This is a genomic window from Sorangium sp. So ce363 (assembly GCF_051520435.1).
Lineage (GTDB): Bacteria > Myxococcota_A > Polyangia > Polyangiales > Polyangiaceae > Sorangium > Sorangium cellulosum_B.
In genome coordinates this window covers 9,870,086-9,926,553 of sequence record NZ_CP150333.1, presented here as the reverse complement: position 1 = coordinate 9,926,553, position 56,468 = coordinate 9,870,086, and the positions used below count along the sequence as shown (strand labels likewise).

The 56,468-nt window shown below is 70.7% G+C and carries 46 protein-coding genes and 1 pseudogene (2 of these 47 running past the window's edge); 30 read left to right on the top strand and 17 right to left on the bottom strand.

The genetic code is table 11. The features are described 5' to 3' along the window. Nucleotides 1–86 carry the end of a PAS domain-containing protein gene (locus tag WMF12_RS37310; RefSeq protein WP_437852917.1) on the top strand. 2,425 nt of this gene lie to the left of the window's left edge, so 86 of the gene's 2,511 nt are visible here — the last part of the coding sequence; the start codon falls outside the window, past its left edge; its stop codon occupies nt 84–86. Between the two features lie 22 nt (nt 87–108). Here WMF12_RS37310 and argF read toward each other — a convergent pair whose 3' ends face one another. The 3 genes from argF to WMF12_RS37295 all read right to left on the bottom strand — a co-directional run bounded on the left by argF (nt 109) and on the right by WMF12_RS37295 (nt 3,487). After that, complete coding sequence (gene argF, locus WMF12_RS37305; RefSeq protein ID WP_437852915.1) at nt 109–1,044, bottom strand: ornithine carbamoyltransferase; 936 nt, start codon at nt 1,042–1,044, stop codon at nt 109–111. Nucleotides 1,045–1,188: 144 nt separating this feature from the next. Beyond that, the gene (gene rtcA, locus WMF12_RS37300; protein WP_437852913.1) at nt 1,189–2,208 is read right to left on the bottom strand and encodes an RNA 3'-terminal phosphate cyclase; all 1,020 of its coding nucleotides are present in this window, start codon (nt 2,206–2,208) and stop codon (nt 1,189–1,191) included. Nucleotides 2,209–2,260: 52 nt separating this feature from the next. After that, complete coding sequence (locus tag WMF12_RS37295; RefSeq protein WP_437741496.1) at nt 2,261–3,487, bottom strand: RtcB family protein; 1,227 nt, start codon at nt 3,485–3,487, stop codon at nt 2,261–2,263. Between the two features lie 214 nt (nt 3,488–3,701). Here WMF12_RS37295 and rtcR (WMF12_RS37290) point away from each other — a divergent pair, with 214 nt between their 5' ends. From rtcR (WMF12_RS37290) to WMF12_RS37280, 3 genes are all read left to right on the top strand, one after another. Beyond that, a complete protein-coding gene (rtcR, locus tag WMF12_RS37290; RefSeq protein ID WP_437852911.1) occupies nt 3,702–5,348 on the top strand; it encodes an RNA repair transcriptional activator RtcR in 1,647 nt (548 codons plus the stop codon). A 484-nt stretch (nt 5,349–5,832) separates the two neighbouring features. After that, nucleotides 5,833–8,988 carry a hypothetical protein gene (locus WMF12_RS37285; protein ID WP_437852909.1) on the top strand — a complete coding sequence of 1,052 codons (3,156 nt, stop codon included), beginning with the start codon at nt 5,833–5,835 and terminating at the stop codon, nt 8,986–8,988. 14 nt (nt 8,989–9,002) lie between these two features. Next, complete coding sequence (locus tag WMF12_RS37280) at nt 9,003–10,061, top strand: formylglycine-generating enzyme family protein (protein ID WP_437852907.1); 1,059 nt, start codon at nt 9,003–9,005, stop codon at nt 10,059–10,061. Between the two features lie 3 nt (nt 10,062–10,064). On the opposite strand, the gene WMF12_RS37275 is transcribed toward WMF12_RS37280, so the two are convergent. Further along, nucleotides 10,065–10,238, bottom strand: coding sequence for a hypothetical protein (locus tag WMF12_RS37275; RefSeq protein WP_437852905.1), 174 nt, complete (start codon nt 10,236–10,238; stop codon nt 10,065–10,067). Between the two features lie 98 nt (nt 10,239–10,336). Between WMF12_RS37275 and rtcR (WMF12_RS37270) the strand changes: the two are divergent. Both rtcR (WMF12_RS37270) and WMF12_RS37265 read left to right on the top strand, forming a co-directional pair. Beyond that, a pseudogene (gene rtcR, locus WMF12_RS37270) lies at nt 10,337–11,621 on the top strand (RNA repair transcriptional activator RtcR); the annotation flags it as partial. A gap of 225 nt (nt 11,622–11,846) precedes the next feature. Continuing rightward, the gene (locus tag WMF12_RS37265) at nt 11,847–12,461 is read left to right on the top strand and encodes a glutathione S-transferase family protein (RefSeq protein WP_437852903.1); all 615 of its coding nucleotides are present in this window, start codon (nt 11,847–11,849) and stop codon (nt 12,459–12,461) included. 83 nt (nt 12,462–12,544) lie between these two features. Here the strand turns inward: WMF12_RS37265 and WMF12_RS37260 are convergent, their stop codons facing one another. Together WMF12_RS37260 and WMF12_RS37255 are read right to left on the bottom strand one after the other, a co-directional pair. After that, nucleotides 12,545–14,026, bottom strand: a complete 1,482-nt coding sequence (locus WMF12_RS37260) for a M16 family metallopeptidase (protein ID WP_437852901.1) — start codon at nt 14,024–14,026, stop codon at nt 12,545–12,547. Between the two features lie 9 nt (nt 14,027–14,035). Beyond that, the gene (locus WMF12_RS37255; protein WP_437852898.1) at nt 14,036–15,391 is read right to left on the bottom strand and encodes a M16 family metallopeptidase; all 1,356 of its coding nucleotides are present in this window, start codon (nt 15,389–15,391) and stop codon (nt 14,036–14,038) included. 489 nt (nt 15,392–15,880) lie between these two features. On the opposite strand from WMF12_RS37255, the gene WMF12_RS37250 reads away from it, so the two are divergent. The 4 genes from WMF12_RS37250 to WMF12_RS37235 all read left to right on the top strand — a co-directional run bounded on the left by WMF12_RS37250 (nt 15,881) and on the right by WMF12_RS37235 (nt 20,399). Further along, entirely contained in the window at nt 15,881–17,215 is a 1,335-nt protein-coding gene (locus WMF12_RS37250; protein ID WP_437852896.1) for a GDSL-type esterase/lipase family protein, read from the top strand. A 174-nt stretch (nt 17,216–17,389) separates the two neighbouring features. Next, a complete protein-coding gene (locus tag WMF12_RS37245) occupies nt 17,390–17,938 on the top strand; it encodes a chalcone isomerase family protein (protein WP_437852894.1) in 549 nt (182 codons plus the stop codon). A 22-nt stretch (nt 17,939–17,960) separates the two neighbouring features. Continuing rightward, a complete protein-coding gene (locus WMF12_RS37240) occupies nt 17,961–18,557 on the top strand; it encodes a TIGR00725 family protein (protein ID WP_437852892.1) in 597 nt (198 codons plus the stop codon). Between the two features lie 72 nt (nt 18,558–18,629). After that, complete coding sequence (locus tag WMF12_RS37235) at nt 18,630–20,399, top strand: protein kinase domain-containing protein (RefSeq protein ID WP_437852890.1); 1,770 nt, start codon at nt 18,630–18,632, stop codon at nt 20,397–20,399. A 126-nt stretch (nt 20,400–20,525) separates the two neighbouring features. On the opposite strand, the gene WMF12_RS37230 is transcribed toward WMF12_RS37235, so the two are convergent. Beyond that, on the bottom strand, nt 20,526–21,305 hold the full coding sequence (locus WMF12_RS37230; protein ID WP_437852888.1) for a nucleotidyltransferase domain-containing protein: 780 nt from the start codon (nt 21,303–21,305) through the stop codon (nt 20,526–20,528). Next, nucleotides 21,302–22,621 carry a DNA polymerase beta superfamily protein gene (locus WMF12_RS37225; protein ID WP_437852886.1) on the bottom strand — a complete coding sequence of 440 codons (1,320 nt, stop codon included), beginning with the start codon at nt 22,619–22,621 and terminating at the stop codon, nt 21,302–21,304. The genes WMF12_RS37230 and WMF12_RS37225 overlap by 4 nt, the downstream gene beginning before the upstream one ends. Nucleotides 22,622–22,942: 321 nt before the next feature. On the opposite strand from WMF12_RS37225, the gene WMF12_RS37220 reads away from it, so the two are divergent. After that, complete coding sequence (locus tag WMF12_RS37220; RefSeq protein ID WP_437873933.1) at nt 22,943–23,863, top strand: transposase; 921 nt, start codon at nt 22,943–22,945, stop codon at nt 23,861–23,863. Between the two features lie 488 nt (nt 23,864–24,351). Here the strand turns inward: WMF12_RS37220 and WMF12_RS37215 are convergent, their stop codons facing one another. Next, entirely contained in the window at nt 24,352–25,887 is a 1,536-nt protein-coding gene (locus WMF12_RS37215; protein WP_437852884.1) for a hypothetical protein, read from the bottom strand. A gap of 650 nt (nt 25,888–26,537) precedes the next feature. Here WMF12_RS37215 and WMF12_RS37210 point away from each other — a divergent pair. The 4 genes from WMF12_RS37210 to WMF12_RS37195 all read left to right on the top strand — a co-directional run bounded on the left by WMF12_RS37210 (nt 26,538) and on the right by WMF12_RS37195 (nt 30,165). Then, nucleotides 26,538–26,663: a hypothetical protein gene (locus tag WMF12_RS37210; RefSeq protein WP_437741485.1), complete on the top strand. Its 126-nt coding sequence runs from the start codon at nt 26,538–26,540 to the stop codon at nt 26,661–26,663. Between the two features lie 172 nt (nt 26,664–26,835). Continuing rightward, the gene (locus WMF12_RS37205) at nt 26,836–27,822 is read left to right on the top strand and encodes a TOMM precursor leader peptide-binding protein (protein ID WP_437852882.1); all 987 of its coding nucleotides are present in this window, start codon (nt 26,836–26,838) and stop codon (nt 27,820–27,822) included. Continuing rightward, the gene (locus WMF12_RS37200; RefSeq protein ID WP_437852880.1) at nt 27,819–29,210 is read left to right on the top strand and encodes a YcaO-like family protein; all 1,392 of its coding nucleotides are present in this window, start codon (nt 27,819–27,821) and stop codon (nt 29,208–29,210) included. The genes WMF12_RS37205 and WMF12_RS37200 overlap by 4 nt, the downstream gene beginning before the upstream one ends. 127 nt (nt 29,211–29,337) lie before the next feature. Continuing rightward, nucleotides 29,338–30,165, top strand: coding sequence for a SagB/ThcOx family dehydrogenase (locus WMF12_RS37195; RefSeq protein ID WP_437852877.1), 828 nt, complete (start codon nt 29,338–29,340; stop codon nt 30,163–30,165). On the opposite strand, the gene WMF12_RS37190 is transcribed toward WMF12_RS37195, so the two are convergent. Continuing rightward, nucleotides 30,166–31,059 (bottom strand): SDR family oxidoreductase, encoded by an 894-nt coding sequence (locus tag WMF12_RS37190; RefSeq protein WP_437852875.1) that lies wholly within the window; start codon nt 31,057–31,059, stop codon nt 30,166–30,168. A 99-nt stretch (nt 31,060–31,158) separates the two neighbouring features. Between WMF12_RS37190 and WMF12_RS37185 the strand changes: the two genes are divergently transcribed. The 7 genes from WMF12_RS37185 to WMF12_RS37155 all read left to right on the top strand — a co-directional run bounded on the left by WMF12_RS37185 (nt 31,159) and on the right by WMF12_RS37155 (nt 39,680). Further along, entirely contained in the window at nt 31,159–32,070 is a 912-nt protein-coding gene (locus WMF12_RS37185; RefSeq protein ID WP_437852873.1) for a LysR substrate-binding domain-containing protein, read from the top strand. A 174-nt stretch (nt 32,071–32,244) separates the two neighbouring features. Beyond that, nucleotides 32,245–33,387, top strand: coding sequence for a PAS domain-containing protein (locus WMF12_RS37180; RefSeq protein WP_437852871.1), 1,143 nt, complete (start codon nt 32,245–32,247; stop codon nt 33,385–33,387). Nucleotides 33,388–33,711: 324 nt separating this feature from the next. After that, a complete protein-coding gene (locus WMF12_RS37175; RefSeq protein WP_437741478.1) occupies nt 33,712–34,356 on the top strand; it encodes a DUF2267 domain-containing protein in 645 nt (214 codons plus the stop codon). 251 nt (nt 34,357–34,607) lie between these two features. Beyond that, nucleotides 34,608–34,907 (top strand): hypothetical protein, encoded by a 300-nt coding sequence (locus WMF12_RS37170; RefSeq protein ID WP_437852869.1) that lies wholly within the window; start codon nt 34,608–34,610, stop codon nt 34,905–34,907. Between the two features lie 32 nt (nt 34,908–34,939). Beyond that, nucleotides 34,940–35,680 carry a phytanoyl-CoA dioxygenase family protein gene (locus WMF12_RS37165; protein ID WP_437852867.1) on the top strand — a complete coding sequence of 247 codons (741 nt, stop codon included), beginning with the start codon at nt 34,940–34,942 and terminating at the stop codon, nt 35,678–35,680. 306 nt (nt 35,681–35,986) lie between these two features. Beyond that, the gene (locus tag WMF12_RS37160) at nt 35,987–38,728 is read left to right on the top strand and encodes a hypothetical protein (protein ID WP_437852865.1); all 2,742 of its coding nucleotides are present in this window, start codon (nt 35,987–35,989) and stop codon (nt 38,726–38,728) included. 79 nt (nt 38,729–38,807) lie between these two features. Beyond that, nucleotides 38,808–39,680 carry a DNA-formamidopyrimidine glycosylase family protein gene (locus WMF12_RS37155; RefSeq protein WP_437852863.1) on the top strand — a complete coding sequence of 291 codons (873 nt, stop codon included), beginning with the start codon at nt 38,808–38,810 and terminating at the stop codon, nt 39,678–39,680. Nucleotides 39,681–39,694: 14 nt separating this feature from the next. Here WMF12_RS37155 and WMF12_RS37150 read toward each other — a convergent pair whose 3' ends face one another. Next, nucleotides 39,695–41,734, bottom strand: a complete 2,040-nt coding sequence (locus WMF12_RS37150; RefSeq protein WP_437852861.1) for a hypothetical protein — start codon at nt 41,732–41,734, stop codon at nt 39,695–39,697. 422 nt (nt 41,735–42,156) lie between these two features. Here WMF12_RS37150 and WMF12_RS37145 point away from each other — a divergent pair, with 422 nt between their 5' ends. Both WMF12_RS37145 and WMF12_RS37140 read left to right on the top strand, forming a co-directional pair. After that, on the top strand, nt 42,157–42,423 hold the full coding sequence (locus tag WMF12_RS37145) for a hypothetical protein (protein ID WP_437852859.1): 267 nt from the start codon (nt 42,157–42,159) through the stop codon (nt 42,421–42,423). A 119-nt stretch (nt 42,424–42,542) separates the two neighbouring features. After that, a complete protein-coding gene (locus tag WMF12_RS37140) occupies nt 42,543–42,995 on the top strand; it encodes a LamG domain-containing protein (RefSeq protein ID WP_437852857.1) in 453 nt (150 codons plus the stop codon). Between the two features lie 231 nt (nt 42,996–43,226). On the opposite strand, the gene WMF12_RS37135 is transcribed toward WMF12_RS37140, so the two are convergent. The 3 genes from WMF12_RS37135 to WMF12_RS37125 form a co-directional block, all read right to left on the bottom strand. After that, nucleotides 43,227–43,628 (bottom strand): hypothetical protein, encoded by a 402-nt coding sequence (locus tag WMF12_RS37135; RefSeq protein ID WP_437852855.1) that lies wholly within the window; start codon nt 43,626–43,628, stop codon nt 43,227–43,229. 68 nt (nt 43,629–43,696) lie between these two features. Next, nucleotides 43,697–43,822 (bottom strand): hypothetical protein, encoded by a 126-nt coding sequence (locus WMF12_RS37130; RefSeq protein ID WP_437741469.1) that lies wholly within the window; start codon nt 43,820–43,822, stop codon nt 43,697–43,699. A 101-nt stretch (nt 43,823–43,923) separates the two neighbouring features. Further along, nucleotides 43,924–44,061, bottom strand: a complete 138-nt coding sequence (locus WMF12_RS37125; RefSeq protein WP_437852853.1) for a hypothetical protein — start codon at nt 44,059–44,061, stop codon at nt 43,924–43,926. 442 nt (nt 44,062–44,503) lie between these two features. Here WMF12_RS37125 and WMF12_RS37120 point away from each other — a divergent pair, with 442 nt between their 5' ends. The 3 genes from WMF12_RS37120 to WMF12_RS37110 all read left to right on the top strand — a co-directional run bounded on the left by WMF12_RS37120 (nt 44,504) and on the right by WMF12_RS37110 (nt 50,598). Then, nucleotides 44,504–48,478 (top strand): serine/threonine-protein kinase, encoded by a 3,975-nt coding sequence (locus WMF12_RS37120; RefSeq protein WP_437852851.1) that lies wholly within the window; start codon nt 44,504–44,506, stop codon nt 48,476–48,478. Nucleotides 48,479–48,772: 294 nt separating this feature from the next. After that, nucleotides 48,773–49,573: a hypothetical protein gene (locus tag WMF12_RS37115; RefSeq protein ID WP_437741467.1), complete on the top strand. Its 801-nt coding sequence runs from the start codon at nt 48,773–48,775 to the stop codon at nt 49,571–49,573. Between the two features lie 122 nt (nt 49,574–49,695). Further along, nucleotides 49,696–50,598, top strand: coding sequence for a LysR family transcriptional regulator (locus WMF12_RS37110; RefSeq protein WP_437852849.1), 903 nt, complete (start codon nt 49,696–49,698; stop codon nt 50,596–50,598). On the opposite strand, the gene WMF12_RS37105 is transcribed toward WMF12_RS37110, so the two are convergent. Then, entirely contained in the window at nt 50,579–50,896 is a 318-nt protein-coding gene (locus WMF12_RS37105) for a putative quinol monooxygenase (RefSeq protein ID WP_437741465.1), read from the bottom strand. The genes WMF12_RS37110 and WMF12_RS37105 overlap by 20 nt on opposite strands. Before the next feature lie 536 nt (nt 50,897–51,432). On the opposite strand from WMF12_RS37105, the gene WMF12_RS37100 reads away from it, so the two are divergent. Together WMF12_RS37100 and WMF12_RS37095 are read left to right on the top strand one after the other, a co-directional pair. Then, nucleotides 51,433–52,290, top strand: coding sequence for a GNAT family N-acetyltransferase (locus WMF12_RS37100; RefSeq protein ID WP_437852847.1), 858 nt, complete (start codon nt 51,433–51,435; stop codon nt 52,288–52,290). 385 nt (nt 52,291–52,675) lie between these two features. Further along, entirely contained in the window at nt 52,676–52,915 is a 240-nt protein-coding gene (locus tag WMF12_RS37095) for an MbtH family protein (RefSeq protein ID WP_437741457.1), read from the top strand. A gap of 113 nt (nt 52,916–53,028) precedes the next feature. Here WMF12_RS37095 and WMF12_RS37090 read toward each other — a convergent pair whose 3' ends face one another. Continuing rightward, on the bottom strand, nt 53,029–53,871 hold the full coding sequence (locus WMF12_RS37090) for a PfkB family carbohydrate kinase (RefSeq protein ID WP_437852844.1): 843 nt from the start codon (nt 53,869–53,871) through the stop codon (nt 53,029–53,031). A gap of 411 nt (nt 53,872–54,282) precedes the next feature. Next, the gene (locus WMF12_RS37085) at nt 54,283–54,657 is read right to left on the bottom strand and encodes a hypothetical protein (protein WP_437852842.1); all 375 of its coding nucleotides are present in this window, start codon (nt 54,655–54,657) and stop codon (nt 54,283–54,285) included. Between the two features lie 271 nt (nt 54,658–54,928). Between WMF12_RS37085 and WMF12_RS37080 the strand changes: the two genes are divergently transcribed. Next, nucleotides 54,929–56,468 carry the 5' end (the start) of a M23 family metallopeptidase gene (locus tag WMF12_RS37080; protein WP_437852840.1) on the top strand. The gene runs 1,694 nt beyond the window's last position, so the window shows 1,540 of its 3,234 coding nt (coding positions 1–1,540); its start codon is at nt 54,929–54,931; its stop codon lies beyond the right edge, outside the window.

The window sequence follows — 56,468 nt, the reverse complement described above, 5'->3', positions numbered from 1 at the left end:
TGGTGCAGGTCGTCGCGGACCTCACGGGCCGCTCGGGCAGCGACGGGGCCCCCGCCCGCTCCCGGCGCGGCGCCCTCCTCGGTTGACCCCGCGCGGCGCGCGCCCGCTCTAGGCCAGCTCGACGCCGAGCAGCCACAGCATGAGTGCTTTCTGCACGTGCAGCCGGTTCTCGGCCTGATCCCACACGCGCGATCGCGGCCCTTCGAGCGTCTCGTCGTCGATCTCCTCGCCGCGGTGCGCCGGCAGGCAGTGCAGCACGATGGAGTGCTGCGCGGCCTTCGCCATCACCTTGGCGTCCACGGTCCAGCCGGCGAACGCGGCGCGGCGCTTCTCCGCCTCGGCCTCGTGTCCCATGCTCGCCCACACGTCCGTGTTCACCACGTCCGCGCCCGCCGCGCCCTCGCGCGGGTCGTGCACGATCGTGACGTGGCCCGTCTTCCGCGCGCGCTCGACCTCGTCGGCGGGCGGCATGTACCCCTCGGGCCCCGCGAGCACGAGGTGGAAATCGAAGAGCTGCGCCGCCTCGAGCCACGAGCGCGCCATGTTGCTCGCGCAGTCGCCGAGGAACGCGATGCGCCGGCCGGCGATGCCGCTCCTGTCCCCGCTCGCCGCGAGCGCCTCCTGGATCGTGAAGATGTCGCTGAGCACCTGCACCGGGTGGCCGTCGTCCGAGAGCGCGTTGATCACCGGCACGCTCGCCTCCGCCATCTCGAGCAGGCGCGCGGTCGACGACGTGCGGAACGCGATCGCGTCGCAGTACCGGGCGAGCACGCGCGCCGTGTCGCGGATCGGCTCGCCGCGGGCGAGCTGGCTGCCCTGGGTGCTCAGCACGATCGGCTGGGCGCCGAGCTGCGCGATGCCGACCTCGAACGACACGCGCGTGCGCGTGCTCGCCTTCTCCAGGACGACCGCGATGGCCCGGCCGGCGAGCATCGTCGTGCGCCGCCCTTTCGGCTCCTCCTTCAGGCGAGCGGCGAGCCTGAGCACGCGGTGCGCTTCGGCCAGGGTCGTGTCCGTGATCTTGAGGTAATCGCGCTTCGCCATTGTCCCGCCTTCCGCGTCGCCGCCGTCCGGGCGCGCCGTCGTGCCGCGGGCAGCCCGCGACGCAGGGCGCGCCGTACGCCCGTCGTGATGTGGCACAACCGGGACACCGCCGTCAATCGGCCGTGGATCCGCCGTGGACCGCGCTCAGCGCCAGATCTCGATCTGCCACGCCGCGTCCGAGATCTGCTCGACCGACGCGCGGATCCCGAGGAGATCTCGGAGCAGCCCGAGGTGGGTTGTCGTGTGGGATGACGGGCGCACGGTCCGGAAGGCGCCGCGGCCCGCGAGGGCGATCGGCAAGAGAAGCTGATCGGCCAGGTGCTCGCCCACGGGGACGCCCGCCGCGAGGTAGTCGCGCGCCTCCTCGGCCGCCTTCGTGGCGACGGACTCCGCGCGCACGCCCTTCACCCCGAACCCGGTGAAGACCTCGGTCACGTGCTCGCTCTCGACGGCGATGGTGAGCACGTTGCCTGGGCCGTTCCCGCCCCTCAGCACGCTGGGCTTGAAGCAGCCCGGCTCCCAGCCGAGCACCGCCGCCGCCGCGTCGAGCTCGCGCACCGCGATGGCGCCCGGGAGGTTCGACACCGTCGCGACCGCCCGCCGGGCGCGGATCTCCCCGCGCTCGAGGAGCTCGAGCGGCGCGAGCGCCGGCGCCGGCGCGATCGAGACGCGGGCCAGCCCGCCGCCGGCCGGGTAGAAGCCGGGCGTCACGAGCGTCGCGGTGACGTCCGGCCCCATCCTCCTCACGAGCGGCAGGTAGGCGAGGTCCAGGAAGTCGAACGGCGGCGCCAGCGGGTTGTGCGTGCCGCCCTCGAGCGTGAGCGCCGACGGCGCGGGCGCGCGGAGCAGCGCGGGCAGGACGGTCTGCAGCACGAGCGTCGTGCTCCCCGCGCTCCCGACCTGGAACGTGTGCTCGCCGGGGACGATCGCGGCCGGTCGAAACACGATCTCCTGCGAGCCGAGCGATGCGCCCGACACCTCGGCGCGGCCGATCTGGGCCGCGGCCCGGACCGACGTCAGGTGTTGCCGCATCAGGCCCGGGCGCGCGCGGCCCTTGCGGATCGAGGTGATACGGACGGGCGTCTGCGTGATCAGCGAGAGGCCGAGCGTCGTGCGGAGGATCTGGCCCCCTCCCTCTCCGATGGATCCATCGATGGTCAGCATGGCGGTCGGCTCTCCCCTGGATCAGCGATATCACGGCGCCGGGGCGCGGGGCTCACCCCTTCACGCAGACGACCTGCCGCAGGGTGTGGACGATGTCGACGAGATCCTTCTGCGCCCGCATCACGTCGTCGATCGGCTTGTAGGCCGCCGGCGTCTCGTCGATCACGTCCTCGTCCTTGCGGCACTCGACGCCCGCGGTCGCGGCCTCGTGGTCCGCGACGGAGAAGCGGCGGCGCGCCTCGCCCCGCGACATGACGCGGCCCGCGCCGTGGCTCGAGCTGCAGAAGCTCTCCGGGTTGCCGAGCCCGCGGACGATGAACGAGCGCGCGCCCATGCTGCCCGGGATGATCCCGAGATCACCCGCCTGCGCGCGGACGGCGCCCTTGCGGGTCACGAGGACGTCCTTCCCGTAGTGGTGCTCGCGCGCCACGTAGTTGTGGTGGCAGTTCACCGCCTCCACGGTCGCGTCGAAGGGCGGCAGCTCGCCCGAGCCGCGGAGCGCCTCGACCACCTGCGCCATCATCAGCTCGCGGTTCACCGCCGCGAAGTCCTGCGCCCACGACACGGCCTGCATGTAGTCGTGGAAGTGCCTCGTCCCGTCCGGCAGGTACGCGAGGTCGGCGTCGGGCAGGTTGATGAAGAAGCGCCTCATCTCCTGCTTGGCGAGCTCGATGAAGTAGCTCCCGACCCGGTTGCCGACGCCGCGCGACCCGCTGTGCAGCATGACCCAGACGCGGTCCTCCTCGTCGAGGCAGAGCTCGATGAAGTGGTTGCCGGTCCCGAGCGTGCCGAGGTGCTCGATGGCGTAGCCGCGCCCGATGCGCGGGTGCTTCTCGACGATCTGCCGGTACCGCGGCTCGAGCTCGGCCCACGCCGCGACCTGGGCGGGGGGCGGCGAGCGCCACGCGCCGCGGTCGTTCTTCCCGCCGTTGTCGGTGCGGCCGTGCGGCACGGCGCCCTCGATGGCCGACCGGAGCCCGCGCAGCGCGTCCGGCAGCTGCGACGCGGAGAGGCTCGTGCGCGCCGCCATCATCCCGCAGCCGATGTCGACGCCCACCGCCGCCGGGATGACCGCGCCGCTCGTCGCGACCACGCTCCCCACGGTCGCGCCGATGCCCTGGTGCGCGTCGGGCATTACGGCGATCCACTTGTGGATGAACGGCAGCGCGGCGAGGTTCTTGAGCTGCGACTCCGCGGCGGTCTCGAACGGCACGCCGACCGTCCACGCCTTGATGGGCACGCCCGAGTCCGTGGGGATGACGTTGTAGCTTCGCTCCATGGCAAGATCTCCGGTGAGGGGTCGAGCCGTCCGGCGCGCGCCGCGGCTCGCGTTCGCGGCGGGGTCCGTCGGTCTCTGTCGTTTCCGTCGGTCTGTCGTTCCTGCGTTCTGCGTTCCTGCGTATCGCACGGCGCGTGCCACTCGAAATCCAGGCGATCACGGGTCGCTGGCCCTGCGGATTAGACCTGTGTATAAAACGGTTAGAGAGCATTCTATGACGCGCAAGACGACCGTGGTCCTCGGCATGCTGGGCCCGACGCTGGACACCGGGAAGACGGCGGAGCGCTGGTCGCGCTGGCGTCCGAGCGTGGCGCTCTGCCAGCACGAGGACCTGATCGTCGACCGGTTCGAGCTGCTCTACCAGCGCCGCTTCGAGGGCCTGGCCGAGACGGTGATGGGCGACGTGCGGCGCGCCTCGCCGGAGACGGACATCCGCGGTCACGTGGTCGAGGTGGACGATCCGTGGGACTTCGAGGCGGTGTACGGCGCGCTCCACGACTTCGCGAGGGCGTACCCGTTCGCGCCGGACCGGGAGGACTACCTCGTCCACATCACGACGGGCACGCACGTCGCGCAGATCTGCCTGTTCTTGCTCACGGAGTCGCGGTACTTCCCGGGTCGGCTCATCCAGACGTCGCCGCCGAAGCGCGACCGTGAGGAGCTCGCGGCCGGGTCGTTCACGATCATCGATCTCGACCTCTCGAAGTACGATCGCATCGCGTCGCGCTTCCAGAAGGAGCAGCGCGAGGGGGTGTCGTTCTTGAAGAGCGGCATCGACACGCGCAACGCGGCGTACAACCGGCTGATCGAGCGGATCGAGCACGTGGCGATCGCGTCGCGCGCGCCCATCCTGCTGATGGGCCCGACGGGGGCGGGCAAATCGCAGCTCGCGCGGAAGATCTACGACATCAAGAAGGGGCGCCGGCAGGTGGGCGGCGACTTCGTGGATCTGAACTGCGCGACGATCCGCGGTGACGGGGCGATGTCGGCGCTGTTCGGGCACACGAAAGGGTCGTTCACGGGGGCGCTCCAGGACCGCCCGGGGCTCTTGCGCAAGGCGCACGAGGGGGTGCTGTTCCTCGACGAGATCGGCGAGCTCGGCGCGGACGAGCAGGCGATGCTGCTGCGGGCGATCGAGGAAAAGGCGTTCTTGCCGGTCGGCTCGGACAGGGAGGTGAGGAGCGAGTTCCAGCTGCTCGCCGGCACGAACCGGGATCTCGCGCTGGAGGTTTTGGCGGGGCGCTTCCGGGAGGACCTCCTGGCGAGGATCAACCTGTGGACCTTCCGGCTCCCGGGCCTCAGGGAGCGGGTCGAGGACATCGAGCCGAACCTCGATTACGAGCTCGACGCCTCGGCGCGGCTGCTGGGCGTGCGGATCACGATGAGCCGCGACGCGCGCGCGCGGTTCCTCGAGTTCGCGACGTCGCGAGAGGCGGTGTGGCCGGGCAACTTCCGGGACTTCAACGCGGCCGTGACGCGGATGGCGACGCTCGCGCCCGGGGGGAGGATCGGGGTGCCGATCGTGGAGGAGGAGATCGGGCGCCTGGTGGAGGCCTGGCGGCGAGCGCCCGCGGCGGGCGGCGTGAGAGGCGGCGCGGCGGGGGAGGGGAGCGACGGGGAGGATCTCGTGGTCGCGGCGCTCGGCGCGCGCCGGGCGGCGGCGCTCGACCCGTTCGACCGGGTGCAGCTCGCCGAGGTGCTGCGGGTGCTGAAGGGCGCGCGGTCGCTGTCGGAGGCGGGACGGGTGCTGTTCGCGGCGTCGCGGGCGAAGAAGAAGAGCGTCAACGACGCGGACCGGCTGCGGAAGTACCTGGCGCGGTTCGACATCGACTGGAGCGAGGTGGTGGCGGAGGGCGGGTAGAGAGGGCTCTCCCTATCACGGGGCCAGGACCGAGCCCTGGACAACGATGTTGCGGCGACGAACCATCGAGAGCCGCGCGCGACCGGCGCGCGACGCTCCCGTGGGTCGTGCCACGCTGCGGGTCGTGACATGTCACGCGGCGATCCGTGACATGTCACGCTGCAGCCCGTGACATGTCACGGAGAATGGGCCTCACAGCGCGGCGGGCGGCCCGTCGTCCAGCGCGTGGAACGCGAGGGATCGAGACATCTCGCGCTCTCTGCGCCTGGCACATGGAGTGCTACGTGCCAGTCCGAGCGGCCGAGAAACAGCGTTTTCCACAGCGGCCTGTGCTCACGGGATGACAATGACAAATCACGAGAACATCAATCTACCGGAGCGCACCAGGTTGTGTCCTTCTGCCGCTGGCAGAGGAAGAAGCACGACGAACGACGGTTCAAGGATCCAGGCGCGGCTCTCGCGGGCCTTGGCGCTGGCAGCGAGCGTGAGCGTGGTAGGCTGTGGTACGCCCGAGGGGGAGGCTCCCGAGCAGGCCGCGATCTCCACGGCCAAGCAGGCGCTCGTGAACCAGTTCGAGATTGCGCTCGGGTTCCCGGCAGGCTTTTCACAGAGCAACGTCGCCCTTCATGCATCGCAGTCGCTGCGCATCGCCGGGGGGGTCACGCTGCGAGACGTGAACGGCGCGCCAGCGCCGGCGGTGAACGTCGGCACCGGCCTCCTCGAGGTCAACGCCGCGACGAGGACCGGGTCGCTCGTCAGCGGAGGTAATATCTGGCTCGGGAGTCAGACGGAGGCCACCGGCACGGTCCAGGCGGCAGGCACCATCACCAAGCAAGCCGGCGCAGCGATCGTCGGGACCGAGCTGGCAGCCACGCCCCTCGGCCCGCTCGGGAACCTGCGCTTCACGATCGACTTCCCGTCGCTCGTCAGCGTACCGCCCGTCGGACCGGACACGACCTCGTCGCTGGCTCCGGGAGGTTACACGAGCGTCTCCGTCGGCTCTCGGAGCACGCTGGATCTCAGCTCGGGCACGTACTATCTCGATCAGCTCCAGATGCAGCCTCAGTCGATCGCCCGCCTCGACACGTCGGCCGGCCCGGTGATCGTCTACGTACGCCAGCTGCTCGACTTCAAAGGGGGCGTTCAGATCGTCGGCCCGGACAGCAGCTTCTTCCTGGCCTACCTCGGGACCGGGACCGTCTCGCTCGAGTCCGCGTTCAACGGGACCATCGTGGCGCCCAGCGCGACCCTGCGCCTCGCGCCGGTCGGGTCGCCCGGACATCGAGGGTCGTTCTTCGGGCAAACGGTCGAGGCCGCCGAGGCGGGCTCCACCATCACGTTCGACCCCTTCGACCACTGGCACGATGTCCTGAACATTCACCCGGTGGTCAAGTGCGTGCGACGCTTCAAGCACCCTGCGGGGGCCGCGCTCTTCGGCTACGAGAACGAGAGCGACTTCCCGGTCACGGTGCCGCTCGGCCCCCAGAACCAGCTCGTCCCCGCGGGAGACGTGGCGCCGCCCACGACGCTCTTGCCCGGGGTGCACGACAAGGTGTTCTTTGCGCCCTTCGACCTGAGCGGCAGCCTCTCGTGGCAGCTCGCCGGAGAGACGGCGACCGCGAGCTCGTCCAGCCCCGCTTGCGATCTGGGAGATGTCCCCCCGGAGCGAGAGCCTGCCCCGCCGCCCGCCCTCGTCCCCATCGAGCGCCCGGGCGTGTCGCTCGCGTCCTTGAGCGTGCAGCTCGCGCCGGAGGTGACGACGTCTGCCACGTCCCACCTGGCTTCGGAGGTGTACGGCGACTTCGTGGGCCCGCAAGTGGGCAACACGAGCAACGAGGAGGCTGGCCCCGCCGCATTTACGTTCACGGTCACCTCGCTCAACTTCGATGAGAGCGAGGGGCTGTGTGGTTCGGTCGATCCGTTCGTCGCCAAGCTCGTCATCGACGGTCAGGACAAGGGTCAGACGAGCAGCGGCACGGTGCAGGTCGCCCGCGACCGGGCCACGGTCCACGTCTCGGTCGACGTGAACGACGACGATGCATGGTTCTGCCTGGGAGACGACGACCTCCGGGACTACGGGTTCGACGTCGACCTGTATACCGGCGCTACCGGCGCGAACGAGACGTGCATCGACGGCGGCCGCATGTGCTTCACCGCGACGCCGATCGCGAGCCCGGACATCTGCTTCGACTGGAACGCGCAGTTCATCGACTCTGGCCCCTGGACTGGCATCGGCAGCGAGGACTACCTTCCCGGCAAGGCGATGCAGCCGGTCCCGGCGAGCTTTGCGCGCTACCAGATCACGATGACGAACTCGACCGGCGTGTTGTTCGACCGCGGCGGCGTGCTCGACGGCAACGGCTGCGTTCCGAGGCCCAAGCTCCCCGTTCGCTCGCACTGGCAGCTGGGCACCGACCTCCAGATCGCGACCCGCGTCATCAGCCAGCACTGCCTGGACCCTTCGGGGACCAACTGCGCCATGAACGGCTCAGCGTTCACCGGGGCCAACGTCGTCGTGCGGCAAACCGGGCAGAGCGGGCCGGCCTCCATGTGCGCGATCTACGCGGAGGACGTCGGGAGCGTCACCGACGCGACGTGCTCGGCCCGCCAGATCGATTGGCCCACGACGCCCCCGGCCCCCCTTCGTCCGGTCTTCACCGAGCACAACTCGATCACCCGAGCCGGCGCGGCGATCAGCCAGATGCTCAAACGTGAACACGAGAGCGATGGCGAGCTTGGCATCGTACGTGCGATGATCGATTATCGCTACGAGGGCAATGGTCGAGTCGAGATCGTCGTCGACGAATATTGCCTCACCAGCGATTCCTGCACGGGGGAGCAGCTCCAGACGAGCTGCAGGCGCGGCAACACGTTGCTTCTCGAGCCAGATGGTCTGGTCGCTTCGACGACCCGCTTCAAGTACATCGTCGCGCACGAGTTCGGTCATTTCATTCAGGGCAATGGTCAAGGGCTGATGAAGCAGGAGTACGGCTGCGGCGCGGGCGAAGCCAACCAACCCGCGCTCTGTCGCTGCGATGGCGTCCCCCCCGATCAGCGGCTCCATTGCCTGCAATCGCTGGAGGAGCCGAACGCCGCGCAGATCGAGGGATTTGCTCAGTACTTCGCGGCCAAGGCCTTCAACGCCGACATGGAATCGGACTGCACGTTCGTCTACTACAAGCCGATATCGAACACGGAGTGCATGCCGGGAGTGACCGATTGCGCGTTCGATGAGGACACCGGCCTCTACATCAATCAGCCGCCGATCCCGGTGAGCTGCAAGCAGGCGGTCCGGTGGCGCAACACGCACTGCATCGACGGGAGCTCGTCCCCCGACCTCCTCTCGTTCGGCACCGAGTACGACTGGCTGGAGTTCCTCTACGGAGTCGACAACCATCCGACGCCGGAGTTGCGCTGGAGGATGAAGGATCTCTTCGACGCCTACCTCGCCGCGTGCAGTGAATCGGCAGAGAACATCGAATCTTGCAAGGGAAAGCGCGTCAGCTGGAATGGCGGACTGGGCCACGAGAGCCTGCTCGGCGGCGTTGCCTTGCTCGTGACGGAGGGGTTCAAGACTCAGCCCGCAGCGGATCGATTCGAAGTCGTGGGTGCGGACCTCGGGGTCAGCGACGAGCCATGAATACAAGCGGTTCGATGACGTGCGCGATCGGCGTCGCTCTCTGGGCTCTCCTGATCGTACCCCTCGGCTGCCAGCCCGAGGCGGAGCGCCAGGAGCCCTCCGTCGTGCCGGCCAGCAACATGGATCCGGCCGGTCCGGAGGTGGCTGGCTGGGAAGCCGCCTCCGCCGATGGATCCGTGTGTCGGCATCCGGCGGTGGTGGCCGAGTGCGCGGATGGTTGGTGTCGCATTCCGCCGGGCTGCTTCATCATGGGCTCGCCAGAGAGCGAGCTCTGGCGTGGTGAGAGCTCCGAGATCCCAAGGGCGGTCACGCTCGAGCGCGGGTTCGAGATCGGGCAGTTCGAGCTGACGCGCAAGCAGTGGTCGGAGCTCGTCAGCGTCATGCCGGAGAAGCCGGAGAAGGTGCAGGAAGGTCCGGTGACCTGCAAGGACGACGTGTGCCCGCTTCGCTATGCGACGTGGTTCGAAGCCCTGCTCTTCGCGAACCTGCTCTCCGCACGTCACGAACCGCCGCTCGCGCCCTGCTTCGAGCTCTCCGAATGTCAAGGCGAGCTGGGCCGCGGCGTGATCTGCGGTCGCGTGGACCTCACGGGCGGCGCGACGAGCGTCCACGAGTGCGAGGGCTATCGCCTGCCAACGGAGGCAGAATGGGAGTACGCCGCGCGCGCGGGGACGAGGACGGCCTACTACGGAGGTGACATCACCGGAGCGAATCCGGATGCGCGCTACGACCCCGAGCCGAGCCTCGAGCCCATCGCATGGTATGACGTGAATTCGGGGGGGCGCACGCACCCCGTGGGGACGAAGCGGCCCAACCGCTGGCTCCTGTTCGACATGCTCGGCAACGTCTTCGAATGGACCAGCGATCGACCGGTCTTTCACGACGCCGAGGGGCCCGTGACGAACCCTGCCACGGAGATCGCGCTGAGGACCGACGCGGCGGATCTCCGCGTGGCTCGGGGTGGCAACGCCGCGGGCTCGCGGGATATGCTGCGAGCGGCCGGCCAGAATTACCCAGCGTCGGACGCGGCGTACCGAGGCGTCGGCTTCCGTCTCGTCCGAACCATCAAGTGAGGCTCAGCCGCCGGGCGCCTCGTGGCGGAGGGCCTCGTCGGGCTGGGCGTCGGCGGCCGCGAGCAGCCGCCGGTACAGCGCGACTCGCGCTGCGGGCACCTGCCCGAACGGTTGATCCCGACCGTGGGCACCGTCCGTCGCGAGGACCTGCCGTGCCCCCGTCGCGACGGGTAACATCTCTGGATATTTACCGTTTCAGTTGACAGTTTCACTCGCCGAGGCACTTTCCTGTGTTGCTGCGATCTGTGGTGCAGCGAACTGTACTTTACCGGTTCATTCACATCACGACCGGCACGCACGTCGCGCAGATCTGCCTGTTCCTGCTCACGGAGTCGCGTTACTTCCCCGGTCGCCTCATCCAGACGTCGCCGCCGAAGCGCGACCGTGCGGAGCTCGCGGCCGGGTCGTTCACGATCATCGATCTCGACCTCTCGAAGTACGACCGCATCGCGTCGCGGTTCCAGAAGGAGCAGCGCGAGGGGGTGTCGTTCTTGAAGAGCGGTATCGAGACGCGCAACGCGGCGTACAACAAGCTGATCGAGCGGATCGAGCACGTGGCGATCGCGTCGCGGGCGCCGATCCTGCTGATGGGCCCGACGGGCGCGGGGAAATCGCAGCTCGCGCGGAAGATCTACGACCTCAAGAAGGGGCGCCGGCAGGTGGGCGGCGACTTCGTGGATCTGAACTGCGCGACGATCCGCGGCGACGGGGCGATGTCGGCGCTGTTCGGGCACACGAAGGGCTCGTTCACGGGGGCGCTCCAGGACCGCCCGGGGCTCTTGCGCAAGGCGCACGAGGGGGTGCTCTTCCTCGACGAGATCGGCGAGCTCGGCGCGGACGAGCAGGCGATGCTGCTGCGGGCGATCGAGGAGAAGGCGTTCTTGCCGGTCGGCTCGGACAGGGAGGTGAGGAGCGAGTTCCAGCTGCTCGCCGGCACGAACCGGGATCTCGCGCTGGAGGTTTTGGCGGGGCGCTTCCGCGAGGACCTTCTGGCGAGGATCAACCTGTGGACCTTCCGGCTCCCGGGCCTCAGGGAGCGGGTCGAGGACATCGAGCCGAACCTCGATTACGAGCTCGACGCCTCGGCGCGGCTGCTGGGCGTGCGGATCACGATGAGCCGCGACGCGCGCGCGCGGTTCCTCGAGTTCGCGACGTCGCGAGAGGCGGTGTGGCCGGGCAACTTCCGGGACTTCAACGCGGCCGTGACGCGGATGGCGACGCTCGCGCCCGGGGGGAGGATCGGGGTGCCGATCGTGGAGGAGGAGATCGGGCGCCTGGTGGAGGCCTGGCGGCGCGGCGGGGGAGGGGAGCGACGGGGAGGATCTCGTGGTCGCGGCGCTCGGCGCGCGCCGGGCGGCGGCGCTCGACCCGTTCGACCGGGTGCAGCTGGCCGAGGTGCTGCGGGTGCTGAGGAGCGCGCGGTCGCTGTCGGAGGCGGGACGGGTGCTGTTCGCGGCGTCGCGGGCGAAGAAGAAGAGCGTCAACGACGCGGACCGGCTGCGGAAGTACCTGGCGCGGTTCGACATCGACTGGAGCGAGGTGGTGGCGGAGGGCGGGTAGAGGGGGGAACGGCGAAAGGCCGCTCATCTCGGGTGACAGAAGATCCTCTGTGCGGTCCTGCACCCCCGGAAGCGCGACGCCATCCCACCAAGGTATCCATGCACCCAAGGCGCCGCTCTCCCTCGACAGCGTGCGGGCCCGGTTGACGGCGGCGCAAATGGTCTGATATCCATCCACTGGGCCAGCTGGGCGTGCCCCGGCAGCGCGGGGCCGAACGGAGGTCAGATGAAGCTTTACTACTCGCACAACTCAAACCCGCGTCTCGCCGTGGCTGTGGCGCGGCACGTCCAGGCGCCGGTGGAGTTCATCCGCGCGGCCCCGTTCGCGCCGGACCAGATCGAGTTCTTCCGAACGCTCAACCCCAATACGCGCGTTCCGATCCTCGTCGAGGACGGCACGCCCCTCTGGGAAGCCGATGCCATTGCCTGTCGCCTGTGTCAGCTGACTGGCTCGGACTTCTGGCCCGCGCCCGCTCGTCTGCCGGAGCTTCTGCGCTGGCTGAGCTGGGCGCACCAGCATTTCAGTCCACCGGCGAGCGCGCTCTACTTCGAATACATCGTCAAGCCCACGTTCACGACCGACCGAGAAGAGCAGTCGGTGATGGACCGGCACCTGAAGGAGTTCCGACAGTTCGCGGAGGTCCTGAACGGTCTGCTGAAGGGCCGCCGCTGGCTGATTGACGACAAGCTGAGCTATGCCGACTTCCGCGTGGCCTTCGTCTTTCCGTATGCAGCGCGTGCGCGGCTGCCCTTGGCGGACTACCCCGAGGTGCAGCGGCTGTCGAACCAGCTGGACGAGATCGAGGCGTGGCGCGAGCCGTTCAAGGGCCTGGAGGGATGAGGTGAGGAGTCCGCGGGCGCGCGCGGCGGGCTGAGCGCGCCTGCGCTGCGAGCTCGAGCCGAGCTACCGAGCGGAGATGGAAATCACTCTGGCCTCGTCGTCTTCAGCACCGCCCACTGGACGTCGCCGAGGCTCACGAGCTGGTCGTGGAGCAACCGCGGGGGGCCATAGACGGCGATGCCGATCTGGGCGTCAAAGTATCGCGACGCGGCGCGCTGCAGCTGCTCGGGGCTGATGGCGCGCACCCGGCGCTCCAGCGTCGCCAGGTGGTCGAGCGGCAGCGCGTTCAGATAGAGGTCCGCGAGCGCCCCGGCCAGACCCGGCGTTGACGACACAGCAGCGGCCGTCTGGCCGAGGAAGCGCATCTTCGCCGCTTCTAGCTCGGCCAGCGTCACCGGAGAGCTCTTGAACCGCCGGATCTCCGCCAGGATCTTCTCCAGGCTCTCACCTGCGCGATCGAGATCGGCGCTGAGCTCGATCAAGAATTGGCCAGCGGTCCTGCGTTGATAGCACGCGGCGTGCACCCCATAACTTATCCCCGTGTCGTGCCGGAGCGTGGCTGCAGAACGCGACACGACGAGCCCGCCGATCAGCATGGCGATGAGATCGAAAGCGAGGGCGTCCGGGTCTGACAAGCCGGCGCATGGCAAAGCGACGACCAGGCTGGCGTCAGACGTGCCACCCGCAATCGCACCGATCCGGATCTCCCGGTCGCCGCGGGGGATGACCGCTGGCGGCGCTGGCTCAGGCGGCACCTGGCCCTGCGCAGGGGACCATGCGCCAAAGTGGCGGCGCGCGAGCGCAAAGATCGCCTCGGCTTGCACGGCGCCCACGGCGATGAGGGCGCTGTCGCGCGGGCCGTATTGCCGCGAGTAAAAGCTCCTCACCTGATGCCCGGAGAAACCCCTGAGATTGCTCCCAAAGGCCTTGAATGGCAGCGCCAGAGGGTGATCAGGGCCATACAGCCCCTCGAGGGCGAGCTCGTTCAGCTGGGAGGAGATACCGAGGGAGCGGCTGAACAGCGCCTGGGACTGCGCGCCGCGCGCGCTCTCGAGCGAGTCGGCGTCAAAGACGGGGTGCTGGACGAGTCGCGCCAGGAGCCATGCCGCCTTCTCGGCGCCAGACGCCAGCGTCGTGATCGCGATCGCGGTTCCGGCGGAGCTCACGCTCCACCTGGGGAGCTCACCGCTGATGCGGAGCTGGCGCAGGACCTCGCCGTTCTCCAGCCGCGTCCCCTCGTTCAACATCCGGGCTGTGAGCTCCGCGAGCCCGGCGTGGCTCGGCGCTCCATCGTCGCGGGCCGCGCGGTTGACGTAGACCAGCGTCACGAGCGGCAGCTCGGGCCGCTCGACGACGAGCGTCGTCATGCCGTTCTCGAGCTCGGCCGAGCGGACGTCGTGGACTCGCAGCGCCGGCTCAGCCGCGAGCGGCGGCGCGTTCGCGCGGAACTCGGCGTCCGGGGTCGGCGTGAGCGGCGGCAGGGGAGGAGGCAGCTCCACCCGCGAGCCGCAGCCCGCGAGCGCTGCACCGAAGAGCGCCGCCCACCCCATGCTTGCTCGTCTCATGCGGACACCTCAGCGTGGATCGACGGTCAACCTGCCCTCACGGGACGCGAGATCCTCGGGTTCCACGCGGACGAGGCGGGCGACGAGGCGCCGATCCGTCGTGAAGTAGCCGCGCAGGCGCAGCACGTCGTCGGGGGTGACGCCGCGGATCTCAGCGATCCGCCGTGCCACGTCGAAAGGTCGCGACGTGGAGCGCAGCGACTTCAGGTGTCGTAACGCGCGCCCCATCGGCTGATCATGCGACATGAGCTCGCGGACGATCGCGGTCTGTTTCAGCTCCGGTAGCAGGGCGCCCCAGTCCATGCTCCACATCTGGCGGATTTCCCGCTCGATCGCCGCCTCGACGCCGGCGTGGGTCGCGTGCTTCGTCAGGGTCGCCGAGACGGAGAACACCGATCCCAGGTCCCGGTCGTCGATGTCCGCAGCGACGTGCGACAGGGTCCCCTGATCGCCGACGAGGCGCGTCCGGAGCGACTCCCCCAACGCGTGGGCGACGAGCCCCGCCGCGACCCGCTCGCGCGACGAGGCGAGCGGTGCCGCCCAGCACATCTCGATCCGCTCACGATAAACCGCGTTCTCGAAGGTCAGTCGCCGCGCCGCGGCGAAGGCGGCCGGGGCCGTCCGTCGGCGCACGAACGGCGTCTTCGGATTGACCACCGGGCCGAAGTACCGCTCCACGAGGGCGCGGGTCGCCCGTGGATCGATGTCGCCGACCAGGATCAGGCGCGCGTTGCTCGGACGGTAGCCTTGCTGGAAGAACCATTGCGCGTGCCGGAGCTCGATCGCCGCCAGATCGTCGAGAGGGAGCTCTGAGCCCGAGTAAGGGTGGTCCTGCCCGAAGATGGCACGCCAGGTGTGGCGCTGGAACATCTTCTCGATGCCATCGTTCATCAAGAGCTCGTTGCGCACGATCTTCTGCTCGAGCGCGAGCGCCTGTTCGTTGAAGCGCTCGAGCGTGAATGCCATGCGCTCGCTCTCGATCCACAGCGCGAGGGGGAGCGCGGCCGCTGGCGCGAGCGCGTAGTAGGCGGTGTGGTCGGGGCTCGTGACCCCGTTCATGCGGTGCACCCCCGCTCGCTCGAGCAGGCTCAGGGCATCGAACGGCTTCATGTGACGCGAGCCCCGGTACGTCATGTGCTCGACGAGGTGCGCCAGCTCGCTATAGCCCCGCGGATCATCGCGGCTGCCGATCTCGTACGCGACGACGACGGCGACCGTCGGCTGCCTGTGATCTTCCTCCAGGAGCACCTCGAGGCCGTTGGCCAGGCGGAAGTGGGCGGCGCTCTGAGCCAGGCCCTCGATACCTCCCGCCGCCGAGCGGGCGCCCGGAGCTCCCGAGGGGTCCGCCGCTGCCGCGAGGGGCATGGCGACCGCCAAGAGCCCCGCCACCAGCCCTGCCGCCCTCGATCGTCCCGGCGCGCGCAGTCTCGGCTCTTTCTTGGCGTTCAATGGTTCACCCCTCGCGTGCTGTCTCCTGGCGCATGGACGCTGGAACTGTCGTCCCTGTCAAGCGCGCCGTATGGGGCGGTATCGCCGGAGCGCCCCCCGACGGCACCGCTCGTCGCTCGTCTGGCGTCGTGCGTGCTGGCTTGTGGGGGAGCGCTCGACGTGGGTACCGTCCGTCGCGAGGACCTGCCGTCCCGCCGGCGCCACGGAGAACATCTCTGGATATTTACCGTTTCAGTTGATAGTTTCTCCCGCCGGCGCATTGTCCTGAGCTGCTGCGAGCCGTGATGCAGCGAACAGGACTTTACCGGTTCACTTTGTCGGCGTGGATCGATGACGGAGGTCGCCTCCGCTATTGATCGTGGCGCCGAACTGCCCCAGAGTGCCCGGCGCTGGAGGTCAGTTTCGATGGCTTTTCGTTCATTTCAACAGTCACCTTTCCTGGCCCTTACGCTGGGGGCGGTAGTCCTCCTGTCGGCCTGCTCGGATGACGACGGCGGCGGCGGCTCGTCAGCGAGCTCCGGGGGCACGGGCGGCTCGTCGGCGAGCTCCGGGGGCTCCGGGAGCACCACCGCGCAGGGCACGGGCGGCGCGGGCGGTGGTACGGGCGGCGCCGGGGACACGGGTGGCGGCGGCACCGGCGGCGGCGACACGGGCGGCGGCGACACGGGCGGCGGCGGCACGGGCGGTGCGGACGCGCAGGGGATCGTGCCCAATCCCATCATCTCCCGCGGCAAGCCGGCCTTCGCCTCGGCGGGGACGGCGTCGGTGATCAACGACGGCAAGTACAGGTCGGCGGGGACCTGGATCGCGGGCAAGCCCACCTCGGCCGCGCCCGCCTGGGTCGCCATCCAGGTCGGCACCGGGTACGAGCGGCTGCTCCTGAGCTGGACGGCCTCGTACAACTACAACTACACGGACGTGCAATACGGGGCGCCGGGCGCCTACCGCGTGGAGACGTCGAGCGACTCCACGAACGGCTCGGACGGCACCTGGACCCAGGTCGCGGAGGTGACCAACAACCCGGTCCGCACGCGCGCCCACAGCTTCGATTTCGGCGGCAAGAGCTGGGTCCGGCTCGTCGTGACCGCGGCCCCCGCGACGACCGACGACACCGGCGTGCAGCTCGACGAGATCGACGTGCACGACATCTCGAAGGGCGCGGAGGACACGTGGTTCTTCCTCGGCGACAGCATCACGGCGTTCGCCTATGACCGCGACACCCCGGCCACGCAGCCGAGCTTCGCCGAGAACGTGCACGCGGCGCACCCGGCCCACTATCCGGCGATGATCAACGGCGGCATCGGGGGAGAGCTCACCAAGAGCACCGACAAGCCCAGCGCGCTCGATCGCATCGATGATGTCCTGGAGATGAACCCCGACTTCCACTACTTCGCGATCGGCTACGGCACCAACGACTCCTGGGACCAGACCGACCCGAGCACCTTCAAGGCGAACCTGCAGCAGCTCATCGACAAGATCGAGGCAGCGGGCCGCGTCCCGGTGCTCGCGCACATCCCTTTCTCGCCGGACGGCCACCACAACGCCGTCCCGGCGTTCAATCAGGCGATCGACGCGTTGACGGAGGAGAACGGCCTCCCTCCTGGGCCGGATCTGTATGCGTGGTTCGAGGACCATCCCACCCAGTTCACCGACAAGGTGCACCCGGATCCCGCCGGGCGGGTGGCCATGAACAAGCTCTGGGCCGACGCCGTGGACGGCCTCTACCCGGCCCAGCGGTAGCGCGACCCGACGCCGGGCGACACGCGACCACGCGACCGAGCGCGCTCGCGGCGCCGGCGCGAGCCTTGACTCCACGCGGCCGCGGGGGCTAGCTCGATCAGGCGCACGAACGGCGGCCCGGGGAGCAGTGCCCTCGGGGGGCTCGGCCGGCCCGCGCCCTCCAGGGGGTCTCCGATGAAGCTCATTCCCAAGAAGCTCATGGTCCTGGTCGTCGCCCTCGCGGCCCTCTTCACCTTCGCCGCCGCCGCCCCGGTCAGGGCCGACGACTGGGCGCTGACGGGCACCGGCGTCCGCGTCAAGACGATCGCGTTCATCGACATCGACGTCTACGAGATCAGCCATTTCATGAAGCAGGCGCCCGCGTCGCGATCGAAGCAGGCGGTGATCGACGCCGACGTCCCGAAGAAGTTCGTCTGGAAGATGCTGCGCGACGTGGACAAGGAGAAGATCCACGACGCGCTGACAGGCGCCTTCGCGATGAACGGGTACACGGATCAGGCGAAGATCAAGGCGTTCGTGGGCGCGTTCCAGGGGGAGCTGAAGGAGGGGGCGCGCATCTCCATCCAGTACGATCCGGAGAAGAAGAGCACGACCGTCGCGGTCGGCGGCAGCAGCGCGAGCGTCGCCGGCGTGGACTTCATGAAGGCCGTGTGGAGCATCTGGCTCGGGAAGATCGATCAGCCCAAGCTGGGCGATCAGCTCATCGGCCGGCTGAAGAAATAGCGGGCGCCGGAGCGGAGCCGTGATGGACGACGATCGGGACGAGCGAGAAGAGGAGGACACGAAGCGGGACATCGCTCCCTACGTGCCGCGCCGCCCCGTGATGGCGGTGATCGGCAACGGCCTCGCGGTGGACGCGGCGACCGAGGTTGTGTGCGTCGAGCTCGGGCGGCGCGCCGTGGAGGCGGGGTTCCGGCTGGTCACCGGGGGGCTGGGGGGCGTCATGGCCGCCGTGTCGCGCGGCGGGCGCGAGGCGGCGACGTGGCGCGACGGCGATATCCTGGGGATCCTGCCAGGGTACGAGGCGTCCACGGCCAACCCGTACGTGGACATCGTCGTCCCGACCGGCATGCAGATCGGGCGCAACATCCTGGTCGTCGCCATGGCCGACGTGGTCGTGGTCGTCGGCGGCGGCGCGGGCACGCTGAGCGAGATCGCCGTCGCCTGGCAGCTCGGCAAGCCGGTGCTCGCGCTCGCGACGAGCGGGGGCTGGGCGAGGCAGCTCGCCGGGGGGCGCGTGGACGACCGGCGCTCGGATCGGATCGTTTCGGTCGCGAGCGCGGAAGAGGCGGTGGCGAGGGCGTGGGAGGCGGCGGGCCGCGGTCGCGGCCGGGGGGCGTGACAGGGCGCTGCGCGCGCGGCGCGGCCTCCGCGCGAGCCGGCCGCGCGGCAGCCCGTGCTAGCCTCCGCGCCGATGTCGGAAGCGGAAGAGGACGAGATCCAGCGGCTGCGAGCCCGCGTCGGGACGATCCTCCACGGAAAATGGCGGATTGACGCGCTGATCGGGGCGGGGGGGATGGCGGCCGTCTACGCGGCCACCCATCACGTGGGGCACCGCGTGGCCATCAAGATCCTGCACCCGGAGGGCGCCGTGTCCCGGGAGCTCCGCGCCCGCTTCGAGCAGGAGGCGCTCGCCGCCGCGCGGCTCGGGCACCCGGCCGCGGTGCAGGTCCACGACATCGACGTGACCGAGCGAGGAGAGCCGTTCCTGGTCATGGAGCTGCTCGACGGAGAGAGCCTCCGCGAGCGCGTGTTGCGGCTCGGTACGATCGATTCGACCGAGCTCCTCGCCCACATGGACACGCTCCTCGAGGTCATCAAGGCAGCGCACGACGCCGGGATCGTCCATCGGGACATCAAGCCGGACAACCTCTTCGTGACCCGCGATGGGCGGCTCAAGGTGCTCGATTTCGGGATCGCGCGCATGAAGCAGGGCGGCTCGGGGTTGAAGACGCGGACAGGCGCGGTGCTGGGCACGACGAGCTACATGGCGCCCGAGCAGATCCTGGGGAGGAACGTGGACGGGCGGGCCGACCTCTACGCGGTGGGCGCGACGATGTTCACCGTCCTCGCGAACCGTCGAGTCCACGACGACGATGGGCTCACCGAGGGAGAGCTCCTCGTGAAGAGGGGCACGACGCCAGCTCCTCCGCTGTCGACGGTGGCGCCGGGCGTGGATCCGCGGGTCGCGCGCGTCGTGGACCGCGCGCTCGCCTTTCAGGTCGAGCGTCGCTATCCGGACGCGCAAACGATGCTCGCTGACGTGCGCGCGCTGCGACGGGGCGAGGAGCCGCCCTTCGCGACGGGGGAGCTGGCCAAGATGGACGAGCGCACGCGCGCGTACGGCCGGGCCATCCCCGACGGGCCGCCGGTGGGGGCGCAGTTCCCGAGCGCGAGCCCGCCGGGGGGGGTGATGCCGGCGGCGGTGGCCGCCTCGACGGGGGCTCCTCCGGGCCAGCCTTATCCGGGGGCGGGGGCCGCGCCCCAGGGGCGGGGGCCGCGCGCGCCGGGAGCGACGCAGATCGCAGTCGTCGGCGGGGTGGGGGCGCTCCTCTTCTGCGTGGGAGTCGGCATGGTGCTGCTGCTCTGGCCCTCCCGCGACCAGGGCGCCGGCGACGCTGGCGACAGCGGCGCGCCGGTGTCCCTCCCGGACGCCGCGCGGGCCCCGAGCGCTGCGGCGCTCGCGGTCGACCCCGCCGGCTGCCCGCCGGGCGTGCCTTGCACTTGCCCGGGCGGCAGTCCGGGAAACGTGCCGGTGAGCTGCCTGCTGACGTGCGGCGACGCGCCCGGCTGCAGGCCGAGCTGCTCCGATCGAGAGAGCTGCGCGAGCCACTGCGCCGGTGACTGCCAGTCTTCCTGCGCGAGGAGCAAGGGGTGCAGCACGACGTGCGCCGACGGCTGCTCCACCGACTGCCGCAACGCGGAGACGTGCCAGGTCACCTGCGGCGCGGGGTGCTCGATCACCTGCGAGGACGTCAACAAGTGCGCCCACGTCGTGGGCGACAGGAGCGTCGTGAGGTGCAATCGGGTCGGAGGATGCCAGGTGATGTGCATGGGCTCGTGCGCGGTGGCGTGCTCCAATGCCGGGGGAGGATGCCCGGTGACCTGCGTGGGGCAGGGGCGCGCGGTGAAGTGCGGCGACGGCCGCAACGCGTGCGGGGACGGCTGCTCGCTGCCGCGGTGAGACCGGGCTGGCCGGGCATGCGCCGAGGGAACGAGCGTGGAGCGGCACTGGGCCGTCCGGGGATCGGCGCTCCGGCGTGCCCGTGTGCGCACGTCGGTGGACGTGCCTGCGAACCCTCGCCGCGCCTCAGAGCCGCGCCTTGCGCAGCGCGAGCAGCCAGTCGTTGAGCTCTCCCTGGTTGGGCGGCTCCTCCGGCAGCACGGCGTGGTCGCGGGCCACCTCGAGGGTCGTGAAGGCGCGGGCGATCTGCTCGGCCCAGCGCTCGGCGACGTCGGGAGCGAGCGGCGCCTGCTCTCCGGCGCGCTTGGCCTCGACCAGCTCGCGCGCGGCGCTGAAGCCGTAGAGGTCGAGGAGCGCGGTGACGTCGGTGACGATCTCGCCCGTCCGGAGGGCGTGGGCGCCGGTCAACGTGGTCCTGAGGACATAGAGGAGCTTCTTCGCCGACGAGCGCCCTCCCGCCTCCCAGGCGCGGAGCTGGCTCGTGGCGAAGCCGATGTAGTGGCGGAAGATCCGGCGCGAGAGGCCGGCGGCGACGAGCGGGCGAAGCGAGGCGAGGTCGGGATCGACGTGGAGCTGGAGGGGGCCGAGGATCCGCTCGATGTAGTTGCCGTTGCCCTGGAGGACGCCGATGAGGACGGGGTGGAGCTCGTTCGACGTGTAGTCGATCTCGACGCCGTCGATGACCTGCATCCGCTCGGGGCTCGCGTTGCTGCGATGGAGGCCGAGCAGCTTCTCGGTCGGCTCGACGTGAACCGACTTGAGGTCGAGGTCGCTGTCCGGCGAGGGGAACCCGTACGCGTGCGCGCCGCTGAGGGCGATGACGAGGTGCGAACGCTTGGCCTCCTCCTCGGCGATGACGCGCGCCGCGACCTCCTGCTGCTTTGCTTCGAGCACCTGGGGGTTCATCCGTCGTCCTTTCTCAACTCGTTGCCGGGCGCGGGGTCGTTGCCGGGCGTGGGGGCCGCGTCTCTGTCGTCCCAGGCCGCGACCGGCGCGGGGGGAGCGTCCTTGCCGAGGGGGCCGGGCTCCGCCGCGAGGTGCCGGCGGGCGATCTCCTCGCGGACCCGCCGGAGGAGCACGTCGGCGCGGGGCACGTCGGGGTGCGGCGGCAACCTGGTTGCGAGCCGCGCGGCCTCGAGGTCGGGCGTCATCGACTCGGCGAGCTCGATGGTGCGATCGAGCGGCCAGGCGCCGCTCTTGATGGCGAGGAGCGTCTCGCGGAGATCGCCCTGCACGACCAGGTCGACCTCGCCGTCGCGCAGCCAGCGGATGGCGGTCGCGATGAGGCGAACCAGGTTGTAGGCGTTCTTGGGGCGGAGGTCGCGGGAGAGATCGAGCGACGTCCTGTCCGCCCGGGCGAAGGCCGCGAGCGAGGCGAAGTCGCGCGCGGGCAGCAGGCCCTGGTCGTGGAGCGAGCGGTAGAGCTGCTTGATGTACTCCTTCGCCTGGAGCTCCCTGTCGGCCTCGGTCGGCGCGGCGCGCGGGCTGATGGCGGCGAGCTTCCGGGCGACGTCGTCGAGCGACATCGCGGGGTCGTTCGCGAGCCAGTCGAGCACGCGCTCCCGGTGCTCGGCCAGCCGGTGCGCCTGCGAGAGCCGCTTGAGCTGCGAGAGCGCGTAGCGGCCGAAGCTGCCGTAGATGGCCGAGGAGACGAACGCGTCGCGCGCCTCGAGGATCCAGGCGCCGATGTCGTCGCGCGCCTCGGCGGTGCGGACGAAGAGCAGCTCGAGGGTGTTCGGGTCGGCGCGCAGGGCCTGCCGGATGGCCTTCTCGACCTCCCAGTACGAGGCGCTGCCGTCGGCGCTCACGAGGTCCCGCGGCGGCTCGGCGAGGCCCGTGGTCCAGGGGAAGGGGAGGGCGAAGACGCCACGCCGGTCGGTGTCGGACCCCTCGTTCGCGAGCCCCCACGCGCGCGATCCCACGACGGCCTCGAGGACGACGGCGGGCAGGAGCGCGTCCCAGGCGGCGCTGCGCCGCTCCGCGTGCCGCACCTGGCCGGTCTTGCGCGGGACGAGCTCGTCCCGGCGGTAGCGGACGACGCCCACGCCGACGAGCATCACGTCGAGCTCGGCGCCCGCCGAGCCGACGACGCGCCCGATGGCGCCCTGCAGGACGCGGCGCTCCCCGAGGACGCGGTCGACCCGGGTTGTCACCTCGGTGCCGTGGGGCAGAGGGACCGCGAGCGGATCGAGGTGGGTGAGGCCGCGCAGGCGGAGCTCCATGCGAGGACGCTACCATGACGACCCGACCCAGGTTGGGGGCGACCGACCGACCCGGATCCGACCCAGGTTGGGGTACCGGGGCCGACCTAGGTTGGTGGCGCTCCGGGTTTGACCCAGGTTGGCGGTGGGCCAGGTTGGCAGACCGAGGTTGGCGTCCCGACCTGGGTCGGACTAACCGCAACCCAGGTCGGGCTAGGAGTAGTCGCAACAGCTCCAGCTCAGGTGGCGGACCGCCAGGCGGCCGCCACCCACGAAGCTTGGTCGAGCAGCGAAATGATTGATGGAAATCCCTGGCACGGCGCTTGTCTTATTGCGCCTGTCATGAGCCAGCCCCGCGAGATCGCTGCCGGAGCCACCTACCTCATCACCCGTCGCGTCCTGCGCCGGCACCTGCTCTTCCGCCCGGATGCGGCAATCACCCAGCTCTTGGTCTACGTCCTCGCGGTGTCGACGCGCCGTTACAGCATCGAGGTCCATGCGATCTGCGCCATGTCGACGCATCTGCACCTGGTCGTGACCGACTCGAGGGGCGTCCTGCCGCGGTTCTTGCAATTCTTCCATCGCATCGTCGCGCTCGGCACGAAGGTGCTTCGCGGGTGGGAAGGCCCGGTATGGGACCACGAGGCCACGAGCGTGGTGCGGCTGCTGACGCGCGCTGCGGTGGTGGAGAAGATTGCTTACGTCATGGCGAATCCTGTCGCCGCTGGCCTGGTGCAGCATGCTCGCGAGTGGCCGGGCGCCAAGGTGGATGTGGACGAGCTCGGTCGCGGCGTGCTGCGCGCGGCACGGCCTTCGGTGTATCTCGACCCGGAAAACCCCGAGTGGCCCGAGGAAGCGACCGTCTCGCTCACGCTGCCGCCGGCCATCGAGCAGGACAGCGCGGAGGGCTTTCGCCAGGACGTCTCTGCCGAGCTCGAGCGACACGAAGCGCGGGCCCGCGCGGAGGTGCAGCGGCGAGGACTTCGCTTCTTGGGCGCCGAGAGAGCCGGCAAGGTGTCCCCTCACGAGCGCGTGACGAGCTTCGAGCCGCTGCGCGACGGCAATCCGACGTTTGCGGTGGGTCGCGAGCAGGGAGATGCGTGGCGAGTCGCAGGTGCCGCTATGCGTGCGTTTCGAGCGTCGTACCGTGCGGCGCTGGAGCGATGGCGTGCCGGCGTACGCAGCGCTGTATTCCCCGCGGGGACGTGGTGGATGCGCACGTTTCACGGCGCCAGCGTGGCCGACGTCGTGCTCACGGTGTAGAGCCACAGCGGTGGGGCGCTGCAGGGAGGTGGGCAGGACGGGCGAGGGCATCAGTGCCTTGTCGTGGGGCGCGTCCGTCTGGGACCGGCGGTGTGGGCGGCAGATCGTTGTGCGGCATTGTGCGCAATAGGATGTGCTGGTACGATGCCGCTCCGAATGCGTATGAGTGGGTCCGGAGGGGTTGCGATCGGCTCTGCGTGATCGAACGGGGAGCTTCGTGCCGGAAACGAACATAGCGATTAGCCCAGCTTGGCTTTAAGCTCGCCTAGCCGGGGTTCGATCGTGCCATGAGTAGAGTTCAGCTCGGCTGAAATCGCTGCGTTGCCGGCCGCAGCTCAACCCGGGTCCGGCGGGTAGGCTCGCAACCTGGGTCTGGGCTGGGCTGGGCTGCCGCAACCTGGGTCGGGTCGCCCGGGTAGGCTCAACCCGGGTAGGCTCAACCTGGGTCGGAGTGGGTTGCCGCAACCTGGGTCGGGTCGCCGCAGCCGTCACCGTTCGATCAGCAGCACCGGGCTGCCCGAGAGGGCGAGCGTCGCCTTGCCGCCGCTCGCGTCGGCGGAGGTCTTCGCGCCGTCCCACGCGTGGACCTCGAACCCCGTTGTCGTCGCGAGCTCGACGCTCGCGGACGCGTCCTCCGTGCTGCTCGCCGTCACGGCCCAGAGGGCGATCCGGCGCTTGCCGTCCTTCTTGAACACGGCGCCCCGAGCGCCCCCCGGCAGCGCGAGTTCCCTGGTCGCGCTGTCATCGTAGGACGCGCCGAAGAGGATCTCGTTGAGAGTGGTATACGCCTTGCCGAGGTCGGTCTTGGTCGCCTGATCCACGCTGGCGAGGGCGCCGACGTCGTTGTAGAGACCCATGTGCGCGAACACGTCGTCGCTCCCGTCCTCGCCGTTCGATAGAATGAACCAGTCGACGCCGCCGATGCCGTGCGCCTGCGCCATGGTCATCATCTTGATGAGGTAGTTCCGCGCGTACTCCGGGCTCCCCACCTCCGGGTACTCCGGCGTCGGCGCGAGCGGCGCGCCGTTCTCCGAGACATTCCACCCCTGCACCGCCGCCGCGGCGTCGGCGAGCGTCGCGGCGAAAGCGTCCTTCGACGCAAGGAAATCGTCGACGGACGCATCCGAGCTCTTCGGGCTGAAGATCGGGTAATAGTGAAAATCGAGCACGTCGATGTAGGCGCCGCCCTTCTCCGGGTAATCTCGCGTGACCGCCCCCCCGTCGGGGTTGTCGGTGTAGCGCAGGATCGCCGAGAGGAACGAGGGGTATCCGATGCCCCCCGTCGCGATCCGCGCGTCCGGATCCGCCTTGCGCGCGGCCTCCTTCGTGACGCGCAGCATTCGTATATAGTCAAATATCGATCCATTGAACCGCGGGAGATCGGCGGCCTTCGGCGGTTCGGTCCTCCAGGTCTCGGTGACGCGCCAGTCGGCCACCCAATCGGGCTCGTTCCACACGTGCCACAGCTTGACCCAGGGCTTGTAGGTGTCGACGGTCCGATACACGTAAGAGGCCCACGCATTGTCCGGATTCACCGTTCCATCGGCCGAGAAGATCGGCTCGTAAAGGCTCTTCGGGATATAGTACTCGTTCTGCCAGTCCTCCGCGTCGGCCGGCGCCACCGTCAGATCGACCGACTCGGAGCCGATGAGAAATCCGATATGGTCCGCCATGCCCAGGGACGCGTACGATTGAATGTCCCCGACCTCGATCTCGTATCCCCACCTCGCGAAATGGGCCGCTGGCAGCTTGATGCGGAGGCTGCGGACGCCCGCTCGCGCCGCGAGCGTGGCCTCCTTGTCGTCGCCCCAGTCCGCGTTGCGGTGGCCGAGGTTGGCGCCATAGCGAAACGCGTGAGGGAGCCCGCCGCTCCCGCCGTTCCCCCCGCTTCCCCCGTCTCCCGCGCTTCCGCCTCCCCCGGAGCTGATGTCGCCGCCGCCCGACGCATCGTACCCCGGCGAGTCGTCCCCCGAACCACATGCAACGACAGCTGAAGCGCACAGCAGAACGGACCATCGACCCATGAACATTCCTCCTCCAGTCAGATCCCGGGAGGCCAGCGTAAGGGAGTTTCGCGTCCAATTTCAGGAAATCTGCGAAGCAGATTGCACTGCGCTCGCCCAGGGGCCGTTCGCCCGCTCTACAGCGGCGGGCACGCCGAGGCCGAGTAGGCGCTCTCGCTGCCGGTCTCCGTGGGCGAGGTGCAGGAGCGCGAGGGGCTCGCCCGTCTGGCTCGCGCCGTGGCGCAGGTTGGCGATCCTGGCTGACGCAAGCGCGTCTCCCACCGGGCGCGCAGCGCGCCGGTGGGGCTTTGCTCGATCGCGCAGGAGGTTGCGCGTGCTTGTCTTCCAGCTCGCTCGGTCGGTCCTGCGGTGGCCGAGCGAGAATGCCCGCTCTGCTCTGCGGTTCATGGGTCTCGAGGCGAGACTGGGCACACCTTCGCGGCTGGCACATCGCTTGCCATGGTGCCCAGATGTAACCGATGGCAGAAAGGAATCGAACATGACCGACGACTGATCGAACGATTCCAGGACCTCACGTTGGGAGAGAGCCTCGCCGAGATCCAGCTCGGCGCAGGCACCCTCGATGTCGAGGCTGTCGGCCGAGCCGTCGTTGACGAAGGTGTGTCGAGCAATCGGCGGCTGAAATCTGGCGAAGCAGGAGACGAACCCAAATGTTTGAATGGTTGGTCGATGACCTGATGGACCTCACCGTCGATGAGCATGGCGCCGCGAGGTCCGTCGTCTTTATCGGCATCGCCGCGTGCAGCAGCAGTAGCAGCATCATCTGCATCGGTTGATGCGGACGACGCTATCCGACCGGACAGGGCTCCTCGTCAGATGAGGGGCCTCCTCCGGCGCTCCATTGATTCCTGACGGGCTCTGCCCCAGTCATCGTTCTGCGTGCCAGCGCTGGCGGCGTCGTGAGGCCTCGCCGCCAGCTCCGCAGCGCGAAGAAGCTGATGAGCGAGTATGAACAAGCTAGACGACGTCCCCGAGTTCCCCTGTGTCAAGACCTGGTATCGGGTCGCGATCACGGATGATGCGGTGATCTTCCAGCACGGAGAGAGGGCGCTCTGCTTTCAAGGCAAAGCCGCGAGCAAGCTGCTGCCGGTGCTGCTTCCAATCCTCGATGGAACGCGGACGATCGAGCAAGTGATCGAGTACATGGGAAGATCCATCGAGCCCGCCACCGCGAACGCCTTGCGGTTGCTGGCCGAGAAAGGGGTGCTCACGAGCGGTTCTCCGGTCGGGGCCTCGGCGCCGCGGCCCGTCCGGGAATCGGCCCGCTTCCACGCGGCATACCGCGATGACGAGCCGGAATCCCTCACGCAGCAAAGGTTGAGCGACGCCAGCGTGGCGGTCGTCGGTGCCGGCGTTCTTGCCGACGAGATCGCGCGCCAGGTGAGCCTCTCCGGGGTCACGGGCGTGCAGCGGAGGTCGTTCGATGCCGGGGCGGGCGACCTGGCCTCGGCGAACCTCGTCGTGGTCGCTCCGGATCGAGGCGAGCTCGATTGGGTGGCGCACTGGAACACGGAAGCGCTGCGCCGACGTATCCCCTGGATGCAAGTGCTCGCGTGCGACAGCAGGTTCTCCGCGGTAGGCCCGCTCTACCTTCCGCACGCGACCTGCTGCTACGAGTGCTACCGGCTGCGCCTCGCTTCGAACGTCGCGTATCGAGGACAATACTGGGCCCTGGAGCGCAGCACGCCCAGCTTCCCGCTGCCGTGCGCCATGCTGGCGATCGTGAGCGGCCTCGCCGCATTGCTCGTGGCCCGCTGGATCGTCTCGCGGGACCCGCTCTTGCCAGGGCGGTTTTACGCGGTCAACCCAGGTCCAACCGTCCGCAGCGACACGCACATGGCGTACCGCGTACCCCGGTGCTCGGCATGCAGCGCCGCCGTCGCCGCGAGCGCCCCCAGCCCCTGGTACGCCCTGCAGGCAGGAACGGAGCCATGAACATGTTCGCTCCGCTCCGCTCCCCAGGCGACGAGCCGGCGCGTGGTCACGTCACGCCGAGGCGCGCGCAACGCACGCCGCTCGCCGAGGTCGCCGGCAGGCTGCGCACCCTCGTGTCTCCCTATACGGGCGTCGTGCGCGACACCGTGGAGCTGCTCCGCGCTCCGGATGACTGCCGCTTCTTCAACTTTGGCGCCCACACGGGCGACCTTTCGGATCTGGTCGGCGCGCCGAGCGAGGTCGTGTCCAACGCCGTGCATCCCGATCGAGAGGCGGCCTGGGTGGCGGCGGTCGCCGAGGCCGTCGAGCGGTATTCGTCGTTTTACGTGCCTGTGGGGGATCTCGTGTTCTCTTCGTATGAGGAGCTGGACGGGGCAGCGCCGGAGCCGGAGAGCTTCGCCCTGTTTCATCCATCGCAGTACGCGTCGAGCGACTTCCCCTATGTGCCCTTCACCTCCGGCGCCCGGGTCCGGTGGGTGCGTGGCTGGTCCATCCAGGATGGGATGCCCGCGTGGCTGCCGGCCCAGCTGACGTTCATGGGGTCACACCTCGCGCGCGGCGAGCCGCAGATCGCCTACTCGACGAGCAGCGGGACCGCGCTGGGCGGTACGCTGGAAGAGGCTGCGTTCAGCGCGCTGATGGAGGTCATCGAGCGCGACGCGTTCATGCTCGCATGGAACAACCGATTGGAGCTGCCGCTCCTGGATTGGCAGGGAGACGACTCGCTTCGTCATGACGAGCGCGTGGTTCCGGCCCCAGCGGGCATTCACTATGCCGCGCTCGACGCGAGCGTCTTCTTCCGCGTGCCGACGGCCATCGGCGTGACGCGATGCACCCTGGCCGGGCAGCCCGCGCTGACCGTCGGCGCTGCCAGCGCGGCGACCGGTCAGGAGGCTGCACGGAAGGCGCTGCGCGAAGCCTTCCAGACCAGGGTGCTGGCGAAGCAGCTCTTGAGCGCTCTGCCCAGGGGACGGCGCGCGCTGGAGGCGCATCAAGTCCGCACGTTCGACGATCATGCGCTCTACCATGCGCTGCGAGAGAGCTCCGCGTCTTCCGCGTTCCTCGATGCAAGCAGAGAGCGGCGCCACCTCGGCGACGTGCCCCCCCTGGAGGGCACGGACGTGCTCGGTCAGACCGCTTCGGCCGTGCGAGCGCTCGCGCGGCGAGGCGTCGGTGCGTACCTCGTCGACATCACCTCGCCGGATGTGCGCGACGCCGGGCTGTGGGTGGTGCGCGTGATCTGCCCGGAGCTCTGCCGGCTGGACGCGCCCCACACCGCGCGGTTCCTCGGCGGCAAGCGGCTCTATCATGCGGCGTACGAGGCGGGGCTCCGCGCCCGGCCTCTCTCGTTTGAAGACATCAACGTCCATCCGCACCCGTTCCCGTGAGCTCATGCGAGAGAGGGACGAGCGGGCGTCATCCACGGCGTCCGTCGTCGAACGAGCTGAAGAGACGGATCGCGCTGGACGGCGGCACGGCGCCGTGGCGCGCTGACCGGGGCAACAGGGGGACATGATGAAATTGAGTCAAGCCGATGGGGCCACGGTCAATGTCGCGGAGCTGGTCTATGGAGACCAGGTGGAGCTCGATGATCCGGCGGAGACATACCATGAGGCTTCCAAGCTCCATCCGGGCATCCTCGGCGAGGAGGCCGCTGGTAGGACGCTCCTGGAGACGAGCGCGCAGCTCCAGCGCTCGACGGCGAGGTCAACCAAGCGGTATGTGCTCGGCGAGGCGATTCGACTGCCAGGACCGGCGCTGCCCGATGTGGGCCTGACGGCGCTCCTTCGGGAGCGCAGATCGATCCGCCAGTTCAGCGGCGCGCGAATCGACGCGCAGGCGCTCTCGAGCCTCGTGTACGCCGGGTACGGCATCACCCACACGGTCCCCGCGAGCCCGATGACCATGCGGACCGTCCCTTCAGGAGGCGCGCTTTACCCCCTGGATCTCTACTGCGCCGTCCTCGGGGTCGACGGGGTTGCCTCTGGCGTGTACCACTACGACCCCTTCCAGCACGCCCTGGAGCAGGTGCGGGCTGGCGACTGCCGGGAGGAGATAGGCGGATCCATGGTCGCTCCCGGGATCGTGAAGGGCGCGTGCGTGGTCCTGCTGATCGCGGCGATGTTCAGGCGAAACCGGTTCAAATACGGCCTCCGAGGGTACCGGTTCGCGCTGATCGAGGCCGGGCATCTTGCGCAGAACGTGCTGCTGGCGTCCCAGTCGCTTCAGCTCGGCGGCGTTCCGCTGGGAGGCTACTATGACCGCGGCATCGACGATCTCCTCGGCATGGATGGGGTGAACGAGTCTGTCGTCTACACGCTCGCCATCGGTGTTCCCGCCTGATCAGGCCTCGACCGGCGCGAGCAGCGCTGCCCGGTGGCGCGCAAGGTAGCTCCGCACGTCCTCCGCGGGCTTGCCGGTGAGCTCCTCCACCGCCCTCGTCGCCACATCCAGCGTTCCGCGGGCGATCGCCTCGTCGAAGGAGGCGAGGAGCCCGGCGATCGCCGCGGGCATCCCGGCCTTCTGCATGCCTTGCTCCAGCGCATCGCGCGGCACGGGGACGTAGTCGATCGACTTGCCTGTGACGGACGAGGCGATCTGCGCGAGCTCGCGCTGGGACACGGCCGACGGCCCGGTGATATCGAGCACGCGCTTGCCATCGAAATCGGCCGCCAGCGCCGCGGCCGCGGCGCGGGCGCAGTCCTCGCGCGTGACATACCCGGCCTTGCCGTCGCCGGCCGCAGCGACCAGCTGGCCCGTCGCCAGCGCGCGCCGCAGCGAGGCCACGAGGAAGTCCGTATAGAGGTTGTTGCGCAGGACGGTCGCGCCGAGCCCGCTCTCCGCGAGGGCATCCTCGGTGACCTGGTGGTCGGGCGCGATCGCGATCGGCGAGCCCGGCCCGGGGTTGGTCAGCGACGTGTAGACCACGTGCCCCACGCCCGCCTTCGCCGCGGCCTCGAGCGCGCTCCGGTGCTGCGCGATGCGCCGGCCGGGGCGGTCCAGCGCGTCGGTGCTGATGAGCAACAGGCGCGCCGCGCCGGCGAACGCCTCCGCGAGCGACGCGGGAGCATCGAAGTCTGCGCGCCGCACCTCGACGCCGCGGGCGCGGAGCTCGCCGAGCTTCTCCGGGTGCCGGGTCGTGACGATGAGCGGCCCTGCGCCCTGCGCGAGCAAGAGATCGACGACGCGCCGCCCGAGCTGGCCGTTCGCGCCGGTGACGAGGAGAGGCTGAGACATGGTGAGAGCTCCTTGTGACGAGGTTGGGCGGATATTTGCCGCTGTCTCGAATCTGGTGCAACACGCAGAAACTGGCTACTGTGTGCCGGAATGGGAACAATGGATCTGAACCACCTCTCCGTCTTCGCGGCGGTCGCCGAGACGGCGAGCTTCACGGAGGCGGCGCGCCGGCTGGGGGTGCCCAAGTCGACGGTCAGCCGGGGCGTCGCGTCGCTGGAGGCGTCGCTCGGCGTGCGGCTCTTGCAGCGGACGACGCGCAGCGTGGCGCTGACGACGGCCGGGCACGCGCTGGTGGACCGCCTCGGCTCGCGGCTCAAGGCGCTGACGGAGGCGATCGAGGGGCTCCCGGAGCTCGAGGACGAGCCGTCGGGCACGCTGCGCCTCACGGCGACGGCGGACTTCGCCACCGAGGTGCTGGCGGAGATCCTCGCCGCCTTCTGCCGCCGCTACCCGCGCATCACGGTGGAGATGCACCTGTCGACGCAGTCCGTGGATCTGGTGAAAGAGGGGTACGACGCTGCGTTCCGGTTCCTCACGAAGCAGCCGCGAGACTCGACGCTGGTCGCGCGCAAGGTGGGCGAGCTGCACCTCCAGTTCTATGCCTCGCCCGCGTACCTGGCCGCGCGGGGGACGCCGAAGACGCTGGAGGATCTCGCGGGGCACGATGGCGTGGCGCTCATCAAGACGAGCCCGTTCGGGCGAGACGAGGTGTCGCGCGCCCGCGCGCGGCTCCGTGTCCGGTGGCTCGTGAACGACGGGTTCTTCGCGCGCGAGGTGGTGCGCAACGGCGGTGGGATCGGCCTGCTCCCGACCTTCCTCGTCCAGCAGGACGTGCTCGCCGGGGCGCTGGTCCGCGTGCTGCCGCGCTGGACGGCGCCGACGGGCGGCGTCTTCCTCGTGTTCCCGAGCGGCCAGCACTTGCCGAGGAAGACCGTCGCGCTGCGCGATCACGTGGTCGAGGCGCTGCGGATGCAGCTCAAGGCGCGCGCGGGCCGCGCCGGTGAGGGCTAGCGCCCCATCGGGTTGTCGCGAACATTACACACGTATTGGACCCACGGCAGCGCCGCGACGAGATGTGATCCGCGCCTCCACGCGGGCGCCCCTTAAGGCTTGATTTGCCGACAGGCCGTGAGGTTAGGCTGCACAGCCGAGGCCGCCGGTGCATCGCGGGCGGGGCACCTGAACATGAGCGCACACGACACTCTCGCGCGATCGCCGCTCGCGGTGGTCGAATACGGGCTGGATCTGGCGATCACGGCGTGGAACGAAAGCGCCGCGCGACAGCTCGGGTTCTCGAGGCAGGAGGCGATGGGTCGATCCATCGCCGAGCTGCTCCCTGTCCCCGAGGGCGCGGGGTCGTGGCGGCGGCTGCTCGACGAGGACAGCGGGGAGCAGCGCCTGCGTCACACCCGGAGGGACGGGGGCGACGTGGCCGTCGTGTGGGTTCATCACCGCGTGCTCGGTGCGCGGGGCGAGGCGGCGGGCGTGGTGTGCATCGGCCGCGATGTGACGGCCGAGCTCGAGGCGTCCAGGCGTCAGGCGGAGCACCAGCACATCCTCCGTGCCCTCGTCGAGAACCTCGATGTCGTCGTCTGGGCCTGCGATGCCAGCGGCGTGTTCACCTACTACGACGGCAAGGCGCTCGCGGCGGCCGGCATGAAGCCAGGACAGCTCGTGGGGCTGAACAATTTCGACATCTACAAGGAGCACCAGACCGGGGGGTTGCGGAGGGCACTCCGAGGGGAGCCGATGCACAACGTCATGGAAGCGGACGGAAAGCCCATCGAGAACTGGTTCGTCCCGGTCCGAGGGGAGGGGGGCGAGGTGGACTCGGTGGTCGGCATCACTCTCGATCTCACCGAGGCACGGCGCGCGGAGAGGGAGCTCCGGGAGAGGCTGGCGATCATCGAGCGGCAGCAGCAGGTCATCCGCCAGCTCTCGACACCCATCCTGCAGGTCTGGAAGGGCGTGCTGGCGCTCCCGATGATCGGCGTGGTCGACAGCGCGAGGACGGCGGAGGTGATGGACGGCCTGCTCCAGGCGGTGGTGCGCACCGGGGCCCGCCATGCGCTGCTGGACCTGACCGGGGTCGAGGCCGTGGACACGAAGACCGCGAGCTACCTCGTCGATCTCGTCCGCGCGATCCGGCTCCTCGGCGCGGAGGGCATCATCACCGGGATCCGGCCGAGCGTCGCTCAGACGATCGTCTCGCTCGGGATCGATCTTGCCGAGATCACGACGCTATCCGACCTCCAGGCGGGCCTGAGGCACTGTATCGGGCTCACGCTGCGTGAGGCGACCAGAGGCGGGCGCCCCGACCCAGGTTGAGGTTGCCGACCCAGGTTGGGGTCGCCGACCCAGGTTGGGGTGGGACGACCCGACCCAGGTTGAGGTCGCCGACCCAGGTTGGGGTGGGACGACCCGACCCAGGTTGAGGTCGCCGACCCAGGTTGAGGTGGGACGACCCGACCCAGGTTGAGGTCGCCGACCCAGGTTGGGGTGGGACGACCCGACCCAGGTTGGGGTGGGACGACCCGACCCAGGTTGAGGTCGGACGACCCGACCCAGGTTGAGGTCGCCGGCCAGACCCTTCACGCTGGGCACGCGCCTGGCACGGGCCTCGCAAGGATCCTCTCCCGAAGGAGGCCCCTCATGGATTACGACCGCTTCATCGAGGAGGTGCAGCGCCGCGCCGGCTTCGAGGGCCGCGACGAGGCCGAGCGTGCGATCGCGGTGACAGCACGGACGCTCGGCGAGCGGCTGCTCGTGGAGGAGGCGGCCGTGGTCGCCGGTGGGCTGCCGGGTCCGGTCGCCGCCGCGGTGCGCGGCGCCACGTACCAGGGCGACTTCGATCGCGACGAGCTCTACGACCGCATCGCCCGCCGCGAGGGCGCGCCGCGCGGCTTTGGCATGGAGCACGCCCAGGCCGTGTGCCAGGTCATCGGCGAGGCGCTGCCCGAGGCCGAGCGCGTGCGGCTCCAGCGGCACCTGCCGGACTGGGCGGACCTCTTCGCGCCGCGCTCGGCCGGAGCGCCCCCGCCGCGGCCGGCGCACGCCGCATCGCCGCCCGAGACCGGCCAGGGCTCGACGCTCGCGACGGGGCGGCCCGGCAGCCGTCACCCCTTGAGCGAGGCGCGCCCCGAGACGGCCCATGCGCAGTCGGTCGCCCGATCGGACGATCCCCACGCGGATACCAGGCTGTCGAGCAGCCCGGGGCTGACGCAGGAGCGCCTCCGAGAGACGCTGGCTGACGGGCGCCCCGGCCCAGAGCACCCCGTCAGCGAGACGCAGCGCTGAGCCGCGAACCGCAGCGTGGACGGCCCCACCCGGCGCGGGGGCCTCTGGCGCCTGCTTGACAGCGGCCGTGCTCCCGCGAACACTTCGCCTCGCGGGCTGCTCCGGGCCCGGCTCCTCGCTCGCCGCCGGCACGGCTCCGCGAGGGGCGAAGAGGGCGCTGCCCTTCGGCGGTCTTCGCTCGTGATGCTGCCGCTCTTCCGTCGGTGCCGGCCGACAAGGACCGATCTCGGCAGATCACCTGGACAGGGCCGATGGGGAACCGCCACCACCACAAGAAGCTGCGCGCCGACGTCCGCGCCAGGATGGCCCGGACCGGCGAGAGCTACCAGAAGGCGCTCGCGCAGATCCTGGACGAGCGTTCCACGCCGAAGGCGGCGCGAAACATCGATCTCGTGCCGATCGATTACTTCGGCGCGCCGGCCGCGCTCGCGACGTTCGAGATCGCGGGGCGGCTCGCGTGTCTCGTCGTCTCGAGCCGCCATCGCCCGCGGCCGTTCCCTCAAAGCCCCCTCATCGCCCTGGCGATGCGTGGGCCTCGGGCCATCCATTGAGTGATCTCCGCGATCCCGGGTGTCGCGAGGTCATGATGAGCACGTCAACGAGAGATCGAATCGACGCCTTTCGCGCGCAAGGCTTCTTCATCATGCGCGCTTTCCTCGACATCGCCGAGCGCGCCGAGCTCCGCCGCGCGTGCGACGCCGCGCTCCTCCGCACACGAGCGCTCTCCCGGGAGACGGGTCACTCGACCCCCAGGATCTCGCTCCTCACGGACGGCGCGACCTGCTTTCAGGACGATCCCTGCGCGCTGGAGCTCATCTCCGCGTTCGTCGGCTCCCGGCGCGTCTGCGAGCTGCTCGCCGGCCTCTCGCGCGCGGGAGCGGGAGAGGGAGAGGAAGACGCCCCGCGCCTGAAGGACGCGCATTACTACCACGAGCAGACCAGGCGCGACTGGGACGGGGACTGGCACCGAGACAGCCAGTTCGGCCAATCCGATCCAGAAATCGAGCGCGCCATCGTCGCGACGACGACATCGGTCCACTTCAGGGTGGCCCTGGAAGACGACGATCGGCTCGAGATCGTCCCCGGGTCCCACGCCCGCTGGGACACGCCGGACGAGCTCCGGATCCGCAGGGGCGCCGATCGGACCACGCCGGACATGCCGAACGCCGCGCGCGTCGCTTTGCGCGCCGGAGACGCGTGTATCTTCCACGCGTGGTCCATTCACCGCGCAACTTACCTTCGAGCTCCTCCGCGTCGCACGATCGACGCCCTCTACACCTTTGCTCGTCCGACCGCGCGTCGGTGGACGCTGCCGGCGATCTGAGGTGCCGCCGTCCGTCGCCCGGCCACCGCGGCGCCCGCCCTCTCGCGCATGCTGGTGCCGGCGTGGCCTTCGCGGCGGCCCTCGTCTTTGCGCCGTGCGCCGCGCGCGCGGATCCCACGATGAGCGAGGAAGCGGGATGGCTGATGCTCGCCGCGCTGCCGTCCGAGGTCGGCGGCGACGTGGGGATAGGCCTCCGCGAGATGGGTGGCCCGCGGATGCTCCTCGCGTGGTCCATGCAGCTCCCCATCCTTCCGCACCCGGCGAGCTTACAGCAGCCGCGCGCGAGGTCGCCTATCCTTGCCGCCCATGGCGCCCCGCCTGCCCCTGCTCCACCGCCTCGCCGGCGGGCTGGAGACCCGCCCCGTCAAGGCCGCGATCTCGCTCCTGATCCTCGTCTCGGTCCTGCCCATCCAGGGCCTCGACGAGCAGCTCCGCCCGTATTTCCTGGCGATCTTCGGCGTCGAGCTCCTCTTCCGGGCCGTCCTCCTCCACCAGCGCGGGGACGGGCGGTCGCGCCTCGACGTGCTCCTCTTCGCCTTCGACATCATCGCCTGGGTCAGCTTCCTGCCGCTCGAGCGGATCCTCGACGCGCACGCCGCCCACGCCCTCCCCATGCTGCGCCTCTCGCGGCTCTTCCTGCTCCTGCGCTTCACGCGCGAGATCGCGATCGACCTCTACGCGATCATGACGCGGCGCGAGCTGCTCGAGCAGTTCGGGCTCGTCACGCTGGCCGTCTGGGGGCTCGCGTTCGGCTCCTCCGTGCTGCTCAGCCACCTCGCGATCACGCACGACTACGATGGCCGCGGCCCGACCCCGGACACCAACTTCATCGACCGGATCTGGTGGTCTTTCCGGCAGATCGAGAGCGCCGACAACCTCGTCGAGAACCTCCGGGTTCACCCCATCGTGGCCGTCGTCTCGCTCGGCCTCACCATGGTGGGCGTCTTCATCACGTCGTTCATCATCGGCATCGGCGCCAACGTGGTCGACCAGGTCGTGCGCGCTGCGCGGCGGCGGCCGGTCCGCTACGCGGGGCACGCGCTCGTGATCGGCCCGGTGCACGAGGCCGAGATGCTGGTGCAGGAGTTCGTCCGGCTGTACGAGCGCCACCGCGCGCTCCGGAGCATCCGGCTCGCGGAGCTCTGGCTGTGGCTCATCCGCCGCGGGCCCCCGCCGACCCGCCACGCGCTCCCGCGGATGGCGCTCCTCGGCACCGAGGACGACCCGCCCGCCTACCTCTACGCGCCGGGGATGCGCTGGGTGAGCTACCGCCAAGGGGACAGCGCGCAGCCGGAGGCGCTCGAGCTCGTGGGCGCCGCCGAGGCGAAGCGGGCGCTCATCCTCGCGCGGCCCGACGCGGGGCCCGACGCCGACGCCCTGACGGCGATGACGCTCTCCTCGTTCCGGACGCAGAACCCGCACGGCCACGTGTTCGTCGAGGTGCAGGAGAGCAAGAACCGCGATCTCATCCAGGAGGTGGGCGGGCCCGGGACACATCCGCTCGACATGCAGCGGTTCCTCGGCTTCTTCCTCTGCCAGCACCTGCTCACGCCAGGCGTGGAGTCCCTCTACACCGACCTCATGACCGCGGACGGCTCCGAGTTCTACACGCACATCTTCCTGGGCGAGGAGGCGGTCGGAGCCGTCGGCAAGCTCGGCAAGGCGCCGAAGCACGAGCTCTCGTTCTCGGACATGGCGCGCGCTGCCTACGAGAAGCAGGTGATCCTCGCGGGGGTGTTCCTCGGGGACGAGGCGGCGGTGCCGAAGCGCGAGGAGGGCAAGCTCGTGTCGGTCGAGGGGCTCGTGCCGTGGCTGAATCCGCTGCTCGATCCGCCCGAGGGGTCGCCGGCGTGGGCCCTCGGCGCGCGGGCGGGCCGGGTGCCGGCGCAGCGGCTCAGGGGGCTCATCGGCGTATCGGCGACGTATGCGCCGCTCCTGGACTACGGGCGAGAGCTCTACAGGGGGCGGGGGATCGAGCGCGCCGCGGCGTCGGACGGCGCGACGGCGGCGCACGAGTGGGCGGCGAAGCTCTCGCTGCACCTCGGCGAGATCGAGCGGGTACTGATCGTCGGGTACAGCGCCGCGCTGCCCTCGCTGCTGCACGCGCTCGCGCGGTTCGTGCCGGGCGTCGAGGTGACGCTGGTCCTCGGGGAGCGCGGGGACGAGCGGATGCCGCTCCCCGATCGGCTCGCCTCGCTCGGCGTGACGCCCGGCCCGAGCGGCGCGCCGCCGGGCTCGGACGGGGCGATGCTCTCGCTCCCGCGCGGGGGCAGCGCGACGGTGTACACGCAGCACGGGCACGACCTCGCCTCGCTCGCGGTGCGCTGCGTGGCGCGCGGCGCGCCGCTCTCCGCGGCGGTGTTCCTGAGCGAGCCCGAGGGGCTCGATCGCGACGCCCGCACGGCGATGCGGGTCATCCGCTTCGCGCGGGCGCTGGCGAGCCGGGAGCTCGCGCACGGCAGGGCGCTGCATGTGCTCGCGGAGTTCTCCTCGGTGGCGAAGGGCGAGCACGTCCGGAGCCTCCTTGCCCCTGACAAGTGCGGCTTCGCCGTGCGGGTCAGCCTCGTCAGCACCGAGCGCATCAAGAACTACTTCATGGTCCACAGCGCCTTCGTGCCGGGAGTAACGGCTCTTTACGATGAGCTCCTCGGCGAGGGCGGGCAGGACCTCGTCCGCATCGAGGCGCCGCCGCCCGACGTGGCGGGGCAGGCGGGCGACGAGCTCCGCTTCGACGACATCCGGACGGCGCTCGAGCCCCGGGGCGCCATCCCCATCGCGCTGGAGGTCGAGGAGCCGAAGGAGGACCAGCCCGGGGGGGCGAGCCCCGTCGCGCAGCGGGGCGAGCCCCGGGGCGCGAGCCATGTCGCGCAGCCGGGCGAGCGCCGGGTCGTGCACCTGAACCCGCCGCCGGAGAAGGCCTTCAAGACGGCGCTCATCCGCGTCGTGTACGCGCTCGCGCGGCGCCAGGATCTCGTGATCCAGGGGGCGCAGCGGCCGAGGCGGAGCGACGCAGCGCTCGGCGAGGAGTCCCCGCGGATCAGCGCCTGATCAGCGCGCCGCCGCGCCTCTTTTTCGCGCCTCGCCCGAAGTCGCGCGATCTTCGCGGCGAGATCTGTATCCTGGAGGCGTGCCCGAGCGCCCGGACCTGGAGTACGTCGTTCCGATCCTCGCGCGCGAGCTCGCGGGCGCGGCCGTGGCCGCGGCGCGGGCCGAGAACCCGGTGGTGCTGCACGTCCTGCTCCCGGAGCGCCTCGACGCGCTCTTGCCGGGCGCGGAGATCCGGCGCGTGGCGCGGCGGGCGCACGCCGTGGTCTTCGAGCTCGACGGGGCGCGCGCGCTCGATCTCGTGATCTCCCCGATGCTGGCAGGGCGGTTCTCGATCACGCGGCCAGGAGAGACGCGGATTCCAACCGATCTCGCCTTCTCGCTGACCCTCGGGGACGGCCGCGAGCTCAGGGTCCGAGACGACGTGCAGATGAGCAAGGTCCACGTGCTCGCGCGGGGCGATTTCGACAGGATCCCCGGGCTCCAGCGCGTCGGCCTCGACGTCCTCGATCCTCGGGTGTTCACGCAGGAGGCGTTCCGCGCCGCCGCGCGCGGGCGGCGCGACCTCGCCAAGGATTTCCTGATGGACGGGACGGCGCTCGACTCCATGGGAGACTCGTACGCCGACGAGGTGCTCTTCGAGGCAAGGATCCACCCGAAGGCGACGGTCCAGAGCCTCTCCGAGGAGGAGACCGACCGCCTCCACGTGGCGATCGCCCGTGTCCTCGGCGACGCGACCCGGACGATCGCCCGGCGCGCGCCGGCGCTGGACGAGCGGCTGCGCGACTTCCTCAAGGTCCGCGGGCGCCCGGGCCAGCCGTGCCCGCGCTGCGGCGACAAGCTCCGTCGCGCGAGCGTCCACGGGCACGACGCGATCTTCTGCCCGGCCTGCCAGCCGGAGGTGCGGAGGAGCGCAGCGGGGGATCCGCGCCGCGCCAGGCGGGAGCCGGGCTGAGGCGAGGCCGGCGCTCACAGCGCTTCCGGCAGCGGCTCCGGCGGCGCGAGCCCCGCGCTCTTCGCCCTGCACGGGACGCTCACGCCCTGACAGCCGCACTGGTTCTCGCCGCCGTCGGTGATCTTGCCCGCCGTGCCGCTCTCCGTCTCGACGTTGAGATCGATGAAGTTGCACTCGATGGTGCTGCGCGCGAGCGCCACCGAGGCGCCGAAGCTCGCGACGGCGGCGCCGTCGCTCGCCTCGATGCGCACGCCGGTCAACGTGGCCTCCGAGTCGCCGGGGTCCTTGACGATCGTGACGCCGTTTCCCTGGAGCCCATCGGCTGAGCTCCGCGTGCCGCGGACCGTTGTCTCCTCCAGGGTGGCCGCAGATCCGAAGAGGGCGAGCCCCGAATCGACGCTCTCCTCGACGAGCGACGACCGGAGCACGAGGCCGCTCCGCCCGTCCTGTGCGCCGCCGAGCGCGTGGACCTCGATCCCCCGGCCGAAACGCCCGTCCGACGCCTGCGGGAGCGTGCGGCGGACCGCGACCCGCTCCAGCGTCGCGTCGGCGCCCTCGATGAAGACACCCGCGGTGCGGCTCCCCTCGACCACGGAGCCGCGCGCCGTGAGGTTGCCGCGCAGCGGGCCGCGGGAGGCCACCGCGAGCCCGACGCCGTGTTTCCCGTCCCCGTCGCGCGGCAGGGTGTCGCGCACGAGCACGCCGTCGAGCGAGGCGTCGGAGCTCAGGATCGCGACGCCCACGTAGCGGCTCTGCTCGACGACCACGCGCTGCAGGGTCGCCTCGGAGCGCAGGTCTTCCTCGAGGTCGGCGGCAATATAGACGCCCCACCCCGTCGCCAGCTTGTCCGGGTAAGGCCGCGTGTCGCGCACGACCGTATCCTCGACGACGGCGGACGAGCCCTGGACCCAGATCCCCGCCTCCTCATTGGCCTCGAGGACGCTGCGCCTCAAGGTCACCTGGCTCGGCTGGCCCCGGCTGTTCCGGATGGCCAGCACGCCCATCCCGGCGGCGTTGGTGTCGATTCCGGTGCTGTCGCGGATCACGCTGTCCTCGACGAGCGCCTCGGAGGCGATGAGGTACACGCCGGTTCCGTGGCTCTGCTCGATGATGGATGCGCGTACCGTGATCGAGGCCGGCGTGTTGCCCTCTCCCCTGTTCGCGCCGACGCCCGTCCCCTCGACCTCGCCGGACTCGAGGGTTCCTCGCACGACGGACGACTCGAGGGCGAGCTCGGCGCCCGCGCTGTGCACGCCGACCCGATGGGCCCCTTCGACGAGCGAGCCACGGACGGTGAGCGCCGCCGGGCCTTGCTCGTTGTCTACCTTGATGCCCTGGGCGCCCGCGCCGGCCACCCAGACCTCGTCGATCACGACGCCGCTCGAGCCCGAGACCAGGATACCTTGCCCCGCGCTGCGGATCGCGACGCCCCGTATCTCGGCCGCGTCGGCGCCCGCGCCGACTTCGATGGCCGCGGCCGTGTCCGGCCCCGCCCCGGCGATCTCGACGAGCGCCGGGCACCTCCCCCACAGCCGTACTGGCTTGTCGACGATCACGTCCTCTGGATACGTACCCGCGGCGATCGCGACGACCGCGCCGGGCGCGGCCGCGCGGAGGCCCTCGCCGACGGTCGTCCACGGCCTCTCCGGCGTGCCATCGGAGTCGCCCCCTGCATAGGCGCCGTCGACGTGCTGGGTCTCCTCGTCCAGGGCGATGTCGCCCCATGGCGCCTCACCGCACGGCGCGACCTCGCGACAGGCGGTCTCCCCCGGCACGGCCATCGTCCCCTCAGGGCAGGGGGCATCCGGCAGGACAGGCGCGCACGCTCGGTCGCCCGGCGTGAAGCCGGCGCCGCAGGCCTCGGGCGGGATGCCCGCGGGCTCGCACCCAGAATCGGTCGTGCGCTCGCCGGCCGCGCACCCCGGCGCGGCCGCCCCTCCTCCTCCGCCGCCGTCAGGCGTCGCGTCCGGCCGAGGTGGGGGGGCCTCCCTGTCGCAGCCAGCCAGGAGCCACGTCGCCGTGAGCAGCAGGAGCGGAGCCCCGTGTCGGTCCATGAATCCGTCCATGAACCGGACCACGACGTCGATCAACGGTCTACTTGTCGTCCACCACCGTAAAAAAACGCCGACCCGTCCGCGCTCGCGGTCTTCTCTTTGCTCAAACGCGACCCAGGAGACGCGGAGGCTCCACAGGAGAGAGCAGCGAGCGACCGCGACGCACTCCGCGCCTCTTCTTCTGCGCCTCTGTGGTGCATTTTTCTTCTCACTGCATCGGCGTGCGGCGCGCCGGCGCGAGTCGAGCCTTCGTGCGAGGCACGGTGACAGGGAGCGGCGTTCTGAGCTACGCTGAGCGCCCCGCAGGAAACGCAGCATGCTTTGCAAATCCCATCACTCTGCACATCGCCTGGCCGGCGTCGCCGTGCTTCTTCTGTCGCTGCCGGGCTGCGCCCTCGACACGAAAGGCACAGGCGGGTCAGGTGAATCCGAGGCTCAACCCGGAGGACCTGGCGGCGCTGCCGCTGGAGAACCCGGCGGAGCCATCGCCGGACAGCCTGACGGCGCTCCCGTCGAAGAGCCTGGCGGCGCTCCGGCGGAGGAACCCGGCGGAACGCCGACGGAAGAACCCGGCGGCGCTCCCGTCGAAGAGCCCGGCGGGGATCCGGTCGAAGAACCCGGCGGCGCTCAGGTCGAAGAGCCCGCTGGCGCTCCCAAGCCGCTGTGCGGGGCGGCAGCTCCATCGCTGATCGCGTGCTTCGCGTTCGAGGGCAACCCCGACGACGCCTCGCAGCATCACTTCACGCCCGAGCGGGTGCGCAGCCTGCACTATGCGCCTGGCCGTGCCGGCCAGGCGCTCTCGGTGACGATGGGGAGCAAACTCTACTTCCGCCACGATGCCGCATGGACCGCCTCCGCGATGACCATCGATGTCTGGATCAACCCCGCCTCTCTCCCCGACAAGCGGCGATACACCGTGATCGACAGCGGCGGGAAGCCTTCGCTCTTCCTGATGCCGGGCGGACAGATCCGCTGCACCATGGGCGTCGAGCGGAACGTGACTTACCCCATCGTTCCCGGGCAGTGGACGCACGTCGCCTGTCTCTCCGACGGCCAGACGCAGAGCCTCTACGTGAACGGCGTCGAGGTCGACCGGAGCCCCTCTGGCCCGGTGATCGCCTCCGGCGAACAGCCCGTCCACATCGGCTCGGACGAGCCCTCGGGGGAAGACGAGTTCAACGGGCTGATCGACAGCCTCCGCATCTTCGGCCGGACGCTCACGCCCCAGGAGATCTGCGCGGCTGCCGGCGGCGGCTGCTGAGCTGCACGGTCCGGCGCGCGCCCAACGGGGGGCTCTGGCCCGCGGGCCGGCTCATGGCCGTCGCCGCGGGCCGGCTCATGGCCGTCGCCGCGGGCCGGCTTCATGGCCGCCACCGCAGATCGACAGGCGAGGCCCGGCGTGACCGGCCAGGGCTGCCTGAAGAAGGCGCGCTCGCGGCGCGCGGAAGGATGAGCGGAGGGAGGGAAGAGAGCGAGAGAGGAGAGGAGCGCCTCAGAAGGGGGCGTCGCGGAGCGTCTCCTTGTACGTCGTCTTGTACAGATCGTGGCAGGCCTTGCAGCTCGCCTTGGCGCCGTCGATGTCGCCCTTCTTGGCCTTCGCGATGCCGTCGTTCGTGATCGCGACCCACTTGTCCATGCCCTTCGGCGGCCGCTTCGCCACGTACTCCAGCGCCTCCGCGATCTTCGCGGCGTCGCCGCTCGTGGTCGCCGATTGCATCACCGACTTCATCCAGCCCTGCATCGGACAGGCCTTCTGTCCTTTTGCACCGCAGCCGAAATCCTTCTTCTCGGCGACGGAAGCGGGGAGGTCCGCGGTCCCGCCAGCGGCCCACGCGGCTCCAGCAAAGCCAATGCCGACGGTCATCAACACGGCACTCATCAGCTTCTTGCTCATCGACATCCGACGTCTCCTGTGGGTAAGGGCAAGCGCAGCGAGAGACATTGCAGTTCCGCGCGTGGAAGTCAACAGCCACCTTGGTCGCCGAGCCAGCTCGCGAACGCCGCCAAGGCGGAGACGATGTCGGGGGACAAGATCTTCATCACAAACGCGGCCGAGGCGAAGATAACGTCAGGAGAGAAAAACTTCATTCATGATGTCCGCCCAGCGCCGTCTCCGTCCGCGCTCGCGCCGCGCGGACGTCCCGACGCCACGCGGCCGGCGGAGGTGCCGGCCCGCCGGCGAGCGCGCCTCAGGGCCGCCCTCCGGGCGCGCCGCCTCCGCGCCGCTCCAGCGCGCCCACCCTGGGCGTCGTCGGCGGGGTCTCGCGTTCGTCGATGGCGCAGGCGGGGCCCTTCGCCGGCGCGATGACGAGGTTCGCGATGCGCAAGACCCACCCATCGACATGACGCGACTACGTAGCTTATCGACATGGCGAGATGCGCTCCTCGATGGCTTTTCAGATGCCTTGAAGCGAGCCCCCAGAACACGGCACCCGGCGGCGCCCTCTCCGGCGCCGGCGCCGTTCCCCCATCACGGGCGCCCTCGTCGTCGATGATTTACCTGCGCTCGGCGCACCACCCGGACGGCCTGCGCACACGCACGTATCCGTCGAGAACCCCTCGTTCGCGCCGGCGGGCGGCCAGCGCGTGCGCGGAGCCGGTCCTCCCCGAGCGCGCCGGCGTGTTCTTCGTGAGACTCCAGCCCTGACGCGTCGCATCGCGCGTTCGATCCGGTCGTGGTCGCGCTGGAGGTGAGTCGCCCTACCATCCCGGGCCTGTATCCAGACCAGGAGGGCGGCGCGCGTGATATCGCTGGATTCACGGCCGTTGATGCGCGTCGGAGAGATCGTCGACGAGCGGTTCCAGATCGAGGGCCTCGCGGGCTCGGGCGGGATGGGGCACGTCTACCGGGCGCGCGACCGGCGAAGCGGCGACACGGTGGCTCTCAAGGTGCTTCGCCGCGCCGACAAGGGTGAGCTCAGCCGCTTCTCCTGCGAGGTGGAGGTGCTCTCGGCGCTGCGCGTCCCCGGCGTCGTCCGGTACATCGCCCACGGCGTCGCGGCGGGCGGCAAGCCGTATCTGGTGATGGAGTGGCTCGCCGGGGAGACGCTCGCCGAGCGCATCGCGCGGCGAGGGCTCACCCCCGCCGAGAGCGTCGACGTCGTCGCGCGGATCGCGGAGACGCTCGGCGCCCTCCACGGGCAGGGCGTCGTGCACCGCGACCTCAAGCCGAGCAACCTGCTCCTCGTCGAGGGGCGGCTCGATCGCGCCATGGTGCTCGACTTCGGGATCGCGCGCTTCCGGATCGACCAGCAGCTCACCCTGCCGGGCACCGTCCTCGGGACCCCGGAGTACATGGCGCCCGAGCAGGCGCGCGGCGAGCGGCGCGTCGACGCCCGCGCCGACGTGTTCGCGCTCGGCTGCGTGCTCTTCAAGTGCCTCACCGGGCGCGCCGCCTTCCAGGGTGTCGGGGCGCTCGCCGTGATGGTCAAGGTGCTGCTCGACGAGCCGCCGCGCCTCCGCGAGGTTCGCCCGGATCTGCCGGGCGAGCTCGACGTCCTCGTCACCAGGATGCTCGCGAAGCAGCCAGACGGGCGGCCCCGCGACGGCGCGGCCGTCGCCGAGGAGCTCCGCGCGATCGATCTCAGCCGCGCCGGCGCGGCGGACGGCGCCTACCCTGCCGCGCTGGCGCCCGTCCTGGAGCTCACGAGCAGCGAGCGGCGCGTCACGTGCCTCGTGCTCGCGCACGAGCGCTCGGCGCCCGAGGAGGTGACGCGCTCGCAGGAGGAGGAGCAGGCGCGGGCGACGGGCCGCGCCGACGAGCTCTACGCGCTCGCCGAGCGCTACCAGGGTCAGATCGAGCTCATCGACGCGAGATCGCCGCTGCTCGTGCTGACGAGCGCCGAGGCGGCCACCGATCTCGCCGCGCAGGCCGCGCGCTGCGCGCTCTCGCTGCGCGCGTTGCTCGGCGGCGCGCAGGTCTCGCTCGTGACCGGCCGGGCCGAGCTGACGTCGCGCATCCCGATGGGCGAGCTCATCGACCGGGCGGTCCAGCTCCTGCCGTCGCGCGGCGAGCCGGGCGCGGTGGCCGCGGTCCGCATCGACGAGGTGACGGCGGGGCTCCTGGGCGGCCGGTTCGAGACGAGCTGCGAGGGCGGCGCGCGCTTCCTCCACGGGGCGCGGGACGACCTCAGGGTGACGTCGGCGCCGGCGCTGCTCGGCAAGCCGGTGGCGTGCTTCGGGCGGGAGCGGGAGCTCGCGGTGCTGACCGCGGAGCTCGATCGGAGCACCGAGGAGTCGACCTCCGGCGCGCTGCTGGTGGTCGCGGCGGCCGGCATGGGCAAATCGCGGCTGCGGCAGGAGTTCCTCGAGACGGTGTCGGCGCGCAACGCGCGAGCGGCCGACCGCGCGCGCGGCGGGGGCGGCGCCGACCTGGCGGACGGCGCCCACGTGGAGGTGTGGATCGGCCAGGGGGACCCGATGAGCTCGGGCTCGGCGTTCGGCCTCCTGTCGCGCGCGCTGCGGAGCGCGATGGGCATCGTCGACGGCGAGCCGCTGGAGGAGCGCCGGCGCAAGGTGAGGGCGCGGGTCGAGCGCCACCCGGAGCTCGACGTCGGGCGCGTCAGCGCCTTCCTTGGCGAGCTCCTGGGCGCGCCGTTCCCGGACGACGACATCCGGGTCGGCGCGGCGCGGCGCAACCGGCAGCTGATGGGCGATCAGCTGCGGCTGTCGTGGGAGGAGTTCATCCGGGCCGAGTGCGCGAGGCAGCCCGTGCTGCTGATCCTCGAGGACTTGCAGTGGGGCGACCTGCCCACCCTGACGATGGTGGAGGCGGCGCTCCGGAGCCTGCGGGATCTGCCGTTCCTGGTGCTCGGGCTGGCTCGACCCGAGGTGCACGAGGCCTTTCCGGGGCTGTCTCAGGGGCGCTTCGGCAACCAGATGATGCTGCCGCCGCTCACGCGCCGGGCGAGCGAGCGGCTGGTGCGGGCCGCGCTGGGCGACGAGGCGCGCGCCGAGCTCGTGGCCACGCTGGTGGACCGGGCGGACGGCAACCCGTTCTACCTGGAGGAGCAGGTCCGCGCGGTGGCGGCCGGCCACGGCGCGGACCTGCCGGAGACGGTGCTGGCGATGGTGCAGGCGCGCATCGAGGCGCTCGACGCCGAGGCGCGGCGCGTGCTGCGGGCCGCGAGCGTGTTCGGCCAGGCGTTCTGGCCGAGCGCGGTGAGCGCGCTGCTCGGGGGCGCCGTGGTGACGCGCTGGCTCTCGGAGCTGGAGCGCCGTGAGGTGGTCCACCGGCGCGGCCCCGGGCGGCTGCGCGGAGAGGTCGAGTACCGCTTCCGGCACGCGCTGGTGCGCGAGGCGGCGTACGGGATGCTGACGGAGGCCGACCGGCGGCTGGGCCACGCGCTGGCGGGCGCCTGGCTGGAGGGCGCGGGCGAGCCCGACGCGATGGCGCTCGCGGAGCACTTCGAGCGCGGCGCCGTGCCCGCGCGGGCCGCGGCGGCGTACCTGCGCGCGGCGCAGCACGCCCTGGAGGGCAACGATCTCGGCGCCGCGATCGCGCGGGCCGAGCGCGGGCTCGAGTGCGCGCCGGAGCCCGCGGTGGTGGGGGCGCTCCGGCTGGTCCAGGCCGAGGCGCACGTGTGGCGTGGCGACCTCGCGCTGGCCGAGCAGCGGGGGACGGACGCGGCGCGGCACCTCGCGCCCGGCTCGGCGCCATGGTTCGCGGCCGTCACGCAGGCCGTCGCGGCCGCGAGCAAGCTGGGCGGCTTCGACCGTGTGGAGCGGTGGATGGGCGCGGCGGTCGTCGTCACCGCCTCGCAAGGCGCGGAGAGCGCGAGGAGCACCTGCCTCTGCATGGGCGCCTCGACGCTGGCCTTCGCCGGACGGCCTGCGATCGTCGACGGGCTCATCGCGGAGGTGGAGCGCGCCATGGCCGACGGGGCGCCGACCGGCGCCGGCACGGGGGCCGAGGTGGTCGCGGGGCTGCACCAGGCGCGCGCTTTCCGCGCGATGAGCGGGGGCGATCCCGGCGCCTGCGTCACCGGCCTGGAGGCTGCGCTGGTGGCGTTCGAGCAGGTCGGCGACCGGCGCAACGCGTGCATCACCCGCGCGAACCTGGGCTATTCCTACGGCGAGCTCGGCGATTTCGGCGGCGCCGAGGCGGCGCTCCGCTCCGTGCTGGAGGCCACGGAGCGGATGGGTCTGCACGAGGTGGCGGCGGCGGCGCAGGCCAGCCTCGGGCAGGTCCTCGCCTACTGCGGCAGGCTCGCCGAGGCGCGGGCCGTCGAGGAGGCGGCCCTCGCCTCGAGCCAGCGGCTGGGCGACCCGCGCGCCGAGGTGGTGTCGCGCTCGTACCTCGCAAAGATAGCCCTGCTCGCCGGCGATCTCGCGGGCGCTGAGCGCGAGGCGCGCCTCGCCGAGGCGCTGGAGAGCGCGTCGCCGTTCCGCGTCACGGCCATGGCGATCCGCGCCCGGGCGCTGATCGGGCTGGGGCGCGCCGCCGAGGCGCTCGTGGCCGCCGGCGAGGCCCTGGCAGCGCTCGAGTCGCTCGGCGGGATCGAAGAGGGCGAGTCGATGATCCGACTGGTCCACGCGGAGGCGTTCTCCGCGGTCGGCGACGCGGCCAGGGCCGCGGTCGCCATCTCCTCGGCGCGCGACAAGCTGCTCGACCGGGCCGCCGGCGTTCGCGATCCCGAGTGGCGCGGGCGCTTTCTCTCCCACGTTCCGGACAACGCCCGCACCCTGGAGCTCGCATCGCAGTGGGTCGGAGCTGTCGGAGCTGGGCGGAACGGTCGGAACTGAATGTGGCCGAACGTGACTGAACGTGACTGAACGTGGCCGAACGTGATTGAACGTGACGAAGCGTTGCTGTCCCACGGAGGAATCCGCGGAGGACGTGCAATTTAATAGCTGACAGTCGAAGTGGTTTGCCGTACCCTGGTCGTTGACGTGGAGAGTTCCCGGCTGTCGTTGTGTTGAGCGACGCGCCGGAGGGCGTGCTGTGATCGGGGAGCGTGGGCGCTCCCCTTGGCTCGCTACCTGAGGTCTCATCACGTGAAAACCAGGGCTGTACTTGGGTGCGCAGGCATCCTTTTCGTGGCTACCGGCTGCATCGCGCCCGAGCAGGCGCTCGAAGCGGGGGATGAAACAGAGGAGCTCGGCTCGAGCGCTGGCGAGCTCGCGAGCGGCAATGCGCTGAGCGCGAATGCGCTGAGCGCGAATGCGTTGAGCGCGAATGCGTTGAGCGCCAACGCGCTCAGCGCGAACGCGTTGAGCCCGGTGGCGGCCTCCGCTCTCAGGGATCCTGGCGCGAGGGGCGATCTCTTTCGGTCGCTCGTGAAGTACACGGTCAGCTGCGCGCTCAAGGAGTCCCAGTCGTTCCGTTTCTCCTGGACCGACAGCGCGGGCGCGACCCACAAGGAGGTCTATCCCGGACACCTCGGCCTCGCGCCTCGGTGGGACCGGCGCCCGCTCGACGACGAGGGCAAGCGGATGGTCTCCGCGTGCCTCGCCGCCCACACGAACCGTTATGGAGTCTCGGTCAGCATCTCGATGCGCTCCCGACAGAACCCGCTGCATCACGAGGTCGGGTGCGGCGAGCTCGACGAGTACCCTCATGTCGAAGGGGCCTTCTGGGGGAACCTCTTCACGGAGACGCCGTACCTGCGCGCCTGTTACAACCCGGCGAACGTCGATGTCGCGCGCGCGGCGAAGCGCGACTGCGCCGCGGGCCAGCTCGCCGCGGACGGCGATCTCGAGGGCTGCGGGATGATCGAGATCGTCGGGCATTGCAAGGAGTACTGCGGCAAGCTCAACCGCTCCGGGGAGTATTACAAGGAATGCGATGATCCGGAGTTCGGCGACACGCGCTATGTGATCACCACCGCGCTTCGGTGACCCTCGCCCTCCCGGGGAGAGGGGCCGCCGGTCGTCTTCTCCCTCGGCAGCCCTGATCGGAGCCGAGCGAACGCGCCGCCCTCCTTGGCGCGGGCGGCGTCGCCGGGCGAAGATGCGCGGCCATGGAGATGCATCAGGTCCGGTATTTCCTTGCGGTGACCGAGACCCGCAGCTTCACGCGCGCGGCCGAGCGGTGCGCGGTCTCGCAGCCCGCGCTCACGGCCGCCATCAAGAAGCTCGAGGAGGAGCTGGGCGGGCCGCTCGTCCTGCGCGAGCGCGGCGGCGCCAAGCTCACGGCGCTGGGGCAGCGCGTGCTGCCGCGGCTCCAGCGGCTGCGGGACGAGATGCAGGCCGTCCAGGTGATCGCGGACAACCACCGGCGCCTCAAGCAGGTGCCGCTCCGGGTGGGCATCCTCTGCACCATCGGGCCCGCGCGGCTCGCGGGCTCGCTGGCGGCGTTCCGCGCGGAGGCGCCGGGGGTGGAGCTGGAGATCGCGGTGGCCGTGCAGGGTGAGCTCCTGCGGCGGCTCGAGGAGGCCGAGGTCGACGTCATCGTCTCGAACCTCGGCGACGCCGTCCCGGACTGGTGCGTGGTGGCGCCCCTCTACGAGGAGCGCTACGTCGTGGTCCTCCCGCCCGGCCACCACCTGGCCGCGCGCGAGGGCCTGCGGCTCGAGGATCTGGACGGCGAGCCCTACCTCGATCGGCTCGCCTGCGAGATGCGCGAGCAGGTGACGGGCGTGTGCGCCGCGCGGCGCGTGGACCTGTACGCGGCGTACCGCACCGACCGGGAGGACTGGGTCCAGAGCCTGGTGCACGCGGGGCTGGGTTTTGCCTTCATGCCCGAGCACTCGGTGCTCCTGACGGGCGCGTCGCAGCGCCCGCTCGTCGATCCGGCCCTCCGTCGCACCGTCGCGCTGGTGCGCTCGGGCGATCGCACGCCGGCGCCGGGCTTGCAGCTCTTCTGGGACGCGCTGCTCTCGCGCGCTGCCCGGGCGCGGCCGGTCAACCCTTCGCGGCGATGATGTCCACGTGCTCGATGACGGGCGGCGCGGCGAGCAGCTCCGGCGCCTTGGCCATGAGCGCTGCCGCGATGCGGCCCGCGAGGTGCTCCTTGCGCCCCACCTCGTCCGCGAAGGTGTCGAAGATGCCGAACGTCGACGGCCCGATGCGCAGCGCGAACCAGTGAACCGTCCGCGGCTCCTCGGCCGCGAGGCCGACGGCGGAGCGGAGGAGCGCCTCGACCTCGGCCTCCTTGCCGGGCTTGGCCTCGATGCGGGCCAGGAGGGAGAGCGTCACGGCGGTCGGGGAAGCAGCGGTCATAAGATCCTCCTCTTCGGCGGCGCACGGCGCGCCGCGCTTCGATGAAGAGAGTTGTAACGACGCCCGTCCGGCCGACCATTCGATGTTCTGGATGGATCCATCAGCGCCGTGGATGGACCTTCCCGTGATCCTGCGCCAGCCACCGCGGGACGGCCGCCGCGTGTGGCGGCTTCGGCAGGGGGATGACGCGCCCTCTCACGGGATAACCCAAGGGGCAGGCGCCGCGGTACGTCCGTGCTTTACACAGAAGGGGGCGGTCAGGTGACCGTGGGCGCTGGCGAGACCGACCTGCCTCGACCGCGCTCTGCAGGCGCGAAGCGCGATCCGTACAGGCCGAGGGTCATGTACGATCGGCCTCGGCTGCGGCGATCTTTGCCGACTCTTGACGGCGTCGCCCAACCCGCCATTGGATCCGACGAGCCCTGCGATCGGCCCCCTGCGGGGGCCTCCCTTCGGGCTCGCGGCTCAACGGCCGGCCGTTAGGTGTCGCAACAACTGGAGGTCAACCAGATGAGTAGTGGATGGAGGGAGCCCCGATGAGCGTCACGCTGCGACCGGGCAACGCCGAAGACGCGCCGCGCTGTGGTGCGATCTGTTACGATGCCTTCAAGACAATAGCTGAGCAGCACGGCTTCCCACCGGACTTGCCCTCGCCCGAAGCCGCCACCGCGCTCCTGGCGGGGCTGCTTGCGCACCCCTGCTTCTATGCGGTGGTCGCCGAGCTTGACGGCCGGGTTGTCGGCAGCAACTTCCTCGACGAGCGTTCGACGGTGGCGGGCATCGGCCCGATCACGGTCGATCCCGCGATTCAAAATCGCGCGGTCGGACGCCAGCTGATGCAGCATGTCCTGGATCGGGTGACCCAGCAGCGTTATCCGGGGGTCCGGCTGGTCCAGGCCGCCTACCATAGTCGCTCGCTCTCCCTGTATGCCAGGTTGGGGTTCGTGGCCCGCGAACCGCTGTCCATCATGCAAGGAGCACCCCTCGCCGTGCAGGTGCCCGGTTACAGCGTGCGCCCAGCCACCGAGCGTGATCTGGACGCCTGCAATCAGGTGTGTGTGCAAGTCCACGGCCATGACCGTCGTGGGGAACTGCTCGATGCGATCAAGCAGGGAACCGCGACCATCGTCGAGCACGGGGGGCGTATCACCGGCTATGCCACGCCGGTCGCGTTTTTTGGCCATGCCGTCGGCGAGACGAACGACGCGCTGAAAGCGCTCATCGGGGCGGCTTCCGCATTCCCGGGTCCCGGCTTCCTCCTACCAACCCGCAACGGGGAGCTGTTCCGTTGGTGTTTGAACCATGGCCTACGCGTGGTCCAGCCGATGACGCTCATGAGTGTCGGTCTCTACAACGAGCCCGCGGGCGCGTTCCTGCCCTCGATCCTCTACTGAACCGGACAAATATCGCGGACTTCCACGAGTCTCCGGACAGCTGATGCCGACGATCCATCGCTTCAAGGCCACGGCGTGCGGGACTCCCGGCCGCGGCTGGAACCGCCCGCTCCGGCCTGCTGCGGCGCCAGCACGACGAGACATGGGCTGAGGCTCCTTGCCTGTTCCCGCGGCGTGAGGCGTCGACCCATGGGGGAGCGGCTCCTCGCGTCATCGGTTCGCTGGCGCGATGTCGTGACACGGGCATCGATCCCGGCATGATGCCGTCTCGGGCGGAGACGGCCTGATCCTGCGATCCGTTCTCGGAGATTCCGGCTCGACGGCGCGGGGAGCGAGGTTATGGTGCGACCCCGCAGCGCAATCGGGCCGACCCGCGGAGGGGAAGATGAACCAGGAACAGCGGCAGGACGCAGCCACCTATCGCGTCGTCGTCGATCACGAGAAGCAGTACACCGTCTGCCCTGTCGAGCGCGCGATCCCGAGCGGGTCGCGGGAGGCCGGCAAGCAGGGATCCATCATGGAGTGCCTCGCTTATATCGAGCAGGCATGGGAGCGCCTGCGCGCCCCGGAGGAGGGATGCGCCCCGGCGGAGGTCGCCCGAGCGCGCGCGGAGTGGCTCTCCTGACGCCGCCATGAGGCGAGGAGGGCGGCGATGACGGGGTGGAGCGGGCTCGAGGGCGTCCCTCCGCTCATGTCGACCGAAGCGCCGGGATCCCTCCACGCAGGCGTGGATCCGAGTCACGGCGCGATGAGCCCGATCTGCGTCTCGAGCGGATCGATCCCGCGCAGCACGGCGGCGCCGTGTGGTCCAGCGAGGCGACAGGCTTCCTCGACCGGGAGGCCGTGGGCGAGGTGGTAGGTGAGGGCGCCGGCGAAGCTATCGCCGGCGCCGTACTCGCCGAGGACGCGGTCCGGCGCGGGCGGCGCGTCGACCAGCGCGGCGCTCCCCGGGCGGAGGACGCGGACGGGCCGCGGCCCGTCGGTGAGCACCAGCGCGCCGGGGCAGGGGTCGTACGCGGCGAGCGGGGCGTTCTCGCGCGGATCGGAGGCGCTGCCGATGACCACGTCGGGGGCGATCGCCGTCGCCCGGAGCGCCGCGCCCCTGCGGGCGGTCACCACGAGGCGACGCGCGGCGCGCGCGAGGCGCAGGCTCTCGGGGTCGGCGCCGGTGAAGTAAACGGCGTCGCAGCCGGCGAGGATCGACCACGGGAGCGGGTCGGTCGCGGCGGGCTGGAGCGGGGCCCCGGTGACGAGGATGGTGCGGCGGCCCTCGGCGTCCACGACGACGACCACGCGCGGGTGGTCCACGGCGCGCACCGCCGCATGGACGTGCACGCGCCCCGGCGCGACGCGGATGCGCTCCTCGACGGCGCGCGCCGCCGCGTCGTGCCCTAGCGCGGTGAAGAGGTGGATCTCGGCGTCGCTCCGGCAGAGCTGAGCGAAGGCGAGGCCGCCGCCCCCGCCGGGCAGGAAGCGCGCGTCGAGCAGGTGAACGATGTCGCCCGGCTGGGGGACGCCCTCGGTGCGGCCGAGCGTCACGTGCTCGACATGACCCACGACGGCGATGCGCGGCGCTGCCATGCCGCTCGACATAACACGGCGGCGCCGCGCCGCGCGGGCGCCTCCTGGCCGTCTCCCGGCCGGAGAACGCCCGCGTCCCCGGCCCCCCGCGCTCCCCGCCACGCCCGGCGACGCCTCTCGCCGGGCATGGCCGGCGGCGCGCGCGGGAAAAGAGGATCGGTGCCTGTCAGAAGCCGGACGGCCGCGGCGTAGGAACGGGGGTGGCCGTCGAGCCACGCCCGATCCGCGCCCCCGCGCCCTCCTGCGCGCCAGGGCCAGCCGCCGTCGCGCGCTGGTGAGCGGAGACGCACGCGCGCGACGGCCGCGCGACGCGCGACCCGCGGCGGAGCGCTGGCCGGAGGGCCTCGTCTGCCCGGCTTCTCATCAACGATCCATGTCCAGAGGAGATCAACACCGTGCTTCATCACGCATTCAACAGATCCATCCGGTACCCTGCGCCATGCCTCGCCGCCGCGCTCGTCGCGGGCCGCGGGAGGACGGGCGCATCATGAGGCGGCTCTGCAAAGGCGCGCTCCTCGCGGCGCTCGCGCTCGGGAGCACCATCGCGAGCGCGGGAGACGCGCGGGCTGCAGAGGGCGCCAGCGCCTTCTGGAACAACGCCGTCGAGGTCCAGGTGTCGGGCGGCGCCCTCACCCGGGGCCCGGGCTGGGGCTGGAGCGCCGGCGCGTCGTCGGTCCAGCAGATCGAGGCGGGCGACGGGTTCGTCGAGTTCTCCACGAACGAGGCGAACCGGACCAAGATCGCCGGGTTGAGCCACGGCGATGAGAGCCCATCGTTCTGGGACATCGATCACGGGGTGCTCCTTCGCGCCGACGGGGGCGTGGAGATCCTCGAGCAGGGATACGGGAAGGGCTACTTCGGGACCTACCAGGCCGGCGACGTCTTCCGCGTCGAGGTGTTCGATGGCCAGGTGCGTTATCGCAAGAACGGGGTCGTATTCTATACTAGCCAAACGGAGCCCACCTACCCGCTCGCGCTCGACGCCAGCCTGCACGACGAGGGCGCGACCGTCACCAGCGCCCAGGTCACGAGCTGCGCGGCCGGCGACGAGAGCTGCATGCCGCCGGGGTTCTGGAAGAACGTCCGCTACGCCCCGGCGAACGGGACATTGCTGACGCGCAGCCCCGGCTGGGGCTGGCACGCCGGGGCCTCGTCGGTCCAGCAGATCGAGGCCGGCGATGGATTCGTGGAGTTCTCCACGAACGAGGCGAGCCTCGAGAAGATGGCGGGCCTCGGCAACGGCGACGCCGATCAGGGCTTCGGGGACATCGACTATGCGATCTTTCTGCGCGCCGATGGAGGCCTGGAGATCGTCGAGCAGGGGTACGGGAAGGGCTACTTCGGGACGTACCAGGCCGGCGACGTCTTCCGCGTGGAGGCGTTCAGCGGCCAGGTGCGTTACCGCAAGAACGGGCTCGTGTTCTACACGAGCGCCACGGCGCCCACCTACCCGCTCGGGCTCGACACAAGCCTGAACCACGAGGGCGCGACCATCACCAGCGCCCAGGTCGCGAGCTGCGCGGCCGGGGACACGAGCTGCATGCCGCCAGGGCTGTGGAGGAACGTCCGCTACGTCACCGCCAACGGAGGCGTGCTGACGCGAAGCGCCGGCTGGGGCTGGCACGCCGGGGCCTCGTCTGCCGAGCAGATCGAGGCGGGCGACGGGTTCGTGGAGTTCTCCACGAACGAGGCGAACCTCGAGAAGATGGCGGGCCTGAGCCACGGCGACGCCGATCAGGGCTTCGGGGACATCGACTATGCGGTCTTTCTGCGCGCCGATGGAGGCCTGGAGATCGTCGAGCAGGGGGTTCTACAGGGGTACTTCGGGACGTACCAGCCGGGCGACGTCTTCCGCGTCGAGGTGTTCAACGGCCATGTGCGTTACCGGCAGAACGGGATGGTGTTCCACACGAGCACCACGGCGCCCACCTACCCGCTCGGGCTCGACACCAGCCTGAACCACGAGGGCGCGACCGTCACCGGCGCCCAGATCATGAGCTGCGCGGCCGGGGACGAGGGCTGCATGCCGCCGCAGGAATGGAAGAACGTCCGCTACGCCACGGCGAACGGAAGCCTGCTGACCCGCGACGCCGGCTGGGGCTGGCACGCCGGGGCCTCGTCGGCCGAGCAGATCGAGGCGGGCGACGGCTACGTGGAGTTCTCCACGAACGAGGCAGACCTCCAGAAGATGGCGGGCCTCGGCCACGGCGACACGGACCAGGGCTTCGGAGACATCGATTACGCGATCTACCTGCGCGACGACGGGGGCCTGGAGGTCTACGAGCAGGGCGTTGGACAGGGATACTTCGGGACCTACGAGGTCGGGGACGTCTTCCGCGTCGAGGTGTTCAATGGCCAGGCGCGCTACCGCAAGAACGGGATGGTGTTCCACACGAGCACCACGGCGCCCACCTACCCGCTCGGGCTCGACACCAGCCTGAACCACGAGGGCGCGACCGTCGCCGGCGCCCAGGTCGTGAGCTGCGCGGCCGGGGACACGAGCTGCATGCCCCCCGGGCTATGGCAGAACGTCCGCTATGCCACCGCTAGCGGTGGCTTGCTGACGCGCACCGCCGGCTGGGGCTGGCACGCCGGGG

What these genes read in the sequence shown, in the direction of transcription:
- argF (WP_437852915.1), bottom strand. Translation starts at nt 1,044, where the DNA reads ATGGCGAAGCGCGATTACCTCAAGATCACGGACACGACCCTGGCCGAA.
- rtcA (WP_437852913.1), bottom strand. Translation starts at nt 2,208, where the DNA reads ATGCTGACCATCGATGGATCCATCGGAGAGGGAGGGGGCCAGATCCTC.
- WMF12_RS37295 (WP_437741496.1), bottom strand. Translation starts at nt 3,487, where the DNA reads ATGGAGCGAAGCTACAACGTCATCCCCACGGACTCGGGCGTGCCCATC.
- rtcR (WP_437852911.1), top strand. Translation starts at nt 3,702, where the DNA reads ATGACGCGCAAGACGACCGTGGTCCTCGGCATGCTGGGCCCGACGCTG.
- WMF12_RS37280 (WP_437852907.1), top strand. Translation starts at nt 9,003, where the DNA reads ATGACGTGCGCGATCGGCGTCGCTCTCTGGGCTCTCCTGATCGTACCC.
- WMF12_RS37275 (WP_437852905.1), bottom strand. Translation starts at nt 10,238, where the DNA reads ATGTTACCCGTCGCGACGGGGGCACGGCAGGTCCTCGCGACGGACGGT.
- WMF12_RS37265 (WP_437852903.1), top strand. Translation starts at nt 11,847, where the DNA reads ATGAAGCTTTACTACTCGCACAACTCAAACCCGCGTCTCGCCGTGGCT.
- WMF12_RS37260 (WP_437852901.1), bottom strand. Translation starts at nt 14,026, where the DNA reads ATGAGACGAGCAAGCATGGGGTGGGCGGCGCTCTTCGGTGCAGCGCTC.
- WMF12_RS37255 (WP_437852898.1), bottom strand. Translation starts at nt 15,391, where the DNA reads ATGCCCCTCGCGGCAGCGGCGGACCCCTCGGGAGCTCCGGGCGCCCGC.
- WMF12_RS37250 (WP_437852896.1), top strand. Translation starts at nt 15,881, where the DNA reads ATGGCTTTTCGTTCATTTCAACAGTCACCTTTCCTGGCCCTTACGCTG.
- WMF12_RS37245 (WP_437852894.1), top strand. Translation starts at nt 17,390, where the DNA reads ATGAAGCTCATTCCCAAGAAGCTCATGGTCCTGGTCGTCGCCCTCGCG.
- WMF12_RS37240 (WP_437852892.1), top strand. Translation starts at nt 17,961, where the DNA reads ATGGACGACGATCGGGACGAGCGAGAAGAGGAGGACACGAAGCGGGAC.
- WMF12_RS37235 (WP_437852890.1), top strand. Translation starts at nt 18,630, where the DNA reads ATGTCGGAAGCGGAAGAGGACGAGATCCAGCGGCTGCGAGCCCGCGTC.
- WMF12_RS37230 (WP_437852888.1), bottom strand. Translation starts at nt 21,305, where the DNA reads ATGAACCCCCAGGTGCTCGAAGCAAAGCAGCAGGAGGTCGCGGCGCGC.
- WMF12_RS37225 (WP_437852886.1), bottom strand. Translation starts at nt 22,621, where the DNA reads ATGGAGCTCCGCCTGCGCGGCCTCACCCACCTCGATCCGCTCGCGGTC.
- WMF12_RS37220 (WP_437873933.1), top strand. Translation starts at nt 22,943, where the DNA reads ATGAGCCAGCCCCGCGAGATCGCTGCCGGAGCCACCTACCTCATCACC.
- WMF12_RS37215 (WP_437852884.1), bottom strand. Translation starts at nt 25,887, where the DNA reads ATGGGTCGATGGTCCGTTCTGCTGTGCGCTTCAGCTGTCGTTGCATGT.
- WMF12_RS37210 (WP_437741485.1), top strand. Translation starts at nt 26,538, where the DNA reads ATGTTTGAATGGTTGGTCGATGACCTGATGGACCTCACCGTCGATGAG.
- WMF12_RS37205 (WP_437852882.1), top strand. Translation starts at nt 26,836, where the DNA reads ATGAACAAGCTAGACGACGTCCCCGAGTTCCCCTGTGTCAAGACCTGG.
- WMF12_RS37200 (WP_437852880.1), top strand. Translation starts at nt 27,819, where the DNA reads ATGAACATGTTCGCTCCGCTCCGCTCCCCAGGCGACGAGCCGGCGCGT.
- WMF12_RS37195 (WP_437852877.1), top strand. Translation starts at nt 29,338, where the DNA reads ATGAAATTGAGTCAAGCCGATGGGGCCACGGTCAATGTCGCGGAGCTG.
- WMF12_RS37190 (WP_437852875.1), bottom strand. Translation starts at nt 31,059, where the DNA reads ATGTCTCAGCCTCTCCTCGTCACCGGCGCGAACGGCCAGCTCGGGCGG.
- WMF12_RS37185 (WP_437852873.1), top strand. Translation starts at nt 31,159, where the DNA reads ATGGATCTGAACCACCTCTCCGTCTTCGCGGCGGTCGCCGAGACGGCG.
- WMF12_RS37180 (WP_437852871.1), top strand. Translation starts at nt 32,245, where the DNA reads ATGAGCGCACACGACACTCTCGCGCGATCGCCGCTCGCGGTGGTCGAA.
- WMF12_RS37175 (WP_437741478.1), top strand. Translation starts at nt 33,712, where the DNA reads ATGGATTACGACCGCTTCATCGAGGAGGTGCAGCGCCGCGCCGGCTTC.
- WMF12_RS37170 (WP_437852869.1), top strand. Translation starts at nt 34,608, where the DNA reads ATGGGGAACCGCCACCACCACAAGAAGCTGCGCGCCGACGTCCGCGCC.
- WMF12_RS37165 (WP_437852867.1), top strand. Translation starts at nt 34,940, where the DNA reads ATGATGAGCACGTCAACGAGAGATCGAATCGACGCCTTTCGCGCGCAA.
- WMF12_RS37160 (WP_437852865.1), top strand. Translation starts at nt 35,987, where the DNA reads ATGGCGCCCCGCCTGCCCCTGCTCCACCGCCTCGCCGGCGGGCTGGAG.
- WMF12_RS37150 (WP_437852861.1), bottom strand. Translation starts at nt 41,734, where the DNA reads ATGGACCGACACGGGGCTCCGCTCCTGCTGCTCACGGCGACGTGGCTC.
- WMF12_RS37140 (WP_437852857.1), top strand. Translation starts at nt 42,543, where the DNA reads ATGGGGAGCAAACTCTACTTCCGCCACGATGCCGCATGGACCGCCTCC.
- WMF12_RS37135 (WP_437852855.1), bottom strand. Translation starts at nt 43,628, where the DNA reads ATGAGCAAGAAGCTGATGAGTGCCGTGTTGATGACCGTCGGCATTGGC.
- WMF12_RS37130 (WP_437741469.1), bottom strand. Translation starts at nt 43,822, where the DNA reads ATGAAGTTTTTCTCTCCTGACGTTATCTTCGCCTCGGCCGCGTTTGTG.
- WMF12_RS37120 (WP_437852851.1), top strand. Translation starts at nt 44,504, where the DNA reads ATGCGCGTCGGAGAGATCGTCGACGAGCGGTTCCAGATCGAGGGCCTC.
- WMF12_RS37110 (WP_437852849.1), top strand. Translation starts at nt 49,696, where the DNA reads ATGGAGATGCATCAGGTCCGGTATTTCCTTGCGGTGACCGAGACCCGC.
- WMF12_RS37105 (WP_437741465.1), bottom strand. Translation starts at nt 50,896, where the DNA reads ATGACCGCTGCTTCCCCGACCGCCGTGACGCTCTCCCTCCTGGCCCGC.
- WMF12_RS37100 (WP_437852847.1), top strand. Translation starts at nt 51,433, where the DNA reads ATGAGCGTCACGCTGCGACCGGGCAACGCCGAAGACGCGCCGCGCTGT.
- WMF12_RS37095 (WP_437741457.1), top strand. Translation starts at nt 52,676, where the DNA reads ATGAACCAGGAACAGCGGCAGGACGCAGCCACCTATCGCGTCGTCGTC.
- WMF12_RS37090 (WP_437852844.1), bottom strand. Translation starts at nt 53,871, where the DNA reads ATGGCAGCGCCGCGCATCGCCGTCGTGGGTCATGTCGAGCACGTGACG.
- WMF12_RS37085 (WP_437852842.1), bottom strand. Translation starts at nt 54,657, where the DNA reads ATGTCCCAGAACGATGGGCTCTCATCGCCGTGGCTCAACCCGGCGATC.